This is a genomic window from Acidovorax sp. Root568 (assembly GCF_001427445.1).
Taxonomy (GTDB): domain Bacteria; phylum Pseudomonadota; class Gammaproteobacteria; order Burkholderiales; family Burkholderiaceae_C; genus Acidovorax; species Acidovorax delafieldii.
Genome location: NZ_LMGP01000018.1, coordinates 512,875 through 569,877, shown reverse-complemented (window position 1 = coordinate 569,877; position 57,003 = coordinate 512,875). Strand labels below are relative to the sequence as shown.

General features: G+C 62.3%; 56 protein-coding genes (2 of these 56 cut by a window edge). 11 read left to right on the top strand and 45 right to left on the bottom strand.

Annotated elements, in window-relative coordinates:
* The 8 genes in view from ASD75_RS20400 to ASD75_RS20370 are tightly spaced (at most 36 nt apart) and all read right to left on the bottom strand, a layout consistent with a single transcriptional unit that may run on beyond the window.
* Positions 1-416: the 5' portion of an N-acetyl sugar amidotransferase gene (locus ASD75_RS20400; protein ID WP_056747624.1), read on the bottom strand. It extends 1,627 nt beyond the left edge of the window; the window shows 416 of its 2,043 coding nt (coding positions 1-416); its start codon is at positions 414-416; the stop codon falls past the left edge of the window.
* A 6-nt stretch (positions 417-422) separates the two neighbouring features.
* Positions 423-1,058 carry an imidazole glycerol phosphate synthase subunit HisH gene (hisH, locus tag ASD75_RS23515; RefSeq protein WP_082565107.1) on the bottom strand — a complete coding sequence of 212 codons (636 nt, stop codon included), beginning with the start codon at positions 1,056-1,058 and terminating at the stop codon, positions 423-425.
* Positions 1,059-1,094: 36 nt separating this feature from the next.
* The gene (locus tag ASD75_RS20395; RefSeq protein WP_056747623.1) at positions 1,095-2,105 is read right to left on the bottom strand and encodes a bifunctional 2-polyprenyl-6-hydroxyphenol methylase/3-demethylubiquinol 3-O-methyltransferase UbiG; all 1,011 of its coding nucleotides are present in this window, start codon (positions 2,103-2,105) and stop codon (positions 1,095-1,097) included.
* Complete coding sequence (locus ASD75_RS20390) at positions 2,102-3,370, bottom strand: hypothetical protein (protein ID WP_056747622.1); 1,269 nt, start codon at positions 3,368-3,370, stop codon at positions 2,102-2,104. Before ASD75_RS20390 ends, ASD75_RS20395 begins: the two co-directional genes overlap by 4 nt.
* Positions 3,364-5,145, bottom strand: coding sequence for an asparagine synthase (glutamine-hydrolyzing) (gene asnB, locus ASD75_RS20385; protein WP_056747615.1), 1,782 nt, complete (start codon positions 5,143-5,145; stop codon positions 3,364-3,366). The genes ASD75_RS20390 and asnB overlap by 7 nt, the downstream gene beginning before the upstream one ends.
* A gap of 3 nt (positions 5,146-5,148) precedes the next feature.
* Positions 5,149-5,691: a sugar transferase gene (locus ASD75_RS20380; RefSeq protein WP_156401058.1), complete on the bottom strand. Its 543-nt coding sequence runs from the start codon at positions 5,689-5,691 to the stop codon at positions 5,149-5,151.
* Positions 5,692-5,699: 8 nt separating this feature from the next.
* The gene (locus ASD75_RS20375; RefSeq protein WP_056747610.1) at positions 5,700-6,533 is read right to left on the bottom strand and encodes an aldolase/citrate lyase family protein; all 834 of its coding nucleotides are present in this window, start codon (positions 6,531-6,533) and stop codon (positions 5,700-5,702) included.
* 13 nt (positions 6,534-6,546) lie between these two features.
* A complete protein-coding gene (locus ASD75_RS20370; protein WP_056747608.1) occupies positions 6,547-8,073 on the bottom strand; it encodes a lipid II flippase MurJ in 1,527 nt (508 codons plus the stop codon).
* A 119-nt stretch (positions 8,074-8,192) separates the two neighbouring features.
* Between ASD75_RS20370 and lysS the strand changes: the two genes are divergently transcribed.
* The 3 genes from lysS (at position 8,193) to ASD75_RS20355 (ending at position 11,566) form a co-directional block, all read left to right on the top strand.
* A complete protein-coding gene (lysS, locus tag ASD75_RS20365) occupies positions 8,193-9,737 on the top strand; it encodes a lysine--tRNA ligase (protein ID WP_056747606.1) in 1,545 nt (514 codons plus the stop codon).
* A 72-nt stretch (positions 9,738-9,809) separates the two neighbouring features.
* Positions 9,810-10,844: a diguanylate cyclase domain-containing protein gene (locus tag ASD75_RS20360; RefSeq protein ID WP_056747604.1), complete on the top strand. Its 1,035-nt coding sequence runs from the start codon at positions 9,810-9,812 to the stop codon at positions 10,842-10,844.
* A gap of 62 nt (positions 10,845-10,906) precedes the next feature.
* Complete coding sequence (locus tag ASD75_RS20355) at positions 10,907-11,566, top strand: mechanosensitive ion channel family protein (protein WP_056747762.1); 660 nt, start codon at positions 10,907-10,909, stop codon at positions 11,564-11,566.
* A 63-nt stretch (positions 11,567-11,629) separates the two neighbouring features.
* Here the strand turns inward: ASD75_RS20355 and nagZ are convergent, their stop codons facing one another.
* The 22 genes from nagZ to ASD75_RS20245 form a co-directional block, all read right to left on the bottom strand.
* Positions 11,630-12,721 (bottom strand): beta-N-acetylhexosaminidase, encoded by a 1,092-nt coding sequence (gene nagZ, locus ASD75_RS20350; protein WP_056747602.1) that lies wholly within the window; start codon positions 12,719-12,721, stop codon positions 11,630-11,632.
* Between the two features lie 63 nt (positions 12,722-12,784).
* The gene (acpS, locus tag ASD75_RS20345; RefSeq protein ID WP_056747600.1) at positions 12,785-13,192 is read right to left on the bottom strand and encodes a holo-ACP synthase; all 408 of its coding nucleotides are present in this window, start codon (positions 13,190-13,192) and stop codon (positions 12,785-12,787) included.
* A gap of 58 nt (positions 13,193-13,250) precedes the next feature.
* Complete coding sequence (locus tag ASD75_RS20340; protein WP_056061388.1) at positions 13,251-14,033, bottom strand: pyridoxine 5'-phosphate synthase; 783 nt, start codon at positions 14,031-14,033, stop codon at positions 13,251-13,253.
* A complete protein-coding gene (gene recO, locus ASD75_RS20335; RefSeq protein WP_056061385.1) occupies positions 14,030-14,794 on the bottom strand; it encodes a DNA repair protein RecO in 765 nt (254 codons plus the stop codon). Before recO ends, ASD75_RS20340 begins: the two co-directional genes overlap by 4 nt.
* 92 nt (positions 14,795-14,886) lie before the next feature.
* On the bottom strand, positions 14,887-15,891 hold the full coding sequence (gene era / locus ASD75_RS20330) for a GTPase Era (protein WP_056061381.1): 1,005 nt from the start codon (positions 15,889-15,891) through the stop codon (positions 14,887-14,889).
* Positions 15,888-16,571 (bottom strand): ribonuclease III, encoded by a 684-nt coding sequence (gene rnc / locus ASD75_RS20325; RefSeq protein WP_056747599.1) that lies wholly within the window; start codon positions 16,569-16,571, stop codon positions 15,888-15,890. Before rnc ends, era begins: the two co-directional genes overlap by 4 nt.
* On the bottom strand, positions 16,572-16,934 hold the full coding sequence (locus ASD75_RS20320; protein ID WP_056747597.1) for a DUF4845 domain-containing protein: 363 nt from the start codon (positions 16,932-16,934) through the stop codon (positions 16,572-16,574).
* A gap of 37 nt (positions 16,935-16,971) precedes the next feature.
* A complete protein-coding gene (gene lepB / locus ASD75_RS20315; RefSeq protein WP_056747595.1) occupies positions 16,972-17,946 on the bottom strand; it encodes a signal peptidase I in 975 nt (324 codons plus the stop codon).
* The gene (gene lepA, locus ASD75_RS20310; protein ID WP_056747592.1) at positions 17,946-19,754 is read right to left on the bottom strand and encodes a translation elongation factor 4; all 1,809 of its coding nucleotides are present in this window, start codon (positions 19,752-19,754) and stop codon (positions 17,946-17,948) included. The genes lepB and lepA overlap by 1 nt, the downstream gene beginning before the upstream one ends.
* 510 nt (positions 19,755-20,264) lie before the next feature.
* Positions 20,265-21,713, bottom strand: coding sequence for a Do family serine endopeptidase (locus tag ASD75_RS20305; protein WP_369817507.1), 1,449 nt, complete (start codon positions 21,711-21,713; stop codon positions 20,265-20,267).
* 182 nt (positions 21,714-21,895) lie between these two features.
* Positions 21,896-22,798: a MucB/RseB C-terminal domain-containing protein gene (locus ASD75_RS20300; protein ID WP_369817506.1), complete on the bottom strand. Its 903-nt coding sequence runs from the start codon at positions 22,796-22,798 to the stop codon at positions 21,896-21,898.
* A 194-nt stretch (positions 22,799-22,992) separates the two neighbouring features.
* The gene (locus tag ASD75_RS20295) at positions 22,993-23,643 is read right to left on the bottom strand and encodes a sigma-E factor negative regulatory protein (protein WP_082522408.1); all 651 of its coding nucleotides are present in this window, start codon (positions 23,641-23,643) and stop codon (positions 22,993-22,995) included.
* Between the two features lie 9 nt (positions 23,644-23,652).
* Positions 23,653-24,279, bottom strand: coding sequence for an RNA polymerase sigma factor RpoE (gene rpoE / locus ASD75_RS20290; protein WP_015013192.1), 627 nt, complete (start codon positions 24,277-24,279; stop codon positions 23,653-23,655).
* Positions 24,280-24,285: 6 nt separating this feature from the next.
* Positions 24,286-24,729: a hypothetical protein gene (locus ASD75_RS20285; protein WP_235511667.1), complete on the bottom strand. Its 444-nt coding sequence runs from the start codon at positions 24,727-24,729 to the stop codon at positions 24,286-24,288.
* A gap of 200 nt (positions 24,730-24,929) precedes the next feature.
* Positions 24,930-26,174 carry a beta-ketoacyl-ACP synthase II gene (fabF, locus tag ASD75_RS20280; protein ID WP_056061355.1) on the bottom strand — a complete coding sequence of 415 codons (1,245 nt, stop codon included), beginning with the start codon at positions 26,172-26,174 and terminating at the stop codon, positions 24,930-24,932.
* Positions 26,175-26,222: 48 nt separating this feature from the next.
* Positions 26,223-26,462: an acyl carrier protein gene (gene acpP, locus ASD75_RS20275; protein ID WP_003058049.1), complete on the bottom strand. Its 240-nt coding sequence runs from the start codon at positions 26,460-26,462 to the stop codon at positions 26,223-26,225.
* A gap of 103 nt (positions 26,463-26,565) precedes the next feature.
* Positions 26,566-27,324, bottom strand: coding sequence for a 3-oxoacyl-ACP reductase FabG (gene fabG / locus ASD75_RS20270; RefSeq protein WP_056747587.1), 759 nt, complete (start codon positions 27,322-27,324; stop codon positions 26,566-26,568).
* Positions 27,321-28,271 carry an ACP S-malonyltransferase gene (gene fabD / locus ASD75_RS20265; protein WP_056747585.1) on the bottom strand — a complete coding sequence of 317 codons (951 nt, stop codon included), beginning with the start codon at positions 28,269-28,271 and terminating at the stop codon, positions 27,321-27,323. Before fabD ends, fabG begins: the two co-directional genes overlap by 4 nt.
* A 59-nt stretch (positions 28,272-28,330) precedes the next feature.
* A complete protein-coding gene (locus ASD75_RS20260) occupies positions 28,331-29,308 on the bottom strand; it encodes a beta-ketoacyl-ACP synthase III (protein ID WP_056747583.1) in 978 nt (325 codons plus the stop codon).
* Positions 29,308-30,360, bottom strand: a complete 1,053-nt coding sequence (gene plsX / locus ASD75_RS20255) for a phosphate acyltransferase PlsX (RefSeq protein WP_056061343.1) — start codon at positions 30,358-30,360, stop codon at positions 29,308-29,310. The genes ASD75_RS20260 and plsX overlap by 1 nt, the downstream gene beginning before the upstream one ends.
* Positions 30,361-30,467: 107 nt before the next feature.
* A complete protein-coding gene (rpmF, locus tag ASD75_RS20250) occupies positions 30,468-30,650 on the bottom strand; it encodes a 50S ribosomal protein L32 (protein ID WP_005794249.1) in 183 nt (60 codons plus the stop codon).
* 111 nt (positions 30,651-30,761) lie between these two features.
* On the bottom strand, positions 30,762-31,310 hold the full coding sequence (locus ASD75_RS20245) for a DUF177 domain-containing protein (RefSeq protein WP_056061340.1): 549 nt from the start codon (positions 31,308-31,310) through the stop codon (positions 30,762-30,764).
* Between the two features lie 25 nt (positions 31,311-31,335).
* Here ASD75_RS20245 and ASD75_RS20240 point away from each other — a divergent pair, with 25 nt between their 5' ends.
* Positions 31,336-31,935, top strand: coding sequence for a Maf family nucleotide pyrophosphatase (locus tag ASD75_RS20240; RefSeq protein WP_056747581.1), 600 nt, complete (start codon positions 31,336-31,338; stop codon positions 31,933-31,935).
* A complete protein-coding gene (locus ASD75_RS20235; RefSeq protein WP_121943435.1) occupies positions 31,932-32,708 on the top strand; it encodes an SAM-dependent methyltransferase in 777 nt (258 codons plus the stop codon). The genes ASD75_RS20240 and ASD75_RS20235 overlap by 4 nt, the downstream gene beginning before the upstream one ends.
* A gap of 274 nt (positions 32,709-32,982) precedes the next feature.
* Here ASD75_RS20235 and ASD75_RS20230 read toward each other — a convergent pair whose 3' ends face one another.
* The 4 genes from ASD75_RS20230 to ASD75_RS20215 form a co-directional block, all read right to left on the bottom strand.
* Positions 32,983-34,029, bottom strand: a complete 1,047-nt coding sequence (locus ASD75_RS20230; RefSeq protein ID WP_056747577.1) for a S49 family peptidase — start codon at positions 34,027-34,029, stop codon at positions 32,983-32,985.
* A gap of 92 nt (positions 34,030-34,121) precedes the next feature.
* Positions 34,122-34,502, bottom strand: a complete 381-nt coding sequence (locus tag ASD75_RS20225; RefSeq protein WP_056747575.1) for a Rieske 2Fe-2S domain-containing protein — start codon at positions 34,500-34,502, stop codon at positions 34,122-34,124.
* 26 nt (positions 34,503-34,528) lie between these two features.
* Positions 34,529-35,203 (bottom strand): HAD family hydrolase, encoded by a 675-nt coding sequence (locus tag ASD75_RS20220; protein WP_056747573.1) that lies wholly within the window; start codon positions 35,201-35,203, stop codon positions 34,529-34,531.
* A 25-nt stretch (positions 35,204-35,228) separates the two neighbouring features.
* Positions 35,229-36,230 (bottom strand): RluA family pseudouridine synthase, encoded by a 1,002-nt coding sequence (locus tag ASD75_RS20215; RefSeq protein WP_056747571.1) that lies wholly within the window; start codon positions 36,228-36,230, stop codon positions 35,229-35,231.
* Between the two features lie 599 nt (positions 36,231-36,829).
* On the opposite strand from ASD75_RS20215, the gene ASD75_RS20210 reads away from it, so the two are divergent.
* The 4 genes from ASD75_RS20210 (at position 36,830) to queF (ending at position 42,886) form a co-directional block, all read left to right on the top strand.
* Complete coding sequence (locus ASD75_RS20210; protein WP_056747569.1) at positions 36,830-39,988, top strand: Rne/Rng family ribonuclease; 3,159 nt, start codon at positions 36,830-36,832, stop codon at positions 39,986-39,988.
* 225 nt (positions 39,989-40,213) lie between these two features.
* Complete coding sequence (gene yaaA / locus ASD75_RS20205) at positions 40,214-40,999, top strand: peroxide stress protein YaaA (RefSeq protein ID WP_056747568.1); 786 nt, start codon at positions 40,214-40,216, stop codon at positions 40,997-40,999.
* Positions 41,000-41,035: 36 nt separating this feature from the next.
* Complete coding sequence (locus tag ASD75_RS20200) at positions 41,036-41,941, top strand: 2OG-Fe(II) oxygenase (RefSeq protein WP_056747565.1); 906 nt, start codon at positions 41,036-41,038, stop codon at positions 41,939-41,941.
* Positions 41,942-42,040: 99 nt separating this feature from the next.
* Positions 42,041-42,886 (top strand): NADPH-dependent 7-cyano-7-deazaguanine reductase QueF, encoded by an 846-nt coding sequence (gene queF, locus ASD75_RS20195; protein ID WP_056747564.1) that lies wholly within the window; start codon positions 42,041-42,043, stop codon positions 42,884-42,886.
* A gap of 35 nt (positions 42,887-42,921) precedes the next feature.
* On the opposite strand, the gene ASD75_RS20190 is transcribed toward queF, so the two are convergent.
* The 5 genes from ASD75_RS20190 to ASD75_RS20170 form a co-directional block, all read right to left on the bottom strand.
* The gene (locus ASD75_RS20190) at positions 42,922-43,188 is read right to left on the bottom strand and encodes a hypothetical protein (RefSeq protein WP_056061307.1); all 267 of its coding nucleotides are present in this window, start codon (positions 43,186-43,188) and stop codon (positions 42,922-42,924) included.
* A 93-nt stretch (positions 43,189-43,281) separates the two neighbouring features.
* A complete protein-coding gene (locus ASD75_RS20185; protein ID WP_056747562.1) occupies positions 43,282-44,841 on the bottom strand; it encodes a PAS domain-containing methyl-accepting chemotaxis protein in 1,560 nt (519 codons plus the stop codon).
* A gap of 193 nt (positions 44,842-45,034) precedes the next feature.
* Complete coding sequence (locus ASD75_RS20180; RefSeq protein WP_235511666.1) at positions 45,035-46,282, bottom strand: DNA polymerase IV; 1,248 nt, start codon at positions 46,280-46,282, stop codon at positions 45,035-45,037.
* A 95-nt stretch (positions 46,283-46,377) separates the two neighbouring features.
* The gene (locus ASD75_RS20175) at positions 46,378-47,127 is read right to left on the bottom strand and encodes a glycosyltransferase (protein WP_056747559.1); all 750 of its coding nucleotides are present in this window, start codon (positions 47,125-47,127) and stop codon (positions 46,378-46,380) included.
* Positions 47,124-48,131 carry a UDP-glucuronic acid decarboxylase family protein gene (locus tag ASD75_RS20170; RefSeq protein WP_056747558.1) on the bottom strand — a complete coding sequence of 336 codons (1,008 nt, stop codon included), beginning with the start codon at positions 48,129-48,131 and terminating at the stop codon, positions 47,124-47,126. Before ASD75_RS20170 ends, ASD75_RS20175 begins: the two co-directional genes overlap by 4 nt.
* 207 nt (positions 48,132-48,338) lie before the next feature.
* Here ASD75_RS20170 and ASD75_RS20165 point away from each other — a divergent pair, with 207 nt between their 5' ends.
* A complete protein-coding gene (locus tag ASD75_RS20165) occupies positions 48,339-49,505 on the top strand; it encodes a nucleotide sugar dehydrogenase (RefSeq protein ID WP_056747557.1) in 1,167 nt (388 codons plus the stop codon).
* A 63-nt stretch (positions 49,506-49,568) separates the two neighbouring features.
* Here ASD75_RS20165 and ASD75_RS20160 read toward each other — a convergent pair whose 3' ends face one another.
* Positions 49,569-50,513 carry a DMT family transporter gene (locus ASD75_RS20160; RefSeq protein ID WP_235511665.1) on the bottom strand — a complete coding sequence of 315 codons (945 nt, stop codon included), beginning with the start codon at positions 50,511-50,513 and terminating at the stop codon, positions 49,569-49,571.
* A gap of 135 nt (positions 50,514-50,648) precedes the next feature.
* Here ASD75_RS20160 and ASD75_RS20155 point away from each other — a divergent pair, with 135 nt between their 5' ends.
* Entirely contained in the window at positions 50,649-51,530 is an 882-nt protein-coding gene (locus ASD75_RS20155) for a LysR family transcriptional regulator (protein WP_056747556.1), read from the top strand.
* A gap of 23 nt (positions 51,531-51,553) precedes the next feature.
* Here the strand turns inward: ASD75_RS20155 and ASD75_RS20150 are convergent, their stop codons facing one another.
* From ASD75_RS20150 to ASD75_RS20130, 5 genes are all read right to left on the bottom strand, one after another.
* Entirely contained in the window at positions 51,554-53,239 is a 1,686-nt protein-coding gene (locus ASD75_RS20150; RefSeq protein WP_056747555.1) for a thiamine pyrophosphate-binding protein, read from the bottom strand.
* Between the two features lie 29 nt (positions 53,240-53,268).
* The gene (locus tag ASD75_RS20145; RefSeq protein ID WP_056747552.1) at positions 53,269-54,495 is read right to left on the bottom strand and encodes a pyridoxal phosphate-dependent aminotransferase; all 1,227 of its coding nucleotides are present in this window, start codon (positions 54,493-54,495) and stop codon (positions 53,269-53,271) included.
* The gene (locus ASD75_RS20140; protein ID WP_056747551.1) at positions 54,492-55,409 is read right to left on the bottom strand and encodes an amino acid ABC transporter substrate-binding protein; all 918 of its coding nucleotides are present in this window, start codon (positions 55,407-55,409) and stop codon (positions 54,492-54,494) included. Before ASD75_RS20140 ends, ASD75_RS20145 begins: the two co-directional genes overlap by 4 nt.
* 74 nt (positions 55,410-55,483) lie before the next feature.
* Complete coding sequence (locus tag ASD75_RS20135) at positions 55,484-56,680, bottom strand: FAD-binding oxidoreductase (protein ID WP_056747550.1); 1,197 nt, start codon at positions 56,678-56,680, stop codon at positions 55,484-55,486.
* 23 nt (positions 56,681-56,703) lie between these two features.
* Positions 56,704-57,003: the final stretch of an aldehyde dehydrogenase family protein gene (locus ASD75_RS20130; RefSeq protein WP_056747548.1), read on the bottom strand. The gene runs 1,236 nt beyond the window's last position; 300 of the gene's 1,536 nt are visible here — the last part of the coding sequence; the start codon falls outside the window, past its right edge; the stop codon is at positions 56,704-56,706.

Below are 57,003 nucleotides of genomic sequence, written 5' to 3'. Positions count from 1 at the left end.
ATGCTTACCACCACGGCCTGGGCACCAAATGCCCTCGAGGCCTCAGTCAGCAGTGCAGGGTTGCGCACCGCCTCGGAGTTGATGACGCATTTGTCTGCACCTGCAGCAAAGCGTTCGCGCATAGCCTCGATATCTCGAATGCCGCCTCCCACCGCCAGCGGCATGAAGCACAGTTTGGCGATCTCAGGAAGCAAGCCCAGCAGGGTGGTGCCTTGGTATTGCACCTGGAGGTCGTCGCGACGCAGGTCATGGCGGTCTTCGGTAGAGATATCGAGCAAGATCAGCTCATCAACGTTCCAGTTGGAGAGCCGACGCACCGTGTGCATAGGGTTACCGATGCTTTGATGGATACTGAACAGTTGGCTACGTACTATCAGTCCGTTCTTGAGCAGTAGCACCGGGATGAGGCGTTTCATGTTCGATCAGCGGAAGTGACAAACTAGTGCGTGAAGGAGGTCCAAGCCGGGCTCCTGGCTTTTCTCAGGGTGAAACTGAGTCCCCAGCACTCGACCCCGAGCCACAATGCTGGCGATGTCTTCTTCAGCAAAACGCGATGTGCCGATGCAGTGAGAAGGCGACTTCACCTCAAAGTGGTAGCTATGCACATGGTAGAAATTAGCGCCGTCGAGAACGGCTGGTAGCACTGCCGTTGAATACTCGTTCAAATGAACCGTGCGCCAGCCTACATTTGGCACGCGATGGTCTGGCAGCTTTTCTCGCAACCTGACCACCTGCCCTGGGATCAGTCCCAAACCTGGATGTTCGCCATGCTCCTGGCTGGAATCTCCGAGCAGCTGCATGCCCAAACAGAACCCTACAACGGGACGCTGGCGCTCTAAAGCATGGTGTTGAATCGCCTCCGCCAGCCCGCTTTGAAACAAGCGTCGCGAAGCCTCTGCAAATGAGCCTACACCCGGAAGTACCAGCAGGTCAGCCTGCGCTATCGCGGCTGCATCGCGTGCAACTATCACCCGCGCGCCCACCAAATTCAGAGCTTGGGTCACTGACAATATATTCTGGATTTGCAAGTCCACCAAAGTAACTACGCGTTGGGGCATCGAAGACCTGTTCGTGTGACTGGATATGGTAGTTGCTCAAATTGGCTTGCGCGCCAAGACCCAGAGATTTGAGGAAAGCCCTTGCGCTATCAGATAGTCTTGGAACGCTTGGCCATGCTGCTCCCATCCGTCAAGCAACACCCTCTTCAAAAACGGCTGATGGCTCAGGTCGAATGAACCTTCGAGCACCTTGTTGCGCACCAATTCGGCATCCAGCAAACCCGGGGTGAACGACTCTAGTACGTCCAAGCCAACGCGCCGCAGCATTTTTTCAAGCGATGCGGCATTGAAGTAGTTCAGATGCTCATGATCAACCGTATCGCTCACAGGGCCAAGTGTCTCGATGTCAAAGCCTTGTCCATTGGGGCAGGTCAGCAACAGCAGCCCGCCAGGGCGCAGCAAGCGAACCATCTGCAGGGCAAAGTCCAGGGGGCTAAACAGGTGTTCGATAACTTCGAAGCTGGCGACTACGTCGAACAAGTCCGTAGACTGCAGAGTGACCTCCTCGATCGGCATTTCGAGCACTTCAATGCCACGCTCTCGGCAACTGATGGCAAGCCCTGGTGTCGGCTCGACAGCCACGACTCGCTTGAAAACGTTTCGCGACATGAGCTCAGCACAGAAAGTACCGAATCCCGCACCGACTTCCAGTAGTGAGTCCGTCCGGGTCTGGTGCCGGGCGCATATCTCCAGCAAGCGATTGACCCGAGGCACAAAAATCCGAGTCCTCCGCGAAACCTCCGATGCAGGGAAGATGTGGGCATTCCAGTACGCGTAGTTTGGAGAGTCGCGGTAAAACCAAGCCAAAACTTCAGCTGTAGGCCGGGGTGAGACATAGAGAGTTTGGCAATCTTCACACCGAACGTACCGTAGTCCATTTTTGCTGTACTGCGCTGTACGTCGATGAACGCCACACGCTGGGCAATCCACCTCAACGAATTCACTGTAGCGCGTGAGAAGACGACCCACGTCGGTAAGTGCTGCGACCTTCTGGCCCGTCATCAAATTTTTCGGGCGAATTTCTTCCTCAGTCAGTTTTGTCGTCATGGAGAGTTCAAAAGTTGTAGAGCCAGCTCGGCAATGCGGGGTGTAGCAGGCCCTTGAGGGACAGACACAGGGCGGTCAGCAGCTGGCGCTGGGCGATTGTTGAGCATGGTTGCAATCTCGTCGAGGCTGTTTACCAACTCACTGGGGCCAAGACTCCCCAAGTCGAAGTCGGCACTCTGAACCCAGGCGGAAAACCCAAGGTGGAGTACGCGCTTACCGAGCACGGCCGCTTGCAGTCCAACCGTACTAACTTGGTGGATCACCGTATCAGCTGCGTGCAGCAAGGGGGCAATCGGATCCACCCTCGGGATACTCAAGTGCACACCTTCCTGCGGTGCTAGGCGCGCAAACTCGTGATACTGAGCCGGGTGGTAGCGAACGATCAGACCGGTCTGAGGCGTATTCTTGACCCAGGCTCGCAGAGCTTGCTCTACGGCCAGGCCAAAAGCAGCGCCGGGAAAAGTCGCGTGATCCGGCTCAAGTATCCCGGCCCAAAGCACTATGTGAAATCCTTCCCAGCCCAACTTCGCCCTCAGAGCTCGACCCTGCTCCACAGCGCAAGGGTCAAAAAGTTCGTCGAAATCGGGGCTACCGGTCACAAACACCTGATTAGATGCGAGGCCGTGGGCAAGGAATCTCTCACGCACCTCTGTGGCGATGACAGTAATGCACCGGGCATGCACAGGTCTGTAGAGAAAGGGGTCAGACTCTGGCGCAAACAAATCAACCATCGTGAGCGTTGGGATACCACGACTAACTGCGGAACGAATCGCTGCCTCCTCGGATCGAGGCGTGCTGGTAGCCACGACTAGGCCGGGCTGCAGAGCATCCAGCACCCGCCCCATGAAATCGACCGGCATGAACCCTTGGCGACCCCTCTGCTGATACCGCAGGCGGGCGGCCACCTCACCTTCGGCATCAACCCATTGCAAGAAGTTGATACCTAAGTAGCAACGCGTTTCCTCCAAATCGACTTCGGGATGTGTGTTGCCGACCAGCAGGCGATCTCCCCACGATAGTGCCTCCTCCATTCGAGGACCTAGCAGGGGCAGGAAATCCCGATAGCCCATAGGTTCAAGTCCCAGCTGCCGAGCCTTCGGATAGCCGATCGTGAGTGCCATCAACAAACACTCAACGCCCTGTCGTCGCAACTCGCGAACCACTGGCGCAATTTTGGCGATGTGGCCAGCGCCATAGCTAACAAAAAAAGCCCTTCGCCGCGGATCGCGCGTGCGGAAGCGCGGCAGAGTCTGCGAGTTCAGCATGCAGTACTCCAAATTTCTAACGCGGCCAGCGCACGTAGCTCCCGAGTGAAGTTACCTTGGCCGTCCCTATGCCGATCCAACATACAGCCCAATATTGTGGGATCGAACAATCGTCCGATTACTTCACTGCCCTGCAGGGTCTGACGCAACCAGCCATGCAACTCGCCTTGGAACCAATCACCGATGGGCACAGTGAACATTTGCTTCTTGCGGTACGCCAATTCGTTACCTATCAGCGGTGCAGCCGCCCGCTTCAACCAATGCTTTTTGTCGCCCCGCGCCGATAGCTTGGTCGCGCCGCGCGAGCGAAAGGCGAACTGCATCATCCGCCAGTCCAGGAATGGTGTGCGCGCCTCAATACTCGCAGCCATACCCATCCGGTCGGGCTTGACAAGGTTGTTACCGCTCAGTAGCAGCTGCATATCTAAGTAGAGCGCCTGGTTGATACGGTCAAAATGGCATGCCTCTTCGAACCAGGGTTGGGCCGCAGCAGTGAAGCTGTCGACGCCAGCCAGTTGCGCGCGCACTTCTGGCCGATACAGCGCGGTCTTGGCCTTGGGAGTGAATAGCGAAATACTGTCAAAGTAACTGCGCTCAAACGCGGTTTGCGGCAAAGTCAGTGCATCTGGCTGCGCGAAGAACTGGGCATATTTGTCGTAACCAGCAAATAGTTCGTCGCCGCCGTCACCTGTCAGCACCACCTTGACCTGCTTCGCCGCGAGTTCGCTCACGCGCAGGGTGGGCATGAAAGAAGCATCACCATGCGGCTGGTCCAGGTGATGCAGTGCGCGGGGCCACTGCGCCAACATATTCAATTCGGCAACTTCCATCGTATGGTCACAACCAAAACGCTGGGCGGCCTGTAGAGCGAAGGCCGACTCGTCGTAGCGCAAGTCTTCAAAGCCTATACAAAAGGTTTTGACCGGCTCCCGCACGTGGCGCGCCATCAGTCCGACGATGGTGCTCGAATCGACCCCGCCCGAAAGGAAAGCGCCAAAGGGTACGTCGGCACGCAAGCGGATGCGGGTGGCGTCGTCGAGCAAAGCCATGAACTCATCGGACCAATCGCCAAACTCAAAGTCTTGCTCACGCTGGTCTGCCAGGCTCCACCAGCGCTGCGTCTGCACATGGCGGCCCCGCGTGTATTTGTGCCAGGTGCCAGGCATGACATGGCACACGCCTTCGTAGGCCGTCCACGGCGCAGGGACATAGTTGAACGTCAGGTAATGATGGATTGCTTCCAGGCACATACCAGGCTTGCGCCGAACGGCCGGCCACAGGGCCTTGGGCTCAGAGCCAAACAGCATACGTTGGCCGTCGTCGTACACAAACAGGGGCTTGACGCCGATGCGGTCGCGCGCCAGATACAACGCGTCTTCGCGCGCATCGTCGATGGCAATAGCGAACATACCGTTCAGGCGACTCAGGCAGGAGATGCCCTCGCGCTCGTACAGGCGCAGGATGACTTCGGTGTCCGACTGCGTGCGCAGACGCACGCCCTGGGAGCGCAGCTCGGCGGCCAACTCCAAGTGATTGAAGATTTCGCCGTTTTGCACCACGGCAACCAAGCCGTCGTCGCTGGCAAAGGGCTGGTGACCGCCGCCTAGATCGATGATGGACAGCCGCCGGTTGCCGATAGCTACACCCCGCTGGGGCTGGTGGTGGATGCCTTCGTCGTCCGGTCCGCGGTGCACCAGCGCTTGCGCCATACCGCGCAGGACTTTATCGTCCAACGACTGTTGTATGCGATCCCAGTAGCCAAAGATACCGCACATGGTTCAGTTCGCGCCCTGGCCGCCCAGGCGCTTGAATGTCCACCAGCAGATCTTCAGGTCGAGCCAGAGCGAAGCTTCGCGTGTGTAGCACAGGTCGGCTTCGAGCCGCTGCACCTCTGTCGAATCGGACCGGTACAGGGCCTGAGCCAGCCCTGTGATACCGGGTCGCACGCTGCAACGCTGCGCCCAATCAGCGTCGGTGTATAGGCTGCGCTGAGCGGGCACGTCGGGACGCGGGCCGACTAAGCTCATCTCACCCGTAAGCACATTAAATAGCTGAGGCAGTTCATCGATGCTGGTGCGGCGTATGAAGCGGCCAACGCGGGTGATGCGCGGATCATTTTCAGCGGTGAAATATGGCCCCATCTGAGCCGCATTCTTCACCATGCTGCGAAATTTGTACATGCCGAACTCTTGGCCATTCAGACCCAGGCGGGCCTGCCGGAAAAGAACCGGAAAACCCGTTTCTAAAGCAATCGCCAGCGCAGCCACCAACAGCAGCGGGCTCAGGACCAGCAGCGCCACCAAGGAAAGCACGATATCCACGCCGCGCTTCAATCCACTGCCTCTACAGTCCGCACGGACATGGACGTTGCAATAGAACGTATCACACTGCTGATACGTAGCCTGTCTGCAACGACCTGCTCTGGCGTACGCCTTGACAAGGTCTGCTCAGACTGCCGCAGGGCTTCAACCTCGGCCTCAAAGGTGTGCACGGCAGCCCCCGATTCGTCTGGTCGATGAAAAGTGCGCGACAAAATCACGCCTCGTGAGCCTAAGCGAACATGCTCAGCCAACACATCACGGCCCGGAAGCAGCCCTTCGTCCAATCGTGCGATGCCGCCAAAACCAAAGCGCAATCCATACGCATGAGCCTTGAGTGCCACGCCGTCCAGCAGCCCCTGCGCCAGGGGCTCGAACATGAATCTGCAGCCCAGCGACAGATGCAGGTCGTTCAACCCCACGAACACCTCTCGCAGACCAGTGGTATCAACCCAAGAATCCAGCGAATGCAGCGCGCCCGCCGTCTCCAGCAACGCAACGATAGGAGCCCGCCCTGCCACGATACGGCTAAAGGCGCGCAACTCGTCGGGGGTCTGGAACATGGGCAACATCACCGAGTCGGCACCTTGCGCCAGCACTGTGTCCAACTCCACGGCCGTGCCTTCGTGCAACGGGTTCACCCGCACCATCAACTGGGACCGCCGCAACTGAGCCTTGATACGACCTACATCCTCGGGTTGGTGCGTGCTGACGAACGTGTTACGTCCTGCCTGACGCGCGGCCTTGCCATTCCTTTCAAGATCGACAAACAAGCGCATACCGGGCAGCGCATCGCAACGGCGCGCCAGATCTGGGTCATTGGTGATCTGTAGAAAATCCATCATGGTTGGGATCGGATTATGACCGCAGGGCTTGGCGCAATCCGGGGCCAACGAACCAACCAGACGCTACAACAAAGAGAGCAGCTACCGCAGATAGAAGAAACGCTTGAGCCTGTTTTGATCCAGGAATCGAAGAAGGTGTTGCTCCCGCAAGGCCAAGCCATTGCGTCACGGCCACCCAGGCCACCAGCATGAAAAAGGGCGACAGCAAGGCCCCCACCGGAACCCAGCGCCGCATGGCAGGCACGCCCAGCGCGCCCCAAGCCACCACCGCAGCACCAAGGAACCCCGCATTCAGAGCCCACATCAGCTGGTGCCCCGCCGTGTAACCCATGGCTCCAGCAACGAGCACTATCGCCAGGGCGAGCGCATAGGCCAGCACTGCAAAACGCATGCGCCCTACAGTGGCCAAAATAGTCAAAGCCACTGCCAAAAGTGCTTGCGGCAACAAGCCCCAGGCACCCACACTACCCCAGGCTGCAATCTGCACCAACGCTGAGGCTTGCATGCGCCCCCAGCCGAAGAGCACACTGGAGATAGCGGGAGCCCCCACCAACAACGCTGCTGCTGCTGCGCAGGCCAATGTCCAGGCCAATATCAGGGCGCTGCGTACGGCAGATGCCATCGCTTCCCCGTTTGAATTTTCAGAGTCGGTTTGCCTGCCGTGGGCGTGGGCGATGGCGGGGAAAGCCAGCGACGCTACCAATTGGATCGCCAGAACCAACGGCAACTCCACCAGTTTCCATGCATAGTTGAAGGTAGCAAGAGCCCCCTCACCAGCGCCAGACGCGAAGGTACGCGCCACGAAGGGCAAGGTCAGTGGCAGACCGGCCCCCAAAACCGCCCATATCCAGATGCGCCAGCCGGGCAAAGGGCCAGGCGCGATGGAAGAAGAGGGCAGCGAGTTGCCGTGGCGGTACAGCGGTCGCATGCGCCAGCCCTGCCACAGCAGCCTCATGAAGACCGCTACCAACAGAAAGACACCCAACGTTGGCACCGCCCCTTCGCCCGTCGCAGATCCACGCGTGCTCCAAAAGACCAGCGCTGTGATCAACACGCCATTGACCACCAGGTTCGCGCTATACATACCTAGGAAGTCCTTCTCATGCTGCAGCCGCGTTGCCCACAGACCCGCCAGCATGGCGGCGGGTAAGGCAAAAGCACTCCAAACCACCGCTTGACCGACTGAGCCCTCAAGGGAAAGCGATACTCCCGGCACCAGCAGAGCCCCCAATGAAGCATGGGCCGCCATCATCACACTTGCAAGCAGGATGCTTCCCCACAGCAGATACGTGGCAACGCGATGTTGTGTGGCATTTTGCTGCGCGGCTGACTCTCTCGCCCAATGCGGAAGCAGAACATAGGCCAACGCACCGCTGACGAATACGCCCGCAAGCCAATCCGGCAGGGTCAACATGACAATGGCCACATCTGCCATGCCTGAGCTGCCAAAAGCAGCGGCCAATGCCGTTTCGCGCAACACCCCCAATACGCGACTGACCAGCAGCAACAGCAGTGAGAGGAGGCCCGCTTTAAGAAACATGCGGCAAATTATCCGGGCTCAGACGGGAACAAGCACCCCACGGCACGTGCAAAAAACTAAAATCACGGGTTTTGGTTCGAATAACGCCTCTGAACGCCTCCATTTGCGGGCGGCTCTCCATGTCTGACACCACCACCTCCCTCCCCCCTCAGGACGACAACCAGCTCATCGCCGAGCGCCGCGAAAAGCTCCGCGCTCTGCGCGAAGCCCAGGCCAACGGCGGTAGCGTTGCTTTTCCCAACAACTTCAAGCCCGGCCACAAGGCTGCCCAGTTGCACCTGGAACACAGCGCTGCCACGAACGAGTCTCTGGAAGCCACGCCGGTGAATGTGTCTGTGGCCGGCCGCATGATGCTCAAGCGGGTGATGGGCAAGGCCAGCTTCGCCACGATCCAGGATGGCTCGCTGGGCGAAGTGGGTGGGCGTATACAGCTCTATGTGACCCGTGACGCTGTGGGCGAAGAGCTATATGCGGCCTTCAAGCACTGGGATCTGGGCGACATCGTTGGTGCCGAAGGCTTGCTGATGAAGACCAAGACCGGCGAGCTGTCGGTCAAGGTGACCAGCCTGCGCCTGCTCACCAAGAGCCTGCGCCCGCTGCCCGACAAGTTCCACGGCATGGCCGACCAGGAGCAGAAGTACCGCCAGCGCTATGTGGACCTGATCACCGATGAGCAAGCCCGCAAGCGCTTCGTGGCCCGCAGCAAGGCCGTGAGCGGCCTGCGCGAGTTCATGGTGAGCCACGGTTTTCTCGAAGTCGAGACGCCTATGCTGCACCCCATACCGGGCGGCGCCAATGCCAAGCCGTTCGTGACGCACCACAACGCGCTGGAGCAGGAGATGTACCTGCGCATCGCTCCGGAGCTGTACCTCAAGCGCCTGATCGTGGGCGGCTTCGAGCGCGTGTTCGAAATCAACCGCAGCTACCGCAACGAAGGTATCTCGGTGCGCCACAACCCCGAGTTCACCATGATGGAGTTCTACGCGGCGTACTGGAACTACCTGGACCTGATGGACTTCACGGAGACGCTGATCCGTGAAGTGGCGCTCAAGGCCACGGGCTCGCTGCAGATGACCTACCAGGGCCGCGCGGTGGACCTGACCCAGCCGTTTGCCCGCCTGACCATCCGCGAAGCCATCTTCCAGTACACCGAGGCCGGTGCCCATGTGGACGATGCCGCCTGGCTCATCAGTGCATTGAAGAAGCTGGGCATGACCGAAGGGAAGGACAAGCTCTCGACCCGCACGCTGGCCAGCCTGCAGGTGTTGTACTTTGAAGAAACGGTGGAAGACAAGCTGTGGCAGCCCACCTTCATCATGGAACACCCCACCGAAATTTCGCCCCTGGCACGTGCCAACGACACCCGCCCCGAGGTGACCGAGCGCTTTGAGCTGTACATCACCGGCCGCGAGTTCGGCAACGGCTTCAGCGAGCTGAACGACGCCGAAGACCAGGCCGCACGCTTCCATGCCCAGGTGGCCGCCAAAGACAGTGGCGACGACGAAGCCATGTTCTACGACCACGACTTCGTGCGCGCACTGGAGTACGGCATGCCACCCACGGGGGGTTGCGGTATTGGTATTGACCGCCTCATGATGCTGCTGACTGACAGCCCCAGCATTCGCGACGTGATTCTGTTCCCTGCGCTGCGCCGCGAGTCCTGAGGCCTGATTTGCGTCGGAGGGCGGTCAGCGACCGCCCCCTCTACCGGTCACTAGGCACCAAGGAGACATACCGTGCCCTTCAGCTCCAGCAATGCGCCCTACCCTGCCAACGAGCCCCTGCCTTCGGGCAATGCTTTTTCGGTACTGGTGGTCGAAGACCAGGGGTCCGTGCGCGCGGCGCTGGTGGCCGAACTGCGGCGGGCGGGGGTGTCAGACATCTTCGAGGCACCCGAGGGCCCGGCTGCGCTGCATCTGTTCAAGACCCACCGGCCCGATCTGGTGCTGCTGGACATCAAGCTGCCGGGCCAGGATGGCTACTGGGTGGCGCAGCAGATGCGTGAGAGCGAGGCGGGGGACTGGACGCCCATCATCTTCCTGTCGGGCCTGGACAACGAACTGGATGTGTGGCGCGGCATTGAGGTGGGGGGCGACGACTACCTGGTCAAACCCGTCAAGCCCATCGTGCTGATGGCCAAGCTGCGCGCCATGCGGCGGTTGCTGGACATGCGCCGACGGCTGGTGTCGATGTCGGCCGAGTTGCATGTCGCCAATCAGCGGCTTAACGAGATGGTGGAAATCGATGCGCTCACGGGCCTCGTCAACCGCCGCGGGTTTGACCGCATCCTGCACAACGAGATCCTGGCCGCGCGACGCGACGGCACGCCGCTCACGCTGATGCTGTGCGATCTGGACCACTTCAAGCTTTTCAACGACGCCAGCGGCCATGTGCAAGGAGACGCCTGCCTGAAAGAGGTGGGCCGCCTGTTGCGCGAGGTCTGTGTGCGCCCCCGGGACGTGGCCTCGCGCTACGGGGGGGAAGAGTTCGCACTCATCCTGCCCAACACACCCCGCTCCGGCGCCATGACCTTTGCACGCGCCCTGGGGCAGCTGCTCAAGGTGCGCGCCATTGCACACGCAGACTCCCCACTGGGCGACACGCTGACCCTGTCGGGTGGCATCACCACCTGCGTGCCCGACGACAGCACCAACGCCGAGAGCATGATCATGCGGGCCGACCAGGCGCTCTATGCCGCCAAGGCCCAGGGCCGCAACCGCTTCTTCAGTTTTGAAATGCAAATGGACACCGTGGAGCAATTGCGCAATTGAGTTTCTTCCACTTCTTCTCGTTCGACGCGACTGAACGCAACGCCCGTACCGCCGTCTCCCGCATGCAAGTTCTGAAAACCCGACTGCCCGAGTGGATGCAGGACTGGCTTGAGGTCATCATTCCTGGCTCGCAGATCCTGCTGATTCTGTTTGTCGCCTGGCTGTTGCAGCGCACACTGAGGCGCCTGGTGCGCCGTGCCAGCGCCCACTACCAGTTGCCCAATGAACTGCTGGTGCCCATCAACGGCCTGATCCGCTGGCTCATCATTGCCAGCGCCGTGCTGCTGGTGCTGGAGCGCATGGGGGTGTCGGCCACGGTGCTCTGGACCGCCTTCACCGGTTTTGCCACTGTGGGTGCCGTCGCGTTCTTCGCGGCCTGGAGCGTGCTGTCCAACCTGTTTTGTGCGCTGCTGATCTTCACCGTGCGGCCCTTCAAGATCGGCGACTACATCGAGGTGCTGGACACCGCAGAGAAGCCTGGCGCCAAGGGGCGCGTGGTGGACATCAACCTGCTTTACACCACGCTGGAAGACCACGGCGCAGCCACCGATCACACGGCTTGGCTGCAGATTCCGAATGCGCTGGTGTTCCAGCGCGTGGTGCGCAGGTTTCAAGGAGTGCCGCCGCCCCCTGCCCCGCCTGCGGCCACTGCGGATGCGGCAGCCAATGCCTCACCGGCCGCACCGACGCCTGTGACGCCAGGGCCCGTCAACACGCCCTAGCGGGTAACCACGCGGCACCGCAAGGGGTGTGGCACCCGTACCGGACACACCACCACACGCAGGTCAGGGCAACAGGTCCAGCGCCTGCAGGTAGGCAGGCTGGTACATCAGTTCATCCCAGGCTTGCGGCAGGGTTTCGGGCAGCAACGCCAGGCGGCGGGATTCGCTGTCCACACTGGGTTGCCAGCGCCCCTGGTTGCGGGCGTTGTCGAGGCCCGTGATGAGTTCGTCCACCGCCTTGCCCTCACCCACGCTCTGGTTGCACAGCAGCACCAGGTCGCAACCCGCTTCCAACGCCGCCACGGCGGCATCGGTGTAGCTGACCACCTGGCCGTCCAGGCGGCGGGCACCTTCCATGCTGAGGTCGTCGCTGAAGATCGCGCCGTCAAAACGCATCTGACGGCGCAGGATGTCTTGCAGCCAACGCTGCGAGAAACCGGCGGGGCGGCTGTCCACCTTGGGGTAGATCACATGGGCCGGCATCACACTGGTGAGGGTGCTGCTGAGCCAGGGGTAAGGCGCCGCATCGTCGGCCAGGATGGCCTTGAGGCTGCGCTTGTCTACGGGTACCTCGGTGTGCGAGTCCGCCTTGACAAAGCCGTGGCCAGGGAAGTGTTTGCCGCAGTTGGCCATGCCCGCCTGCAGCAGGCCGTGCATGAGGCTCTTGGCCAGCAGCGCCACCACACGGGGGTCGCGGTGGAAGGACCGGTCTCCAATCACTCCGCTTTCGCCCCAATCCAGGTCGAGCACGGGCGTGAAGCTGAAGTCCACACCGCAGGCGCGCAATTCGGTACCCAGCACATAACCCGCCGCCGTGGCCGCATTGGTGGCGCGCAGGGCCCCGCTGCCGGGCACAGCCTTGGCACCCTTGCCGTCATCCATCCACATCTCTCCCAGCGCACGCATGGGCGGCAGGTGGGTGAAACCATCGGTGCGAAAGCGCTGCACACGGCCGCCTTCGTGGTCCACACAGATCAACAGGTCGTCGCGCACGGCCTTGATGCTGCTGGTGAGCTGCAGCAGCTGTGCGCGGTTTTCCCAGTTGCGGGCAAACAGGATGATCCCCCCCGTGAGTGGGTGCGCCAGGCGGCGGCGGTCATCGGCATTGAGGGTGGTGCCAGCGACGTCGAGGATCAGGGGTGCGTGTTCAGTCATGGGACGTTTCAAGGGTCAATTGCTACTCAATTGATAGCTATCAGCACATATGAATCATGCGCCTCAAGGTAATTTGGTTTGGATTTTTTCTACCACACAGAAGCTGGCGGCGTAGTCGGTTTCGTCGGTCACGCTCAGGTGCGCCTGCAAGCCCTGGGCCTCAAACCATTCCTTGAGCGCGCCGTGCAGCACGATGACAGGTTGGCCGCTGCGTAGCTTGGCGACCTCGCAGTGGCGCCAAGTCATCGGCATGCGCATGCCCAGACCGATCGCCTTGCTGAAAGCCTCCTTGGCCGAGAACCGGGTGGCCAGGTAGCGCAAACCCCGGTCGGGCCAGCGCGCGCTGCGTTCACGCCAGGTGGCCAGTTCGCCCTCGGCCAGCACCTTTTCAGCAAAGCGGTCGCCGTGGCGCGCCAGGCTGGCCGCGATGCGGCGCACGTCGCAGATGTCGGTGCCGATGCCGTAGATCATGAAATTTCAATCAAAATGGCTAGAAGCGCTAGTGAAACATGCCTCCGCAGCTATCAAATCAGGAGTTTCCTGCGCCCACAAAGCCCTGGGCAATGCAGTCCAGGTACGCCTGCACGGTTGCGGCGTAGCCCAGCTCCAGCGCATCAGCAATCAGCGCATGGCCAATCGAGACCTCCAGAACGCCCGGCACTTCGCGCACAAAAGCAGCAAGGTTGTCCCGGTTGAGGTCATGGCCAGCGTTGACGCCCAATCCGACGTCCAGCGCAGCCTGGGCGGCTGCGGCATAGCGTTTGAGCTCGGCCGCCTGCTGTGCCGAACCCCAGGCGGCGGCATAGGGCTCGGTGTACAGCTCCACCCGGTCGGCTCCCACGGCCTTGGCCGCAGCCATTTGCTCAGGGACCGGGTCCATGAAGAGGCTCACGCGCACACCCAGGGCCTTGCATTCGGCCACCAGGGGCGCCAGGCGCTCGGCATCTTGCGGAAAGCTCCAGCCGTGGTCGCTGGTGAACTGGTCCTCGCTGTCAGGCACAAAAGTCGCCTGCTGGGGGCGCACCTGGCGAATGAAATCCATCAGGTTCTGCGACGGGTTGCCCTCGATGTTGTATTCGCGGTCGGGCCAGGCCTTCATCAGGGTTGCCAGCTCATGCACGTCCTGGCCGCGAATGTGGCGTTCGTCGGGCCGGGGGTGCACCGTGATGCCCTGCGCACCCGCTTGCAGGCACAACTCGGCCGCGCGGGTGACGCTGGGAATGCCCAGGTGTCGCGTGTTGCGCACCAAGGCCACCTTGTTGACGTTGACTGACAAGGCGGTGCGCTGGGGAGAGTGAGAGGATGGATTCATAGGGCCTGCAAATCAATCATGAGCTGGCGGGTGCGCAGCGTCGGGCTGCCGCAATGGTATTGCAGCAGGGCACGCAGCTGCGGCTTGAGTTCGGTCGCCACGGGGGCACATGCGCGCAAGGTGGCGGTGTAGCTGGCCACGTCATCCAGACCATGCTGCAGGGCCCGCCACTGGCTGCCCAGCAGGCCTGCGCGGTCCGCTGCCGACGCGGCACGCAAGCCGCCTTCGGGCACCAGGGTGTAGCGGGTGCCCGGCTCCAGGGGGGCGAAGGTCATGGTCTGCACGTCCAGTCCCGGCAAGAGGCCGATCTCGCGCAGGAGCAGCAGCTCAAAACTGCGCAGCACCGCCTCGAGCGCATCGCCATGCTCACTGGCCAGCACGCGCACCACTCCTGCATAGGCATCAAACAATGCAGGGTGCGGGTCTGCCCTCGCCAGCAGGCGCAGCAGCAGTTCATTGAGGTACATGCCCGACAGCAGCGCATCGCCCGTGGGCATCACATGCCCCCCCACCCATTCAGCGCCCTTGAGCGTGTGGATGTCCGCATGGCCATCGCCCGTGAGCGTGTAGGTCACCAGCAAGGGCTGCAGCGGCAGCAGCACCGGGCGGAAGTTGGAGCTGGGCTTCTTGGCCCCTTTGGCCACCAGTGCGGTCCGCCCTTGCTGGCGGCAGAAGACCTCCAGGATCAGGCTGGATTCGCTCCAGTCGTAGCTGTGCAGCACGAACGCAGGTTCATCAGAAATGCGCTTGGCTACGGCCACGGTGCTGCGGGGATGAATGGTACGGAGGGATCGCCCGTGACGCCTGCTGCGGGGTGTGTGCGCAGGAAGACGGGGAAGTCAGCTTTCGGGACTTACTCGTAGCCGAAGGAGCGGACCCGGGCTTCGTCATCGGCCCAGCCGGAGCGGACCTTGACCCACAGCTCCAGAAACACCTTGGCGTCCATGAGCTTTTCCAGCTCCTGGCGGGCCTCGGTGCCAATGCGCTTCAGGCGCTCGCCCTTGTCGCCAATGACCATCATCTTGTGGTTGTCACGCTCCACCACGATGGTGGCGGCAATCTTGACGAGGCGTTTGTGCTGCTTGCTCTTTTCCTCATCGAACTTGTCGATGACCACGGTCGAGGTGTAGGGCAGTTCGTCGCCCGTGAAGCGAAACAGCTTCTCGCGCACGGTTTCAGAGGCCAGGAACTTCTCGCTGCGGTCGGTCAGTTCATCCTCGCCATACCACCAGGCCTGCTCGGGCAGGTATTTGGCGCAGATGCCAAACAAACGCTCGATGTCGCCCTTGTTCTTGGCCGACATGGGCACGAACTCGGCAAACGGATGGCGCTCCTGCATGCTCTTGAGCCAGGGGGCCAGCTCGGCACGGCGGTGCACCATGTCCAGCTTGTTAGCCACCAGCAGCGTGGGAATGCCCGGCTTGAACAGCGAAAGCACCTTGGCATCCGCCAGCGTGAAGTTGCCGGCTTCCACCACAAAAAGGATCAGGTCCACGTCGCCAATCGCGCCCATCACAGTCTTGTTCAGCGACTTGTTGAGTGCGGTGGCGTGCCGGGTCTGGAAGCCAGGGGTGTCCACAAAAATGAACTGCGTCTGGTCCAGGGTGCGAATGCCCGTGATGCGGTGGCGCGTGGTCTGCGCCTTGCGCGAGGTGATGCTGATCTTTTGCCCCACCAGGGCATTGAGCAGGGTGGACTTGCCCACGTTGGGCTTGCCAACAATGGCGATCACACCACAGCGTTGGCCGGGCACAGCCGCCGGAGCCCCCGCAGCAGCCAGCATGGCTTCCAGATCGTTTTGCACCGGGGCGCTTTCAGCACCCTGGTCAGCAGCTACATCTTTGGTAGCGTCATTCATAAATTCTTTGCTTTCAATGTGGCCAGCATGGCCGCGGCGGCGGCTTGCTCGCCTGCCCTGCGGGAACCGCCGATGCCACGCTCGGTCAGGCCCAGTTCGGGAATATCGCACTCGACGTCAAAGGTCTGGCGGTGGGCCGCACCCACCGTCGCGACCACCTTGTACTGCGGCAGCCTCATTTTGCGGCCCTGGAGCCACTCCTGCAACGCGGTTTTGGCGTCCTTGGATGCTGCCTGCATCTGCGGGTTGATCTCCACGCCCTGGAAAAGACGGTGCACCAGCGCTTCTGCGCTGGTGTAGCCGGCATCCAGATACACCGCCCCAATCAAGGCCTCCAACGCGTCCGCCAGGATGGAGGGGCGCTGCTGCCCCCCTGATTTCGCCTCACCCTCTCCGAGGCGCAGTACCTCTGAGACTTTGAGTCGTACCGCCAACTCGTGCAACGTGTCCTGCTTGACCAAATTGGCCCGCACCCGCGACAAGTCACCCTCGGGCAAGGCAGACAAACGCTGGTACAGCAGGCTGGCCACCGCCAGGTTCAAAACGGAGTCGCCCAGAAATTCAAGCCGCTCGTTATGGTCCGCAGAGAAACTGCGGTGTGTGGTGGCACGCTGGAGCAGCGAAGGATCAGCAAACACATGCTGCAGGCGATCCTGCAGCGCTAAAAGACCGGGCTGCACCTAGTTGGTCTGCGCATCAAAGCGGTAGACCAGATAGGCTGGGCCCGCCAGAGGAATCTCGCGCGAGTATTTGAACGACACCACCACCTTGTCGCCTCGCTTCGTTACCTCAAGGTCTGACCCCTTGATGGATTTGATGTCGTCAATGGCCGCAGCACGATCAAACGCAGCGCGCACCCCGGGCACCGTACTCTCCACCTTGGCCTTTTCAATGGCCTTTTTCGCCGAAGCGAATTCCAGGAAGATCGGAACTGATTGACCTCCGATAGCAAAAGCCGCCACGGCGATCAGCCCCACAAAAATCAGCCCGAAAAACGACAGCCCGCGTTGGCTTGAGCGGCTTGCAGTGCGATATGTCTTCATCAATGACCCCCTCAATGTTATTGGCAAGCGCCCGCACTCAATGGAACGAGCCGATGCGCTTGAGATTACCGAAATTCATCCAGACAAAAAAGGCCTTGCCCACGATATTGCTCTCGGGCACGAACCCCCAGTAACGGGAATCCAGTGAGTTATCGCGGTTGTCACCCATCATGAAGTAATGCCCCTCCGGCACCTTGCAAGTGACACCTTCCACACTGTAGCGGCAGTTTTCACGATAGGCAAAAGTGCTGGCGCCTTGTACGAAAGCGGGCACATCGGGGTTATTCAACAACCGATGGGGCTGATCGCCGAGTTGCTCTTCAAACTGCTTGAAGTAACGCATGGAGTCTTCTTCAAAGAAGTCGGGCAACGCCTTGGTGTCAACAGCTTTACCGTTGATGGTGAGGCGCTTGTTGATGTAGGCCACCTCATCGCCCGGCACCCCTACGACACGCTTGATGTAGTCCATGCTGGGCTGTGGTGGATAGCGGAACACCAGAACATCGCCGCGAACGGGCCTGGAGCCCTCGGTCAACCGTGTGTTGATGACAGGCAGTCGAATGCCATAGGTGAATTTATTCACCAAAATCAGGTCACCAACGAGCAGCGTTGGGATCATGGAGCCCGATGGAATCTTGAAAGGCTCGAAAAGAAACGAGCGCAAGAAAAACACCGCAGCGATGACTGGGAACAACCCCGCAGTCCAGTCCAGCCACCAGGGTTGCATGAGGATGCGGCCCTTGGCTTCCTGCACATCCACATCCACCTTCTGGATGCCCATGCGATCCAGCTCTGCACGCCGCTCAGTTGCTGCGTCCTCGATGGCCTGCGCCGCGCGGCGCCGCCGGGGCAGAAAATAAATGCGCTCTGCCAGCCAGTAGATGCCGGTGACGACCGTCGCCAGAAACAAAAGCAGTGCAAAGTTGCCCTCGATAGCTCCGGTATACCAGGCACCGATATAGCCCACGAAGGCCGCCAGCACCAGTGACGTCAAAATTTGCATGAACTGCATCAATCTTCCACCTGCAAAATGGCCAGGAATGCCTCTTGAGGCACCTCGACCGATCCGATCTGTTTCATGCGCTTTTTGCCTGCTTTCTGCTTCTCAAGAAGCTTGCGTTTGCGGGTGATATCGCCGCCATAACATTTGGCCAACACGTTTTTGCGCAGTGCCTTGATGGTTTCGCGCGCAATGATGTTGGCGCCGATGGCCGCCTGGATGGCCACGTCATACATCTGGCGGCTGATGATCTCGCGCATCTTGGCAACCACTGCCCGGCCGCGGTACTGCGACTGCGAACGGTGCACGATGATGGACAAGGCATCCACCTTTTCTCCGTTGAGCAGGATATCAACCTTCACCACATCGGAGGCACGGTACTCCTTGAACTCGTAGTCCATGGAGGCGTAGCCGCGCGAGACCGATTTGAGCTTGTCAAAGAAGTCGAGCACGATTTCACCGAGCGGCATTTCGTAAGTGAGCATTACCTGGCGACCGTGGTACGCCATGTTCATCTGCACGCCACGCTTCTGATTGGCCAGCGTCATCACCGGGCCGACATAATCCTGCGGCATGTACAGATGGACCGTAACGATAGGCTCGCGGATTTCCTCCAGACGACCCTGGTCAGGCATCTTGGAGGGGTTCTCGACCATGATCACTTCGCTGTCGGCCTTGACCACCTCATAGACCACACTGGGGGCCGTCGTGATGAGGTCCTGGTCGAATTCGCGCTCCAGCCGCTCTTGCACGATCTCCATGTGCAACAGTCCGAGAAAGCCGCAGCGGAAGCCAAAGCCCAGCGCCTGACTCACCTCGGGCTCATAGTGGAGCGAGGCATCGTTGAGCTTGAGCTTTTCCAGGGCGTCACGCAGCGAGTCGTACTCACTGGCTTCGGTGGGGTAAAGACCTGCGAACACCTGGGGCTGGATCTCCTTGAAACCAGGCAGCGCGTCCGTAGCAGGCCCTGCATTGTTGGGGAGCTTCTTCTCGAGCGTGATGGTGTCACCCACCTTGGCGGCCTGCAGCTCCTTGATGCCGGCAATGATGTAGCCCACCTGCCCTGCATCGAGGGAATTGCGCGGCTCGTTGGCGGGCGTGAACACCCCCAGGTTGTCGGCGTTGTACACCGCGCCCGTGGCCATCATCTTGATGCGCTCGCCCTTGAGCAAGCGGCCATCGACCACACGCACCAGCATGACCACCCCGACGTAGCTGTCGAACCAGCTGTCGATGATCATCGCGCGCAGCGGGCCATCGGCATTGCCACGTGGTGCGGGCACCTTGGCAACAATCGCCTCCAGAATCTCATCGATTCCCATACCGGTTTTGGCAGAGCAAGGAATCGCGTCGGTGGCATCAATGCCGATCACATCTTCGATCTCGGCCTTGGCATTGTCTGGATCAGCGTTGGGCAGATCCATCTTGTTGAGCACCGGCACCACTTCCACACCCAGATCCAGAGCGGTGTAGCAGTTGGCCACAGTCTGCGCTTCGACCCCCTGCGATGCATCCACCACCAACAGCGCACCCTCGCATGCAGACAGCGAACGACTCACCTCGTACGAGAAGTCCACATGCCCTGGCGTGTCGATCAGATTGAGGTTGTAGACCTGCCCATCCTGGGCCTTGTACTGCAGCGCAGCGGTCTGCGCCTTGATGGTTATCCCACGCTCTTTTTCGATATCCATCGAGTCCAGAACCTGGGCCTCCATCTCACGGTCTGCAAGACCTCCGCACCGCTGAATCAAGCGGTCGGCAAGCGTCGACTTGCCATGGTCGATGTGCGCAATGATGGAAAAATTTCTGATGTGATTCATCAACGGAAAGCGTCAAGTGATTGAATTAAAACAGTGCGCACAAGAAAAAAGGGCGCGTCGAATGGCGACGCGCCCTGAACCAACAATCATTGGCAACTGCGATAGTTGGAGCTTCATTGTAGGCAAAAAGGCCGCCTGAAAAAGCCCGACCCTCGGCATCCAAGGGAAGTTGCCAGGGTGCAACAGGAATTTTATACACAGTTTATGCACAGTCTGCACAAGAACAACGCTGGACAACTTGTGGGTGAGCTGTGGATCAACTGTGCATTGCTCAAAAACATCCCACATCGTGAACAGAGCGCCCGTCGATATGCAGATAAGCGTTGAACGCAAGTCTCTATTCTATCGAAACTGGTTGATGGACCTCTGAAAAGTTAGCAAAAGCTAACATCTAGACTGGTGTGGGCGCTTCCTGCCAACCCCTCAAAAAAAACCAGGCACCGACAATGGCCACCTTGAAACGTAGGGAATGGCCCGACTCCGGGCCATCCTCGTTCTCGCTTGTGCCGCTTATCTGCCGGGGCGAATCAGCGCGTACTGAGCCCACTCGCCACGGCGATACAGCACGTTGATGGACTTGCTCTTATCAGCCTTGGACAACACGGATTCAAACTCTTTCACGCCCGCCACTTCGGTGTTGGCAACCGACAGGATGATGTCCCCTTCCCGAAGGCCAGCGCGTGCTGCCGCGTCCGTGGCGGTCGCCACGACCACCCCGCCCTTGAGCTTGAGCTCCTTCTTCTGGGCATCCGTCAGTTCCGTCACTGACAAACCGATCTGCTGTGCAGCGGCAGAGGCCTTGGGCTTCTCCTCGCGCTCGGCTACTTTGGTGGCGGGCTTGTCAGGCTCAATCTCCGCGATGGTGATGGCCAGATCGCGGGATGCACCGCGACGGAACACCGTCACCGAACTGCGATTGCCTGGTTTGGTGTTGCCCACAAGGCGCGGCAGGTCTGCCACCTTCTCGATGGGTTTGCCATCAAAGCGCGTGATGATGTCGCCCGCCTCCACACCCGCTTTGTCGGCGGGCGATCCTGCCTCCACTCCGGTCACCAGAGCGCCCTGCGCCTTGCCCAGACCAATCGACTCAGCAACATCCTTGGTGACTTGCCCGATCTGGACACCGATACGGCCACGCGTCACACGGCCCGAAGCGCGCAGCTGCTCACTCACACGGATGGCTTCATCCATGGGGATGGCGAACGAGATACCCATGAATCCGCCAGAGCGGGAATAGATCTGGCTGTTGATGCCCACCACCTCACCACGCATGTTGATAAGCGGCCCGCCAGAGTTTCCGGGGTTGATGGCCACATCGGTCTGGATGAAGGGTAGGTAGTCACCCGTATCGCGCTGCTTGGCACTGACGATGCCCGCGGTGACCGTGTTTTCCAGCCCAAAGGGTGAACCGATCGCCATTACCCACTCGCCCACTCGGAGGCGACTCACATCCCCCACTTTCACAGCAGGCAATCCTGACGCCTCGATCTTCACAACGGCCACGTCAGTGCGCTTGTCAGCCCCCACGATGCGCGCCTTGAACTCACGCTTGTCCGTCAAGGTCACAATGACCTCGTCAGCGCCTTCAACCACATGCGCGTTGGTCATCACAAACCCGTCAGAGGTCAGAATGAAACCCGATCCCACTCCACGTGGCTGCGCCTCTTCTTCCTGTTGAGGCCGTTGAGGCCGCTGTTGACGCGGAGCATTGGGGATGGGTACCCCAAACCGGCGAAAGAATTCCAGCATCTCTTCGTCCATGCCATTGGCGTTGGCTCGACTGGACGCTTTCTCGACGGTGCGGATGTTGACCACTGACGGCCCCACCTGATCCACCAGATCGGTGAAATCAGGCAAACCCCGAACCAGCGGTGCAGGTTGTGCCAACGCCGCATGGGGCGCTACCGAGACCGTGGCCAGACCACCCATCAGGCATGCCACTGCCACCGAACGCAACATACTTCCATCAAACTTCGGCATCTTCGACCTTTCTTGATTCTTGGCGAATGCTGTTCACGAATTGTGTGTGACTGTGAAGAGTGTGACGCCAAATGGTTCCCCGCATTCGTCACGCCCTCCATGCCCACACAAACCGCCAAATGACCGGGTATGGCGGCCCGCAGTCATCTGCAGCGCGGCTGTCAGCGCAGGCGCTCCAGCTGACCTACAAAAAGGCGCAGTGTCTGCAGAGGTACCTCTCCCACTGCGGTCAACCACGTGTCTGACGGCCCACGCTGGGCTACCAGCTGTGTAGCGCCCATGCTGGACACCTGGGGCTGCGCGGGATGACGCTGCGGGTCGAAGGGCTCCAGAAACAACGACACCGAGGCCAGTCCATCGGAGTACAGGCACTGCAAGACACTGGAGGCATCCGGAGCGTCAGACATCGCCCGTCGGTGACAGCTGACAGGCACAAACCCAGCCACGGGCTGGCGCAAGGCCCAACCTTCGGCCTTTGCCGTAGTTTTGACCACTGAGGGTGCAACCACCTTGTAACCCGACGTCGCGTCCATCAGACGCGTCAGCTGATCAACCTTCACCGGCGCATTGAGATCCAGCTCAGAAAAAGCCGCTTGCTCCAAGACCCGACCATCAGCCGCCAGCGTCTGCAGCTTCACCACCAGCCCGGTTTCGCGCTCGCTCCAGAGCCGATAACCGAAACGCAGGGTATCCGTAGGCTGAAACCAGACCACGTCCGACACGAAGCCAGCCACCCGCTCCTGCCCCAGCAGGCGGGGCGTGTAGAACTGGGCGATCGATGTACCGCTGACCACAGGTACGCGCGGAAAGAGCCCAGATGCATCGCGGCGGTCTGACCGCACAACGCGCGCCTGGGGCAGGAAGGTACGAACTTCGTCGTTACGGCGATAGACCGTGCGCGGAGTGCCACTGAGCGATTCAACCCGCTCCAATTGTTGCTGGCCATCGCATGCGTGCCAGATGCGTGAACTGGACATGGCGCCGCTGGCCGACAACACCACAAAGGTTCCGGCATAGGCTCGGCTGCACGGTGCGCTGTGCATGCGCTCGATCCACTGCGCCATGTCGCGCTCGGCCACTGCGGTGGTAGTTGACTCAGAGGATGCAGCAGGAGCCCCCGCGACAGGCCCCACGAACAAACCACACATCGCTGCGGCTATCAACGAGCCAAGCCATCGAACCCGGGTATTTCCAAAGACCTTCGCAACTCCAGGGGGGTTCATCACACTATCTCAGCGCCAGACATACCGTTCACGATTCAGCGGCCAGGAGTCTCAAAAGTAGCGTTGCGCAAAAAGCCAGCAGGCATCTGCAGGGCCGACGTACTGCCAAACTGCTTATGGGCCGCCAGCAACTCATCCAATCGAGGATCCCGGATCATCACTTGCTGGCCGTCCGCATCAGCAACAGCTACGACAGGCGCGCCTTGCGCAGTCGCACGCTCGGGGGAAGACGCGGCCAGTTGAGCCCCAGCTCCACCCGCCCCCTGCAGTTGGGAGAACGAAGTCCAGCCAATGGCGGCCACAGCGGCCAGCGACGCAAAGCCCGCAACCATCTTCCAACGGAAAACCGAAGCATTGGCAGCCACAGGCAGAGGGGTCGCTACGATGCCCAGTTGGGCTGGAACATGGGGACGCTGTGGCGGAGCCTCCTTGGCCAGCTCTTCGCGCAAGCGGGACAGAAACGCTGGATTTGCTGGCCGCGCCAAATCAGAAGAACGCAACGCATCGCCCACAAGGTGGTAAACCGCCCATGTGTCACGTCCTTCGTCTTCCGCCGCCCAGGCCAGCGCATCGGCAAACTCATCGCCGTGCAGCTGACCATCCGCCAGAGCAGATAGCTGTTCGCTCCGTCCGCCGGTCAAGCTGACGTCCGCCGAGGCGGTGATACCTGTTTGTGCCTTGTTCATTCAATCACCTCACCACCGTTTGCCCGACTGGTTTTCGAGCAAGGGTCGCACTTTGGCCGAAATGGCTTCTCGCGCCCGAAAAATTCGAGATCGCACCGTACCAATGGGGCACCCCATCGCGGTAGCAATTTCTTCATAACTGAGCCCTTCGATCTCTCGCAGCGTGACAGCTTGGCGCAGATCATCGGGCAAGGCCTCCATGGCTGCATTCACGACCTGGGCGATTTCCTGGGCCGCAAGGACAGTTTCGGGGGTTTCGTCGCTGGTTAGTTCGTGTCCAAGGCGGGAAGTTTCATCCTCGTCCTCCGAACCCCTGAATGCATTTTCGGAAATGACCGGGTTGCGCTTCATGTCCATGAGCGCCTTCTTGGCTGTATTGACAGCAATCCGGTACAGCCAGGTGTAAAACTGGGCGTCGCCGCGAAACTGATGCAGCGCCCGATAGGCGCGAATGAAGGTTTCCTGGGCAATGTCCTGCACCAGGTCCGTGTCGCGCACCATGCGCCCGATCAGTCGTTCGATGCGGCGTTGGTACTTGATGACCAGCAATTCATAGGCGCGCTGGTCGCCCGCTACCGTGCGCTCCACCAGTTGGAGGTCGCTGTCTTCGGAGGGGGAAGGCGGAATTACAGTCATGGATACTCAGTATTCACGCCCTAGGGCAGCTTGCCGGGCGGTTTCGTCAGCGTTGTCAGCGCCCGATCTGGCGCGCGAATATACCGCACGGCGCAAGTCCATCCAGCGCTCTGGCTGGCTAGAACGCTCCAGCCACAACCACAGCGGCGGATGTCCGACGAGCAAGATGCGCACCCACAGATGCGCCTGCAGATCCAGAAGCACCTCAGGGGGCGCCGAAAGCGTCAGCGGCACACTGGTGGGCGGCGCCACTCGGTTCAGCGTCCAGGCTTGGCCGTCGAACTGCAAAACTCCACGGGCTTGGCTCCACCAAAAGTGCATGGCAGCCGCCATCGCTGGCAGCCAGAAACACAGGGCCACTGCGATAGACAGATGCGCGGCACGGCTACCCAAAGCGATCCAGGCAACCAAAACGGCACCACCAGCAAGCACCCAGGCAGCCAACAGCACGCTCAGCGCCCGACTGCGACGCAGCGAATATTGGATAGAGGGAGGCCGTCTCGAAAGCCGCGTCACAAGACAGCTCCCTTCGACGGACGAATCAAGCGCCAATTCGATGACGGACAGACACCACAGTCAATGACACATCGCCCGCAGGCCCACGAGCGATACGTATTGCCACCGAATCCGAGATTGGTATATGCGCGCAATCAGACGCGTTTGAATACCAGCGTTCCGTTGGTGCCGCCAAAGCCAAAGTTGTTCTTGACGGCTACATCAATCTTCATGTCCCGCGCCGTATTGGCGCAGTAGTCGAGATCGCACTCCGGATCCTGGTTGAACAGGTTGATGGTGGGCGGCACTTTTTGTTCATGCAGTGCCAGCACGGTGAAAACACTCTCAATCCCCCCCGCACCGCCGAGCAAGTGGCCCGTCATGGATTTGGTGGAACTCACAACGGTCTTGTAGGCGTGGTCGCCCAAGGCCGCTTTGATTGCATTGGTTTCGTTGATGTCACCCAGAGGAGTGGACGTGCCGTGGGCGTTAAGGTAATCCACCTGATCGGCATTGATCCCGGCGTTGCGCAACGCGCTGAGCATGGCGCGGCGGGGTCCATCCATGTTGGGTGCCGTCATGTGACCTGCATCTGCGCTCATGCCGAAGCCGCTGAGTTCGGCATAAATCTTGGCGCCTCGCGCTTTGGCGTGTTCATACTCTTCGAGCACCATCACACCGGCGCCTTCGCCCAGCACAAAACCGTCGCGATCCTTGTCCCAGGGGCGGGATGCCGTCTTGGGGTCGTCGTTGCGGGTGGACAGGGCCCGCATGGCGGCAAACCCGCCGATGCCCAGCGGAGATACCGTGGATTCGGTACCGCCAGCCACGACCACGTCCGCATCGCCGTATTCGATCATGCGACCTGCCTCGCCGATACAGTGCAAGCCCGTTGTGCAGGCAGTCACCACGGCAAGGTTGGGACCCTTGAAGCCAAAGCGCATGGACACATGCCCTGCCACCATGTTGATGATGGACGCAGGTACAAAAAATGGAGTGATACGCCGTGGCCCGCGGCTGACCAGCTCGGCGTGTGTGTTTTCGATCAGCGGGAGGCCGCCAATGCCGGAGCCGATCACGCAGGCAATGCGTGTGGCGAACTCCTCACTGAGCGCTTCACCCGTGGGAAGCCCTGCGTCCTGGACGGCCTGCGCTGCAGCAGCGATGCCGTAGTGGATGAAGGTATCCATCGCGCGCGCATCCTTGGCGCTGATGTACGACTCCAGGTCAAGACCTTTGACCTCTCCCGCAATCTTGCAGGCGAAGTTCGATGCATCGAACTTGGTGATGAGATCAATGCCGGACTGGCCGGCAAGGAGATTGGCCCAGGACTCGGCCACCGTGTTACCCACGGGGCTGACGCAACCCAGGCCGGTCACGACAACGCGACGACGGCTCATGCGTATAAAACCTTCTGCTGATCGCTTGAGTCAGGCGCAGGGCGCCGCTCAGGCCTTCTGGTGGGTGTTGGCGTAGTCGATGGCGTTTTGCACCGTGGTGATCTTCTCGGCGTCTTCGTCCGGGATCTCGATGCCGAATTCGTCTTCCAGAGCCATCACCAGTTCCACCGTGTCGAGCGAGTCGGCACCGAGGTCTGCCACGAAGGCCTTTTCATTGGTGACTTGGGACTCTTCCACACCGAGTTGTTCGGCAATGATTTTTTTGACGCGTGCTTCGATATCGCTCATGGTTTCCCTCTGGGGGTTGTGAATGAATCCGCGATTCTAGCCGCTTAAGGAGAAGCCCCTAAACGACCCGCCGTCCGGATGAACCGGCGTTAACTTTCAATAACTACATGTACATGCCGCCATTGACATGCAACTCCTGTCCCGTCACATAGCCTGCCTCGCGCGAGGCAAGGTACGCCACCGCGTGAGCGATGTCGGCCGGCTTGCCCATGTGACCCAGCGGGATCTGCGCATTGAGCGCTTTTTGCTGCTCTTCGGGCAACACGGAGGTCATGTCGGTCTCGATGAAACCGGGTGCCACGCAGTTCACGGTGATACTGCGGCTGCCCAGCTCACGGGCCAGTGCGCGCGTCATGCCCGCCACACCCGCCTTGGCCGCAGCGTAGTTGGCCTGGCCCGGATTGCCCGACGCACCCACTACGCTGGTGATGCTGATGATGCGCCCAAAGCGCTGCTTCATCATCGGCCGGATCGCTGCGCGGCTGACACGGAAGACCGCCTTGAGATTGGTATCCATGACAGCATCCCAGTCGTCGTCCTTCATGCGCATGGCCAGAGTGTCGCGCGTAATGCCCGCGTTGTTCACCAGCACATGCAGGCCACCTTGCTGCTTGACGATGGCGTCCATCAGGGCCTCGACCGCAGCCACATCGTTCACGTTCAGATTGGCACCGCGGCAACCAGGGTAAGCCGCCAGCGCCTGGCTGATGCGCGCAGCGCCTTCATCCGTGGTGGCTGTACCCACCACCTGGTAGCCGCGCACCGCCAACTCCAGGGCAATGGCAGCACCGATGCCGCGCGATGCACCGGTCACCAGCGCCACTTGCGCCGCCTGCACTGCTGTCTGGGTCGATTCCGTCATGCCAACAACTCCCGGGTTTCAGCCAGTGTGGCCGAGTCAAACAATGCTGCGCCGACCAGTTCAGGGTCGATGCGTTTGGTGAGGCCTGCCAGCACCTTGCCAGGGCCACATTCAATGATGTGCGTCACACCACGGCCTTTCAGCGCGTGCACGCATTCCACCCAGCGCACGGGGCCAAAAGCCTGGCGGTAGAGCGCTTCGCGAATGGCATCAGCGTCTTGCTGCACCAACACGTCCACGTTGTTGACCACCGGAATGTGAGGGGTAGCAAGCGCAACCTCCGCCAGCGCCATACGCAGCTTTTCAGCCGCAGGCTTCATCAGGCTGGAATGGAAAGGCGCCGACACTGGCAGGGGCAATGCGCGCTTGGCGCCCGCCGCCTTGAGCACTTCACAGGCCTTGTCCACACCCGCCTTGGTACCGGCGATCACGGTCTGGATCGGGTCGTTGAAATTGACAGCCTCCACCACCTCAGCCGTACCTGGCCCGAACGATGCCAAAGCCTCGGCACAACCAGCGATGACCTTGGAAGCCTCCATGCCCAAAATGGCCGCCATGGCACCGGTGCCGACAGGCACCGCCTCTTGCATGGCCGCCGCACGCAGCCGCACCAGAGGGGCCGCCTGCGCGAGCGTCAACACACCAGCCGCCACCAGAGCGGAGTATTCGCCCAGCGAATGCCCGGCAACGGCCACCGGGGCTGCGCCGCCTTCTGCGCGCCACACCCGCCATGCCGCCACGCCAGCGACCAGCATCACCGGCTGGGTGTTGGTGGTGAGGGCCAAAGCCTCCTTGGGGCCTTCCTTGATCAGCAGGCCGACATCCTCACCCAGAGCATCCGAGGCTTCCTGCAGGGTCTGCGCCACCACCGGGTGGTCACCCCAACCATCGAGCATGCCAACCGATTGCGAGCCTTGCCCCGGAAAGACAAATGCAAAAGACTTCATGAAAAATCCAGAAATATGATGAAACCGGCCGGTAGCGCAGGTACTTATTGCGCCAGCAGCTACAACTTCAGGAGCACAGCACCCCAGGTAAAACCACCACCCACGCCTTCGAGCAGCAGGGTTTCGCCTTTCTTGACCTGACCGGTGCGCACCCCATGGTCCAGAGCCAGCGGAATGGAAGCTGCCGAGGTGTTGCCGTGTTGGTCCACCGTGATCACCACCTTGTCCATGGACATCTTCAGTTTGCGGGCGGTGCTCTGCATGATGCGGATGTTGGCCTGGTGCGGGATCAGCCAGTCGATATCGGCCTCGGTCAGCCCGGCCTTGGCCAGGGCCGCGTGGGCCGCCTTTTCCAACACACCCACTGCCAGCTTGAAAACCGCCTGCCCGTCCATCTTGAGGACCGGATCCCCAAGCACCTTGCCGCCGGACACATTGCCGGGCACACACAAAATATCGACATGCTTGCCATCGGCGTGCAGGTCGCTCGACAGAATGCCAGGCGTGTCGGAGGCCTCGAGCACCACAGCGCCCGCACCATCACCGAACAACACACAGGTGGTGCGGTCGTTGAAGTCCAGGATGCGGCTGAAAACCTCTGCACCAATCACCAGCGCGCGATTGGCAGCACCTGTCTGGATCATGGCGTCCGCCACCGACAGGGCATAGACAAAACCGCTGCACACAGCTTGCACATCAAACGCAGGGCATCCATTGGCACCCAGCTTGTTCTGCAAGATACAAGCAACGGACGGGAACACCATGTCCGGCGTCGACGTGGCCACGATGATCAGATCGATATCGGTGGGCTGCAGGCCGGCGGCCTGCAGGGCATTGCGCGCAGCCTCCAACCCCAAGTCGCTGGCGGTCACATCCGGCGCCGCAAAGTGGCGCGCCCGGATGCCGGTGCGCTCCACAATCCATTCATCGGAGGTTTCGATACCGCGCTGGCCCAGTTCGGCAACCAGATCAGCGTTGGTCAACCGGCGGGGAGGCAGGTAGCTGCCGGTGCCGGTAATGCGGGAATAACGTCTCATTATTGTGCGGTCGCCGCAACGCCAGGCTGGGGCTGGGCATCTGCAGGCGCCAGCAGGGGCGCCGCGTGCGCAATCCGGGTCCGGACACGGTCGAGCAGGTTGTTGCGGGCTGCATCATACGCCCGGTTCAACGCCTGCTCGAAAGCCATGGCGTCTGCCGATCCGTGGCTCTTGAACACCAGCCCGCGCAGGCCGAGCAGCGCCGCGCCGTTGTAACGGCGGTAGTCCATGCGCTTCATCAACGCTTTTAAGATCGGATAGGCGACGATAGCGGCCATTTTAGTAAAAATGTGGCGCGAAAACTCGGTTTTAAGCGCCCCGATGATCATCGAGGCCACACCTTCGCTGGCCTTGAGCGCCACATTGCCCACAAAACCGTCACAGACCACGATATCCACCGTGCCCTTGAAGATATCGTTGCCCTCCACATTGCCATAGAAGTTCAAATCGCCGGAATTAGCTGCAGATCGCAACAATTCACCCGCCTTTTTGATCACTTCACTGCCCTTGATGACTTCTTCACCAATGTTCAGCAGGCCCACCGTGGGCTCGCTACCCTCTTGGAGGACCGATACCAGGGCAGAACCCATCACGGCGAACTGCAGCAGGTGCTCGGCCGAGCAATCGACGTTGGCCCCCAGGTCCAGCACCGTGGTGGCACCACCGGTGGCGTTGGGCAGCTGGGTAGCGATGGCAGGACGGTCGATACCGTCCAACGTTTTGAGCAGATAGCGGGCAATGGCCATCAAGGCACCGGTATTGCCCGCAGACACAGCCGCCGAAGCCGTGCCATCCTTGACTTGCTGGATGGCCACGCGCATCGAAGAATCTTTCTTCTTGCGCAAGGCCACTTCCACCGGGTCATCCATAGCGACCACTTCGGTAGCGGGAACGATGGTGGCTCGGTCGTGGGAGAACGATTGCAGGCTGTCCGCCAGGCCAACGAGCAGCAGACGGGCATCCGGGTGGTGGTCGAGAAACTGGCGGCACGCCGCGAGCGTGACGCGGGGGCCGTGGTCGCCCCCCATGCAGTCAACAGCCAGTGTGATCATGGGCGACTTGTCCGGTCGGCCCGAGGGGCCGAGAAATGAATACGACGGTCAAAACAAAGGCCCGCGCTACAGGGTGTGTAGCAACGGGCCTTTGGATGGAGTGAAGGTCAGGCTTCAGACTTGTTCTTCAGCACCTGACGGCCACGGTAGAAACCGTTGGGGCTGATGTGGTGACGCAGGTGCGTTTCACCGGTAGTGGGTTCCACAGCAATGCCTGGCACATTCAGGGCATTGTGCGAGCGGTGCATACCGCGCTTGGAAGGGGATTTTTTGTTTTGCTGAACGGCCATGATGGCTCCTGATCTGGAATAGGTTGGTAAAAACGCGATCAGCCCAAAAAGACACGATGGGGTTCGCGTGAAGCCCACGATTATAACCCAAATGATTTTTGGGTCGATGAATCAGTCTTTGGCGTCTTTGCGCAAGGCTGCCAGCGCGGCAAACGGGTTGGGTTTTTCGGCGTTGGCTTCTTCAAAATCGTCGTCCGAAGACGCCAGCGGCACCGAGGTCGGGCACTCGTCGTGCTTGGGCACCACGGGCAAAGCCATCAACAGCTCGTCTTCAATGAGTTCGTGCAGATCAAACTCGCGGCTCAGGGCCAGCAGGTCTTCTTCGCTCTCATCGTCCAGGGCCTCGGCCGTGGCTTCGTCCGCCACAAAGCGGAACTCACGATCCACCTCCAGGGGCACATCGACCGGCGTCAGGCAGCGCTGGCACTCCATGGGGAAGCTGGCGCGCACTTTGATATGCAGCCAGACCTGCCCCATGCCTCCCAGGGCAGTGCGCACTTCGCCCGTCGCCTCCCAGTCCACCAGCAGGTCGGGGTGCAGGCCTTTGGCCTCTTGCGCCAGGCGTTCGTACTTCAGCAGCGAGTCGTGTCCCGCCAGCCGACCGCCCGCCTGTGCGAAGGCTTTCACGTCGAGGCGCTGTGCGGAGAATTCCTTGGTCATGGCGGCAGTGTAAGAGAATCGGCGCATGCATCAATCCCCCTCCCCGCAACGCCCTCTGGTATTGGGCTCGACCTCGCGCTACCGGCGCGAATTGCTGGAACGGCTGAACCTGCCTTTCGAAGTGACCGCCCCCCATGTCGATGAGACTCCCCTGCCCGGCGAGGCGCCCCGCGCCCTGGCCTTGCGCCTGGCTCTGGCCAAAGCGCAAGCTGTGGCGCGGCAGCACCCCGAAGCCGTGGTGATCGGGTCCGACCAGGTGGCCGACCTGGCCGGGGAGCCGCTGGGCAAACCGGGCCAGCACGATCGCGCGGTGCAGCAGTTGCGCCAGATGCGCGGCCAGACGGTGGTGTTCCAAACCGCCCTGGCAGTGGTGTGCGCGGCCACCGGCTTTGAACAGGTGGACCTCGCCCCCGTAGAGGTGAAGTTCCGCGACCTATCGGATGAAGAAATCGAGCGCTACCTGCGCGCCGAACAGCCCTACGACTGCGCAGGCAGCGCCAAGAGCGAAGGCCTTGGTATTGCACTGCTGGACGCCATCCACAGCGACGACCCCACGGCACTCATCGGGCTGCCACTGATCCGCACATGCCGCATGCTGCGCGCAGCAGGGCTGGTGCTGCCATGAATGTAAAAACCGGCACGCTGTTTCTGGTGCCCGCCCCCCTCGACTTTGGCTGCGACACCCAGGCCCCACTGCAGGATGCCCTGCCCTCAGCCACCCTGCAGACAGCCGCCCGACTGACCCACTGGGTGTGCGAAAACGCCAAGAGCACGCGCGCCTACCTCAAGCGCATTGACGCGCTGCACCCCCTGGCCCTCTCTCTGCAGCAACAGCAGATCACTGAGTTGCCGCGTGAAGTGCACAAAAAAGGTGACCACGGCGACAAAGGCTCAGCGCCGTTCGACGCCCGCCCGCTGCTGGCTGCAGCCCTGAACGGGCACGACATCGGCCTGGTCAGCGAAGCGGGCATGCCCGCAGTGGCCGACCCTGGCTCGTCGGTGGTGCGGGCCGCGCACGACCTGGGCCTGCGCGTGGTGCCGTTGGTAGGGCCGGTGTCGCTGCTGCTGGCCCTGGCCGCCAGTGGCCTCAATGGACAAAACTTCGCCTTCGTCGGCTATCTGCCACAAGACGGACAAGAGCGCACACAGCGCATCAAGGAGCTGGAAGGCATCGCGCTGCGCACGGGCCAGACCCAGCTGTTCATCGAGACCCCGTATCGCAACCCAGCACTGTGGCAGGCACTGGTTCAGACCCTGCAGCCGCACACCCGGCTGGCGCTGGCCAGCGGCCTGACCCTGCCCGACGCGCGGGTGCAAAGCCAGCTGGTGCGCCAGTGGAAGCAGCAGCCCGCACCGCCGGACAACCGCACCCCCGTGGTGTTTGCGCTGGGGCGTTGAGACAGCGACGGGGTAACACGCTACGGGCGAGGCGCCTGGAATGCTACATATTCAGGAGCATTCCAGGCATATTCCACTAGCGCAACCGCCCCAAAACACCCCCAAAACCCTCAGACCGCTGCACAACGGCCCCACACCGGCACGGCGGCACAGCGAAATTGGGCCCAACAAAAAGCCCCGGCAGATCCCTCTGCCGGGGCTTCGAATAGACATCTGCCGTCAATGCAAGGGCTTGCGCGGATGATCACGCCCCCTGCCGACTCCGAGGCGAATATCAGCGCAACTGTGGCCCCGATATGGCCAGTGACTTGACGGCGCCCATGCCCACCGCCGCGCCAAAACGCTTGGCCAGGCGCTCGGCCACGTTGTCGCGGCGGGTGTAGTCGATGATGTCCTCGGCCTTGACCACTTCGCGCGCGACATAGTCCAGGTTACCCAGCTTGTCCGCCAGGCCCATTTCCACGGCCTGCTGGCCCGTCCAGAACAATCCGCTGAAGGTATCGGGCGTGGTCTTGAGACGGTCACCGCGCCCCGCTTTCACCACGGCAATGAACTGTTGGTGGATCTGGTCGAGCATGGTCTGCGCGTAGGCGCGCTGCTTCTCGGTCTGCGGGCTGAAAGGGTCCAGAAAACCCTTGTTCTCGCCTGCGGTGAGCAGGCGGCGCTCCACGCCCACCTTCTCCATCACGCCGGTGAATCCAAAACCGTCCATCAGCACACCAATGCTGCCCACGATGCTGGCCTTGTCCACGTAGATATCGTCGGCGGCGGCTGCAATGTAGTAGGCAGCCGAGGCGCAGGTTTCTTCGACCACGGCGTAGATCGGCTTGTTGTGCTTGGCTTTCAGGCGCACGATCTCGTCGTTGATGATGCCGGCCTGCACCGGGCTGCCACCGGGCGAGTTGATGAGCAGCACCAGCGCTTGCGAGCCCTCATCCTCCAGCGCGCTGCGCATGGCGGCCACAACAAACTCGGCACTGGCCTCGGCGCCACTCGCGATCTCGCCCTTGATGTCCACCACGGCAGTGTGCGGCGTGCTTTTGCTGGTGCTGGGCGACGCCTGACGCAGGGCCACGAACGCAACAGCAGCAAACAACACCAGCCATGCCAAGCGGAAAAAAATCTTCCAGCGGCGGGCGCTGCGTTGTTCGTTGAGGGCGGCAAAGGCCAGCTTTTCCAGCGTGGCGCGTTCCCACCCGGGTTCACGCGATGAGTCGCTCACAGGGGCTCCTGAATTAGTAGCTGCTTGCGCCCACAGATCGGGGGCGGAATTGCTTTTGGGGTCAAAGCCCGACGAGGCGGGCTGATGGGGGTCTGTCATGTCATGCGTCCTGGGCACTGCACCGCTGCGGCCCGCGCGTTGCGGTGGCCCGCGTCGGGCGGCAGCACATCAGGGTAATTCATCTGGATTTTCTAGAACTCTACAGGCTGCAGGTTGTAGGCAGTATGCCAGCGCACCACACCATCGCTCTCCGACAGGGCAATTTTCACCAGCCCACCGCGGCAGGGACCGCCCGCACACTGGCCGGTATGGGGCAAGTAGGCCGCCCCGTGGGTGGCACACAACAGCCAGTTGCCTGTGTCATCAAAAAAGCGGTTGGGCTGGTAGTCCATCTCCATCGCCACATGGGTGCAGCGGTTGAGGTAAGCGTGCGGGAGGCCTCGGTAGCGGATTGCAAAGGCCCTGCACGTTTGGCCTGCGTACTGCACATCAAACGGCACGGCCAGGCCTCCATCGACAAGGTCGCCACTGTTGCACAGCGCGATAGGCTGATCAGTGGAGGGTATGGTCATGGGCTCGTCCCGCTCCGATACCCGCGTCAAGCGTTGTGCAGCAGCCAGTCGTGCAGCTCGCGCACCGAATGCACAACCGCCAGCGGCTGGAGGGCATGAAAGGCGTCGGGCTCGTGTGCGCCATAGCTCACCCCTACGCTCGCGCAGCCCGCGTTGACCGCCATCTGCAGGTCATGGGTGGTGTCGCCAATCATCAGCAGGCGCTCAGGCGCCACGTCAAATTCGGCCATCAGCTCCTGCAGCATCAGGGGGTGCGGCTTGCCAGCGGTCTGGTCGGCGGTGCGGGAGCCGTCGAACACGCCGCGCAAATCCACCGAATGCAGCGCCTCGTCCAGCCCGCGCCGGCTTTTGCCCGTGGCCACGGCCAGCAGGTGCCCACGTTCACGCAGATCGTTCAGCAGCGGCAACACGCCATCGAACAGGCTCAGGTCGTCCTGGTGCTGGATGTAGTGGAAGCGGTAGCGGTTGCCCAGCTCGGTGTACTTTTCGGGCGGCACATCGGGGGCGGCATGGGCCAGCGCCTGCATCAGGCCCATGCCAATCACATAGGCGGCCTCCTTGTCTGTGGGTACCGTGCCGCCCACGTCGCGCACCGCTGCCTGGATGCAGCGCACGATGATGGCGGTGGAGTCGAACAGGGTTCCATCCCAGTCAAAGGCGATGAGGTCGAAGCGGCGCGGACGGAAGTTTTTGGCAGACATGGAGGGGGTTCTTCGCGCAGGATCGTCAGGCAGGGGACACAAAATCGGCCAGCTCAGGGGGTAGCTCGGCAATCAGTTGCACACGCTCGCCCGAGGCGGGGTGGTTGAACTGTAACCGCCATGCGTGCAGGAACATGCGCTTCATCGAGAGCTTCTGCAAGCGCTTGTTGAGGTCAAAGTCACCGTATTTATCGTCACCCACGATGGCGTGGCCCTGGCTAGCCAGGTGCACACGGATCTGATGGGTGCGGCCGGTCTTGATGGTCACCTCCAGCAGGGACATCGCCGGCAGGCCTTGAGCGGCGCGCGCGGGCACAGTGCTGCGCACCTTGACCAACGTGATGGAGCGCATGCCATCCGGGTCATCGGCCGTGGTCACACGCACGCGGCGCTCGCCGTCGGCCTGCAGGTACTTGTGCAGTGGCAGGTCGATGACCTTTTTGTTGGCAGGCCAGGTGCCCGTGACGAGTGCCAGATAGGTCTTGCCTGTCTCGCGCTCACGGAACTGGTCTTGCAGGTGAGTGAGCGCTGACCGCTTCTTGGCCACCAGCAGGATGCCCGAGGTCTCGCGGTCCAGACGGTGCACCAGTTCCAGGAACTTGGACGCCGGCCGCGCCTGGCGCAATTGCTCGATCACGCCAAAACTCACGCCGCTGCCGCCGTGCACCGCCACGCCCGCGGGCTTGTCCAGGGCAATCAGGTGCTCGTCTTCGAGCAGGATGGGAAATTCGCGCGCAGGCGCCGGACGCTCGGCCTTCTCGGCCACCTTGTCGGAGATGCGCACGGGCGGCAGGCGCACCACGTCCCCTGCTTGCACGCGGGTGTCGGCGCTCACGCGGCCTTTGTTGATGCGGACCTCACCGCTGCGGATGATGCGGTAGACATGCGTTTTTGGCACGCCTTTCAAGTGGCGTATCAAAAAGTTATCAAGCCGCTGGCCAGCGGAGTCAGCATCCACTTCCACCAGGCGGGCTGCGGGAAGCCCCGCAGGGGCTGTGGGCGGTTTGGCCCCTATAATGTGTTTCACCTGCGCGTTGTTATGTAAGTGGTTGATTTGTCTGGAGTTTAGTCCACACAGCCCTTGCCCCTCACGCAGGCAGGTCGATGCCACCGGGCGTCGTGCGCGCAGATTGCAGGCCAGATGCCTGTGGTGGCCAGCACGCCGTGCGGCGGGCTGACAGATTGAAACACTGATACGGAATCCCCCAAGCTGGCAGATGTTCCCTACCCGGGCGCAGCCTGTCAGCGGATCAAAGCGAGCATGTGGTTGTTGATGAGCTGGATGGTGACCTTGTGGCGGTGGCTGATGCCCCCGGCTGCACGCTCCAATTCAGCCCCAACGCCCAGCCAGCAAGCGCAATCAGCTACTCTTTTGCTAGCAAAACTGCGCTCCTACCACTCGCCCCCATCCACGCGCCCCTGCCTCACGATGCTGCGCTAGAGCGCGGCAGATCATTGGCATTCCCGGCAATTCCCTTCGTTTCGATGCGTCAGTCCAGGCATTCACAGCTCCTGTAGAGCTTGTTGTATTGGTTTGGAAACTGTGGGCGGCAGCCCGCGCAGCCCTTCCTGTGGGTCAGGTGGGCTGCACCGCTGCTGTCCGCGAAACACTGAAGGAATCGCATCATGAAGCGGATGCTCATCAACGCCACGCAGCCCGAAGAACGGCGCCTGGCCATCGTCGACGGACAAAAGCTCCTCGACTACGAAATCGAAATCGAAGGGCGCGAACAGCGCAAGGGCAACATCTATAAGGCCGTCGTCACTCGCGTCGAGCCTTCGCTGGAAGCCTGTTTTGTGGACTACGGCGAAGACCGCCACGGTTTCCTGCCGTTCAAGGAAATCTCGCGCAGCTACTTCACCCCCGGTGTCTCGCCCAGCCAGGCGCGCATCAATGAAGTGATCAAGGAAGGCCAGGAACTGCTGGTCCAGGTCGAAAAAGAAGAACGCGGCAACAAGGGCGCGGCCCTGACCACCTTTGTCTCGCTGGCCGGCCGCTATGTGGTGCTGATGCCCAACAACCCCCGTGGCGGCGGCGTTTCACGCCGCATCGAGGGCGAGGACCGCGCCGAGCTCAAGGAGGCGATGGACCAGCTGGAATACCCGAACGGCATGTCCATCATCGCGCGCACCGCTGGCATTGGCCGCACCGCGCCCGAGCTGCAGTGGGACCTGAATTACCTGCTCAAGCTGTGGAACGCTATCGACGGCGCCGCCAAGGGCGGCAAGGGCGCCTTCCTGATCTATCAGGAATCGAGCCTGGTGATCCGCGCGATCCGCGACTACTTCAACAACGACATCGGTGACATCCTCATCGATACCGACGACATCTACGAACAGGCACAGCAGTTCATGGCGCACGTCATGCCCGAGCATGCCGCCCGCGTGAAGCGCTACCGCGACGACGCCGCCCTGTTCAGCCGCTTCCAGATCGAGCACCAGATCGAATCGGCCTACGCCCGCACCGTGCAACTGCCCTCGGGTGGCGCCATCGTGATCGACCACACCGAAGCGCTGGTCAGCGTGGACGTGAACTCGGCCCGCGCCATCAAGGGCGGCGACATCGAGGAAACCGCCACCCGCACCAACCTGGAAGCCGCCGACGAAGTGGCCCGCCAGATGCGCCTGCGCGACCTGGGCGGCCTGATCGTCATCGACTTCATCGACATGGAAGAGTCGAAGAATCGCCGCGAAGTGGAAAACCGCCTGCGCGACGCGCTGCGCCAGGACCGCGCCCGCGTGCAGTTCGGCACCATCAGCAAGTTCGGCCTCATGGAAATGAGCCGCCAGCGCCTCAAGCCCGCCTTGAGCGAGGGCTCGTCCATCCCCTGCCCACGCTGTGGCGGCTCGGGCCACATCCGCGACACCGAATCGTCGGCCCTGCAGATCCTGCGGATCATTCAGGAAGAGTCGATGAAGGACAACACGGCCGCTGTGCACTGCCAGGTGCCGGTGGAAGTGGCCTCTTTCCTGCTGAACGAAAAGCGCACCGAGATCGCCAAGATCGAACTCAAGCAGCGCGTGGCCGTGCTGATGGTGCCCAACAAGACGCTGGAAACCCCCAACTACCGCCTGGAACGCCTCAAGCACGACGACCCGCGCCTGGACCACATCGAAGCCAGCTACAAGCTCGCCGAAGAAGTGGAAGACCCCACCGCCGTGACGCGCCGCTCGCAAGAGCCCACCAACAAGCAGACCCCGGTGATCAAGGGCGTGCTGCCTGACGCACCCGCCCCCGTGGCGGAGCCCCGCCCCGAAGGCGCCGCACGCCCACCCCGTGGTGGCCAACGCCCTGCAGCCGCTGCCACCCCTGCACCTGCACCAGTAGCCGCTCCAGCGCCCGCCCCTGCCGCACCGCAAGAGCAAGGCTTCTTCGCCTGGCTCAAGAGCCTGTTTGGCTTTGGCAGCGCACCGGCAGCCCCCACCCCGGTCGCAACGGCATCGCCCGCAGCCGCACCTGCCGCTGCCGAAACCACGAGCCGTGGCGAACCGCGCCGCGAAGGCCGCAACGGTGAAAGCCGTGGTCGCCGTGGCGGCCGCGATGGCAACCGGGACGGTCAGCGCGAAGGCGCACCACGTGATGGCAACCGCGAAGGCAGCTCTGGCGAAGGCCGTGGCCGCCGTGGCGAACGCTCGGCCGAAGGCCGCGCTCCCCGCGATGCAGACAGCCGTCCACCCCGCGACGCAGAGCGCCGTCCCGAAGGCGAAGGCCGTGAAGGGGGCCGCAACGGACGTGGCGAAGGCCGTGAAGGGGGCCGTGGCCGCCGCGACAGCGAGCCGCGTAACCTGAACGCTGGCGTGAATGGTGACAACACCAACGCCGCAACCACTCCGGTAGAAGGCCCCAACGCGGGCAACACCGGTGGCGCAGAAGGCCAACCGACCCAGCAACCCCGAGGCGAGCGCGGTCCGCGCCGCGAACGGGGTGATCGCGGTGGCAACCGTGGTGAACGCGGTGAACGCGCTCCTCGCGCGGTCGAGGCCCAGGAGGCAGGCGCCACGGCCGCCGCTGGTGACTTTGCGGACACCGCTCCACTGGCATCGCTGCCGGACCTGGACCTGAGCGGCAATGACGCACCCGCCAACGGCAATGGCGCCACCGAAGAGCAGCGCCGCGAGCGCCGCTCCCGCGACCGCTATGGCCGTGACCGCCGCGAACGCGGCGAGCGTGGCCCGCGCGACAACAACGGCAACGCCGAAGCAGCTGCGCCAGCGATGCTGGACTTTGACCCCACCCAGGCCGAGCCCGCACCGGCACAGGACGAGGCGCCGCGCCGCAGCTACTTCAGCAACGCGCCCGCCGCCGAGCCCGTGGCACCGGTGGCAACCCCTGTCGCAGCTCCTGTGGCAGCCCCAGCCGCTTCAGCCACTGAGCCAGCCGCAGCGCCTGTTACCACGGCAGCTGTTGCAGCGCCCGTTGCAAACCCTGCAGCCGCCCCGGTGGCTGCCCCGGCACCTGTCGCAGCACCTGCACCGGCGGTAGCCGCCCAGGCCCCCGTGGCGACAGCTGCACAAGCCAAGGGACTGCCCCGCGTTCAGGCGTTCACGCTGCCCATCGATGAACTGCAGCAAGTGGCTGCCGCATCGGGCCTGCAGTGGGTGAACTCTGACGCGGACAAGATCGCTGCCGTGCAGGCCGCCATCGCTGCCGAGCCCAAGCCCATCCGCGTGCCCCGCGAACGCCCCCCTGCGGTGGTGCTGGACGAAGGTCCGCTGGTGCTGGTGGAAACCCGCCGCGACCTGTCGGCCATGGCGCTGCCGTTTGAGCAGCCCCCCGCAGCCTGATGCGCTGCAATGGCTGCTGCCCCAGGGCTGCAGCCTGCACCAAGAAGGCGGCTCAGGCCGCCTTCTTTTTTTGGGCAACCGAGCAAGCACCGTGCTGGGCGCCAATACCCGCAAGCCACAGAAGACGGTCGTCCAGCAGGTACCATTTCAGGCCGCTGGTGCAGCCAGCAACCCGCGCTTTCCAGGCCACACTTCACCCCCGAGATCCACGGACCCTTTGCCCCCATGCTGTTCCTGCTGTCTCCCGCCAAATCGCTCGACTACGACACGCCCGTTCCCGAAGGCCTGCCGCACACCACGCCCCAGTTTGTGCCGCAGTCCACGGCCCTGATCGAAGTCCTGCGGGAGCAGTCGCCGCAGCAGATCGCGTCGCTGATGGAACTGAGCGACACGCTCGCGGCGCTGAACGTGGCGCGTTACCAGGCCTGGCGCCCCCGCTTCACGGCCCACAACTCGCGCCAGGCGGTGCTGGCCTTCAATGGCGACGTGTACGAGGGGCTGCAAGCCCGCAGCCTGAGCACTGACGACCTGCACTGGGCCCAGAGCCATGTCGCCATCCTCAGCGGCCTGTATGGTGTGCTGCGGCCGCTGGACCGCATGCAGCCCTATCGCCTGGAGATGGGCACGCGCCTGGCCACCGAGGCAGGCAGTAACCTGTACCAGTTCTGGGGCCGCCAGATTGCCGAGCACCTGAACACCCGGCTGCGCGCCGACACCACGCCGGTGGTGATCAACCTCGCCTCGCAGGAATACTTCAAGGCCGTGGACCGCAAGGCACTCAAGGCCCGCGTGATCGAATGCGTGTTCGAGGACTGGAAGGGCGGCAACTACAAGATCATCAGCTTCTTTGCCAAGCGCGCACGCGGCCTGATGGCGCGCTACGCCATCACCCACCGCCTTGCCACACCCCACCAGCTCGAAGGGTTTGACCTGGACGGATATGCCTTTGCCCCGGCATCATCCGAGCCCGAGCGCCTGGTCTTCCGGCGCAAGACCCCGCCCTCCGCATAAATCCGCCCACCACCCTGCTCTTGTTGAAGGACCGCCATGGCATCGCGTTCTGACCAGCACCCGGACAGCATCACCACCCAGCACGCCAGCGCAGCGCGGCAGGCCATCACCCCCGAGTTGCGCCGCTGGATCATCGAGCAGGCCCAGGCGGGCTATGCTGCGCCCGTGGTGCTGCAGTCCATGCGTGACGCAGGCTGGGACGAAGACGTGGCGGCGGACGCGCTGGAGATCACGCTGCAGGAGCACCTGAACGACCTGGCTGTGCAGCAAGGCCTGCCCTCGGCCGTGCGGGTGCCCGAGCCCCGGCTGGATGAATCCCCCGCCCAGGTGGACTGCGGAGACCGCACCGTGAATGTGCTGCTGGCCATGGCACAGCCGCGCATCGTGGTGTTTGGCAACCTGCTGTCGCCTGAGGAGTGCGATGCCCTGATAGCCGCTGCAGAGCCCCGCATGGCACGCTCGCTCACCGTGGCCACCAAGACCGGGGGCGAAGAGATCAATGCCGACCGCACCAGCGACGGCATGTTCTTCCAGCGCGGGCAAAGTCCCCTGATCCAGCGCATCGAGGAGCGCATTGCGCGCCTGCTCCAGTGGCCCATCGAAAACGGCGAAGGCCTGCAGGTGCTGCACTACCGCCCCGGCGCCGAATACAAGCCCCACTACGACTACTTCGACCCCGCCGAGCCCGGCACGCCCAGCATCATCCAGCGCGGCGGCCAGCGCGTGGGCACGCTGGTGATGTACCTGAACACACCTGACAAAGGCGGCGGCACCACCTTCCCCGACGTGCACCTGGAGGTGGCGCCGCAGCGTGGCAACGCGGTGTTCTTCAGCTACGAGCGCCCGCACCCGTCCACCCGCACCCTGCATGGCGGCGCCCCCGTGATCGCTGGGGACAAATGGATTGCCACCAAATGGCTGCGTGAGCGGGAATTTCAGTAAAAACTCCGGCATGCGCTAGTCGAACATGCGCCAGCAGCTATAAAAATAGTAGCAATAGCACAGACTCCCTTAGAACCCACACACCCGAAAGACCAGGCCATGAACACGCCAGAACAATCCCAACTCGGCAAGGCATCGGCCTATGTGGACCAGTACGACGCCTCGCTGCTGTTCCCCATCCCCCGCGCGGGCAAGCGGGCCGAGATCGGCATCACCGGCGCGGCGCCCTTCTTCGGGGCCGACCTGTGGACGGCGTTCGAGCTGTCCTGGCTGAATGCGCGTGGCAAGCCGCAGGTGGCGCTGGCGCACATCACCGTGCCCTGCGAGACGCCCAACATCGTCGAAAGCAAGTCGTTCAAGCTCTACCTCAACAGCTTCAACAACACGCGCTTCACCGACGCAGCCGAGGTGCAGGCACGCATCCGCGCAGACATCAGCGAAGCCGTGTGGCGTGGCGCCGAGCACCCTGCCACCGTGGGGGTGAAGCTCATCGCGCCCGAGCTGTTCGACCAGGAGCCCGTGCACGAGCTGGACGGCCTGAGCCTGGACCGGCTGGACGTGGAATGCACGCGCTACCAGCCCGCGCCCGACCTGCTGACGGCCACATTCAACGAAGCGCCCGTGACCGAAACCCTCACCAGCAACCTGCTCAAGAGCAACTGCCTGGTGACCGGCCAGCCCGACTGGGGCAGCGTGCAGATCAGCTACAGCGGCCCGCAGATCAATCAGGAAGGGCTGCTGCAGTACCTGGTGAGCTTTCGCAACCACAACGAGTTCCATGAGCAGTGTGTCGAGCGCATCTTCATGGACGTGTGGACACGCTGCAAACCCATCAAGCTCACGGTGTACGCGCGCTACACGCGCCGGGGCGGGCTGGACATCAACCCCCTGCGCACCAGCCACCCGCAGGCCCTGCCGCGCAACGTGCGCACTGCCCGGCAGTAGGCCTGCCCCCGCCACCCGTCAACCGACCGCATCCGTCAGTTGCGCGCGTCGATCCAGTCGCACCGCAGGGTGTGGCGCAAGTGCGCGCGGGTGCGCCAGGCAACGTACAGGCTGGGGACAAAAATGCCGATCAGGCAGACCGGCGCGGCGCAGGGCTCGCCAAAAGCGCAGATGGGAAACCAGCCCACCCAGCCCAGCATCCAGACCGTCAGCACCAGGTCCCACAGGTGGTATTCGAGCGGGTGGTCGGCCTTGTGCGCCACATGCCACTGCTTGATGCGCTGCAGCTCGTCGAGGGTCATGGTGATCTCCCGGAAAACGGGAAAATCACTGTAAGTTACGAGTAAGAATTCGTCAAGGTGCGAGTGTTCCTTGGCGGCTCGTTGCAGCGCCGCTCACCCCAGCCGGAACACATCCACCGAGCGGCCCAGCGACACCGCGCTTTCCTTGAGGCCCTGGGCGGCGGCGGCCGACTCCTCCACCAGCGCTGCGTTCTGCTGCGTCACGGTGTCGAGCTGGGTCACGGCCTCGTTGACCTGGGCAATGCCCTGCGACTGCTCCTTGGTGGCGCTGCTGATCTGCTGGACCAGCGTGCTCACGCGTTCCACCGCATGGACCACACCTTCGATGGTGGTACCGGCATGGTCCATCTGCTGCGCGCCGCTGGCAATCTGGTTCACCGTGACGCCAATCAGACCGCTGATCTCCTTGGCCGAGCTGGCGCTGCGTTGCGCCAGGGCCCGCACCTCGCCCGCCACCACCGCAAAGCCCCGGCCCTGCTCGCCTGCACGGGCCGCCTCCACGGCGGCATTGAGCGCCAGCAGGTTGGTCTGGAAGGCAATGCCCTCGATCACGCCCACGATCTCGCTGATCTTGGTGGACGACAGCTTCATCTGCTGCATGGCCGCGCCCACCTCCTGCACCGCCTGACCACCGCGCGTGGCGATGTCGCTGCTCTGTGCGCTCTCGTGCGACACCTTGGCCGCTGTCTCCGACGTCTGCAGCACCGTGCTGGCCAGTTGCTCCATCGCAGCGGCGGTTTCTTCCAGGCTGCTTGCCTGCGACTCGGTGCGGGCCGACAGGTCCATGCCGCCGCGCGCGATTTCGTCGGCCGATTCGATGAAGTTGCGCACCTCGGTGCGCACGTCGCCCACCACGGCGCGCAGGTTGACCTGGGTCTGCTGCAGGCGCTGCATCAGCGCGCCCAGGGGCTGGGGGTAGTCGGTGCCCACCGACGTGGCAAGGTTGCAGGCCGAGATGTCGGACGCGAAGCGGGTGGCATCGTGCACGCCCTGCAGCACGGTGGCCTGAAAGCGCCACAGCGTCCACCCCGCCCCCAGCAACAGCAGCACTAGGCGGGCCACCCAGGCGGTGGTGCCTTGCAGCCCCATCACGTCGGGCAACAAGGCCAGCAGCACCGTCATCAGCAGCAGGATCGCCATGCGGGGCAGCAGCGCCATCTGCGCCAGGCGCTGCTGCCAGCCACGCACTCCCCGGTAGCGCACGTTGCCCGAGTCCAGGTAGAAGCTGCTTGCGCCCGAAGCCGCCTCGCTGCGCATCTGTGCATACAGGGCCTCGGCGGCCACCATCTCGGCCGCACTGGGCTTGGTGCGCACCGACATGTAGGCGCGTGGCTTGCCGCCTTCCATGATGGGAGTGACGTTGGCGCGCACCCAGTAGTGGTCGCCGTTCTTGCGCCGGTTTTTCACCAGACCTGTCCAGGGCTGGCCCCGGCCAATGGTGCGCCACATGTCCTTGTAGGCCTCGGCCGGCATGTCGGGGTGGCGAATGATGTTGTGGGGCTGACCAATGAGTTCGTCGTAGCTGTAACCGCTGACGCGCACGAACGCCGGGTTGCAGTGCGTGATCTCACCCTTGGTGTTGGTGCTGGACACCAGCAGCTCTTCACCGGGGTAGTCAAAATTCTGCTGGGTCACTGGCAGATTGATGCGCATTCGAGGCTCCTGAAGGGCCTGCGGCAGGGGCAGGCGGCGCGGCTTTTTTTGGCGTGTTGTATGTAACCGCTTGATACGAATCAAGTCTAACTGCTCCCTCCACTGCTTTGCCCCAAAAAGGTGCCTCCTCACGCCCCTCAAAGCGCAAACACTGAGAGCCTGCTCACCGTCTTTTGGAAATCCGCTGTCTCAATCAAAAAAGCTGTCCGGTTTCCATGGTCGCCTCTGTCCGAGGCCCGCGCCGACGCCCCTCTGCGGCCGCTGTGGCACGCGGCTCCAGCGCAGGTTCCTCCCCCCGCCGCGCCAGTGTGCTGGCCCGCACGCCGAGCAGCCGCAGGCGCTTGTCCAGCGGCACGCGCTTGAGGCATTGCCCGGCCAGCTGCCGGATGGTGGCTCCGTCGGCGGTGTAGCTGTTGGCGGTGTGGTCACGCGTCGCGATCTTGAAGTCGTCGTAGCGCAGCTTGATACCGATGGTGCGCGCCACATAGCCCTTGCGCTGCAGATCTTCGGCCAGCCGCATGCACAGGTCGGTAAAAATGGCGCCCAGCTCGGCCCGGTCACGCACCGCATGCAGGTCGCGGTCGAAGGTGGTCTCGCGGCTCATGCTCACTGGCTCGCTCTCGGTCACCACCGGACTGTCGTCTCGGCCCCAGGCCACGCGGTGCATCCAGGCGCCGGTGGACTTGCCAAAGTGGCCCATCAGCCACTGCTCATCCTGCGCGGCAAGCTGCCCGATGGTTTCAATGCCCAGCCGCGCCAGCTTCTCGCCCGCCTTGGGACCGATGCCATTGATCTTGCGCACGTTCAAGGGCCAGATTTTGCTCTGCAGGTCTTCCTCGTAAACGATGGAGATGCCGTTGGGCTTGTTGAACTCGCTGGCCATCTTGGCCAGCAGCCGGTTGGGCGCCACGCCGATCGAGCAGGTCAGCCCGGTCCTATCAAAGATGCTTTTCTGGATGAGCCTCGCCAGCACCCGCCCGCCTTCGCGCTGGCCGCCGGGCACGTCGGTGAAGTCGATGTAGACCTCGTCCACCCCCCGGTCCTGCATCACCGGTGCGATCTCGGTGATGGTGCTCTTGAACAAGCGCGAAAAGCGTCGCACCTCTTCAAAATCCACCGGCAGCACGATGGCCTGAGGGCACAGCTTGGCGGCCTTCATCATGCCCATGGCCGAGCCCACGCCGAACTGCCGCGCCGGGTAGGTGGCCGTGGTGATCACACCCCGGCCCACGTAGTCCTTGAGCAGCGGAAAGTCTTCCACCGGTATGAAGCGCCGCTCGCGCTCCTCGGTGCCGTCTGGCCCGCGCAGCAGCAGCTCGTCCACCTTGCGCCGCCCGCCACCGATCACCACAGGCAAGCCTTTAAGTTGCGGGTAGCGCAGCAACTCGACGGACGCAAAGAACGCGTCCATGTCCAGGTGCGCGATGCGGCGTAACGGCATCATGTGATCCATCTCAGTGCTTGATCGTCGACAGCACAGAGAAGGACGGCCATGGCTGCACAACGGTGATCATCACTTGCACACCTGCCAATAAATCAGGCAGCGCCTGCAACCTGGAGCCGAATCCGAAGCCGCGCCAACATCTCGTCTGACGGCAGTTGAACGTCGGTCAGAGTCGCGTCATGCAATCCATGATCGGGAATCGGTAAACCAGCCTGCTGATAATCGTAGCTCCAGTTGGATTCGTAAAGCACCGTCCAGCGGTCAGTCCATTCCATTCGCAAACGATGCGCACGAACAAGGTCGAACATAAGCCGGTCGCACTTGGGCGTTGCAGCGCGTGGAATCATCCCCCAAAGGGTCCACACGAATGCGGCTGAACGATGAAAGGACATGCAGCTGGTATCGACATGCTGCCGCGAAACATCCTCTTGCGACACCAAGCGCAAGTGTTCATGCCCCGGCAAAAAAATGTGCCGGGACCCAAAAACGGCATCGAGTGGAGCGCCATCATCTATCCCACGCTGATAGGCAGACACCAGGCTTTCCAGGTGCTCGGGCTCGAACAAGTTATCTGCGTCGAGAAAGCAAGCCACGTCGGCCCCTTCGTTCAGTGCCAGCAAGGCGCCTACGCTTCGCGGAGTGCACCCATAGTCTGCATGCGCACTGGGCAAATTAACTGCCACTACGCGCTCATACCCCTCCATCACCTCAGGCCTGGGATGACCATCGGCCACCATGTAGTGCACAAAATTTCGATAGGTCTGCCTCTGCACGCTGTCCATTCCGCGACGCAATACCGCCTCAGACTCTTTGAAATAAGGCGTGATGACAGCAACTTTCATGACGCACCTTCCTCACGCATTACTTGAACAACGCCGTCCACAGAAGTGGTTGAGGTGGCTGACAAAAGTTGCCGAAAATAGTCCACCGTCTTTTCCAACCCAACGGACAAAGGCACTGTGGGCTCCCAACCCAGTACGTGCTTGGCGCGCGTAATGTCCGGACGCCTCTGGCGGGGATCATCTTGGGGCAAAGGACGAAAGTCCACCGCGGTGCGCGCCCCCGTCAAGGTCAGTACACGATCCGCAAGCTCACACATGGAAAGCTCGGTAGGATTGCCCAGATTGATAGGTCCGGTTACCTCCAGCGGGCTTGCCATCAAAGCGAGCAGCCCTTCGATCAGGTCGTCAATGTAGCAAAATGATCGCGTCTGCGAGCCATCACCGTACACCGTTAGCGAGTCGCCACGCAACGCTTGCACGATGAAGTTGCTCACCACTCTCCCGTCATCTGGCTGCATGCGAGGTCCATACGTGTTGAAGATTCTCGCTACCTTGATGGCCACTCCGTGACGGCGATGGAAATCGAAAAACAGGGTTTCAGCGCAGCGCTTTCCCTCGTCGTAACAAGCCCTTGGCCCCAAGGGATTGACATGGCCCCAGTACGCCTCGGTCTGTGGACTGACCTCAGGATCACCATAGACCTCGCTGGTAGACGCTTGCAAAATGCGCGCGCCACACCGCTGGGCGAGTTCGAGAAGATGGATAGCCCCGTACACGGAGGTTTTGACGGTATGCAACGGATCGGCCTGGTAGTGCGGAGGCGATGCCGGACAAGCAAGGTTGTAAATTTCATCAACCTCCATCCCGGCTGGCAACGGTTGTGCGATGTCGTGCGTTATCAGTGCAAAGTTCCGGTGCGCCAAAAATGGGGCGACATTCGCATGCGATCCCGTCAGGAACGAATCCATGCAGAGGACGTGACAGCCAGAACGCAGCAATCGCTCACACAAGTGGGAACCCAAAAAGCCAGCACCACCTGTAACAAGAATGCGTTTGGAGACCATGGAAACCTTGCAGGAACGAAGGCGGAATGCAATGAGCAAGTGAACTGCATAATTATCAGTGCCTACCGTTGCTGGGATCTCCATGATGATGGATACCGACGCGCAGGCAACGGACAACAACATCTTCGCTGCGCTGAGGTAAGGACACCTGCAGCGCACTCTGCGGGTACTACCCACCCGGGTATATCCTCCGCCTCTCAAGGTCCCATGAAAATAGCTGTCGCTGGAATCGGGTATGTTGGTCTTTCCGTGGCCGTGTTACTTGCGCAACACCACGATGTTGTATTGATCGATATCGCACCAGACAAAGTACAGCAAGTTTCTGACCGGATATCGCCCTTCTGCGACCCCGATATCCAACAGTATTTGAGCGACACGTCGTTGCGCCTAGAGGCCACACTAAGCCAGCAAGCAGCCTATGAGCGAGCAGACTATGTGATCGTGGCAACGCCCACAGACTTTGATCAGAAGACCGGCACTTTCGACACTGCCTCTGTGGATGCTGTCATACAGAGCGTATTGGCGATCCAACCCAATGCGGTGATCGTGATTCGCTCGACCGTGCCAGTAGGATTTACTGAAAACGCAAAGACCCGTTGGGGTACCAATCAGCTGGTTTTCTGTCCAGAGTTTCTGCGGGAGGGCCAAGCTCTGCATGACACGCTCAACCCCTCACGTATCGTTGTGGGTGAGCGCTCGGAACGAGCACAGACTCTTGCAGGTCTTCTATTGGAAGGCGCGCGCTCCAAAGAAGTCCCCGTGTTGTTCACCAACGCCAGAGAAGCAGAGTCGATCAAGCTTTTTGCCAATGCCTATTTGGCGATGCGTGTGGCGTACTTCAATGAACTTGACAGTTTTGCCGAAACCCACGAGCTCAACGCGCGGCAGATCGTCGAAGGCGTGTGCGCCGACCCTCGCATTGGGGGGCACTACAACAACCCATCGTTTGGCTACGGCGGGTACTGCCTGCCCAAAGACACCCAACAGCTGCAGGCCCAATTCGACGGTATCCCTCAACACCTGATCAGTGCCATCGTACGCTCCAATGCTGCAAGGCAACATTTCATTGCTGAGCGCATCATGCAACGCGACCCGCAGAGGGTGGGAATATTTCGGCTGATCCACAAGCAAGGATCGGGAAACTTCCGCACATCCAGCATACAAGGGGTAATGATGCATTTACAGGATCGAGGAGTTGAAATACTTGTCTACGAACCGAACTTGAATGCAGCAGACTTCCTTCATTTCCGCGTGGAGCATGATCTCGACACCTTCAAGCGCTGCTGCGATGTCATCCTCGCCAATCGAATTACAGATGTCCTCAACGACGTAACGCACAAGGTCTACACCCGAGACCTCTTTGGCCGAGACTAGCGCCACCAGTTCGCCAACAATAACTGCTAGCTCCCAATCCACTCTATGGGTAGCAGATGTGGGCTATGGACCTCGCCCAAGCTTCTGACCAAAACCCATAGAAATCAGCATCAACACCATCCCCCCCAGCTGCCAACCGCCCAAGGTGTGCTGAAAGTACAACCAGTCCACCACGATGGCGACCGTGGGGTAAGCAAACTGCAGTACCGCCACCCGGGCCGTCGCCAGGCGGGCCATGCCTGCGTACATCAAGGTATACGCCAAGCCGGTGTGGATCAACCCCAACCCACCCAGCCATGCCCAGGAGACTCCCCAGGCAGGCCAACCGTGTCCCACGGGGGCCACCCACAGCACGGCCGCACCCAGCGCACATTGCCACCACGCGAGGGTCCCCAGCGGCAGCGCCCCCAAGCGTTTGGCGACCACGGTGACGGTGGCTGTGCACAGCGCACCTATCAGGCACAGGCCCACGCCCACCCAGTAGCCTGGCGCGTGGCTACCGCGCGATGGAGCCACCCCCTCCGCAACCCCCGTGGCCAGGACCAACCCCACCATGGCGACCAGCACCGACACCACGCGCTGCCGGGGCACGGACTCTTTCAACCACCAAGCCCCCAGCAGCAACACCCACAGCGGTTGCACATGGAACAGCACCACCGCCACCCCGGTGGGCACCTGCTGGATCGCGGTGAAAAACAGCCACCAGCTCGCCAACATGAGCCCACTGAGCAGCAACACCCACGGCAAAGCAGCCCAGCCCACCCAGAGCCCCCGCCGAAGTCCCGACCATGACCGGTGGCGCCAGGCCATCCACAACGTGAGCCCGATGAGGCCAAACGCGCACCGGAACCACGTCACCGTCAACGGCGCCGCCTGCGCCTCATGCACGAACACGCCGATGGTGCCCAGCAGCGCGTTGCCCAGGAAAAAGGCGATCCAGCCGTCCAGCCGGTGGGCAGACGACAGCCCACGCGCGCTGCCCGCAGGGGAAGCGGACGCGGGAACCACGGAGACGGATGTGCCTGAAACGGTAGAGGACGGCTGCTGCATGCTCGCAGTGTGGCTGCCAGCCTCTGCAACCGAAAGCGCATAATTTACGAGTCAACCATTCGATCATCGAATACATCACCACAGGGGCAATCCATGAGCTACCGTGACTTGCAACTCGACTGGCTTCAGTGCCTGGTGGCGGTGGTGGATGCAGGCTCGCTCTCCGGCGCGGCGGCCGAGGTGCACCGGTCCCAGTCGGCGGTCAGCATGCAGCTCAAGAAGCTGGAAGACGCCGTAGGCCACAGACTGCTGGAGCGCGATGCCCGCAAGCAGCACCTCACGCCCGAGGGTGAAACCCTGCTGGGCTACGCCCGCCGCATTCTGGAGCTGCATGCGGAAGCACATGACGCACTGAACGGCGACGCCCTCACAGGCCGGGTGCGGCTGGGGGTGCCAGATGACTACGCAGCGCGCTATCTCACGCCCGTACTCAAACGCTTTGCGCCCCGGCACAGCGCGGTGGAGATTGAGCTGGACTGCGAGCAGTCCACCGCCCTCATCCCGCGCGTGGCCAGTGGCGACCTGGACCTGGCATTGATCTCGCGCGACCACGCACGCCGGGGCACGCTGCTGTTCCATGAGCCCATGGTGTGGGTGGGGTCTGCGCAGTTCGAGTTGTGGAGGCGCGACCCGCTGCCGATTGCGGTGTACGAATCGGCCAGCCTGGCGCGGCGCGGCGCCATCCACGCGCTGGCGCAGCAGGGGCGCCGCTACAAGGTGGTCTATCACAGCTCCAGCCTGGCCGGACAAATTGCGGCGGTGGAAAGCGGCCTGGCCGTGGCCGCCCTCACCCACTGCAGCGTGCCACCGCAGTTGCAGGTGCTCGGCACCGAGCACGGCCTAGGGCCGCTAGCGCCCATGGAGGTGGCCGTCTACCGCAGCCGCGCATCGCGCGGCTCCAAGGCGGTGGACAGCCTGCAGAGCCTGCTGGTGCAGACCCTGCGACAGTCCAGCGGCGCCCGCGTGACCGGCTGAACGCCTGCTTACGAAACGGGAGCCTACTTCTTGGAGAGTGCCGCGCTGCGAATGCCCTGCAGTGTGCCGGTGGGCGTGATCGCCTCGGGGTCGATCAGGCAGTGCAGCACGCTGGGCAGGCCACTGGCGCGGGCGCGGGCCAGCGCGGGGGCAAAGTCTTCGGTGCGCTCCACCCGCTCGCCATGGCCGCCAAAGGCCTGGGCGTAGGCCTTGAAGTCAGGATTCTTGAGCTGCGTGGCGCTGATGCGGCCGGGGTACTCGCGCTCCTGATGCATGCGGATGGTGCCGTACATGGCGTTGTCCAGCAGCACCACGATGATGGGCAGGCCGTACTGCACGGCGGTTGCAAATTCCTGACCGTGCATCAAAAAGTCGCCATCGCCCGCAAAGATCACCACCTCGCGCTGCGGCCACAGGCGCTTGCCGCCCACCCCAGCAGGCAGGCCGTAGCCCATGGAGCCGCTGGTGGGCGCGAGCTGGCTCGCGTAGGTGGTGAAGGGCCAGAAGCGGTGAATCCACGTAGCGAAGTTACCCGCGCCGTTGCAGAAGATGGTGTCGGCGGGCAGCACTTCCTTCAGGTGCTGCATCACCTGGCCCATTTGCAGGTTGCCGGGGATGCGGATGGGTGCCGTGTCGCTCCAGGCCAGGTACTCGGCATGGGCCGCTTCAGCGTGCGCCTTCCAGGGCACTGCCGCCGTGGGTCGCACAGAATTCAATGCAGCTGTGAAAGCCTGTGGCGTGGCGTGGATGGCCTGGGTGGGGCGATACAGCTTGCCCAGTTCATCCGCATCTGCATGCACATGCACCAGGGGCTGCGCGGGGGTGGGAATGTCGAACAGCTCATAGCCCTGCGAGGGCACTTCAGACAGACGCCCGCCCACCACCAGCACCAGGTCCGACGCCTTGATGCGCGCCAGCAGCTTGGGGTTGACGCCCAGGCCCAGGTCACCGCCGTAGCAGGCATGTGTGGCCGGGAACAGCATCTGGCGGCGGAACGAGCAGTACACGGGAATGGACCACGCTTCGGCAAACGCGGTGAACTCGCGCACCGCCTGCTCAGACCAGCGGCTGCCGCCCAGGATGGCCACGGGATTTTTGGCGGCTTGCAGGCGCTGCGCCAGCTCGGCCATCTGCGCTGCGCCGGGGTGGGTCTCCGTCACCTGGTAGGGCAACGCATCGGCCACAGTGGCGGCCTCGGTCAGCATGTCTTCGGGCAGTGCCACCACCACGGGGCCAGGGCGGCCCGAGGTGGCGACATGGAATGCGCGCGAGATCAGCTCAGGCACACGCGCCGGGTCGTCAATCTGCACCACCCACTTGGCCATGGTGCCGAACACAGCGCTGTAGTCCAGCTCCTGAAACGCCTCACGCCCCATGGCGTTGCGTGCCACCTGGCCCACGAACAGGATCATGGGCGTCGAATCCTGGTGCGCGATATGGATGCCTGCCGATGCATTGGTAGCGCCGGGCCCGCGCGTCACAAAGCAGATGCCGGGCTGGCCGGTGAGCTTGCCCTGCGCCTCGGCCATCATGGCCGCGCCACCTTCCTGGCGGCACACGGTCACGCCGATGTCGGCATCGTGCAGGGCATCGAGCACAGCCAGGTAGCTTTCGCCAGGCACGCAAAACAGTTGCTGTACACCGTGGGTGATGAGCTGCTGCACCAGGATCTGGCCGCCGGTGCGTGGGGTGAGTGAGGTCGTGTTCATATCAACGGTATCGGGTCAGAAATTCAGAATCAGAACAGGGCCTGGCAGGCGCGTTGGATGCGTGCGCAGGCCTCTTGCAAGTCAGCCGTGGACGCAGCGTAAGAGATGCGGAAGTACGGCGCCAGCCCCAGCACGCCGCCGGGCACCACGGCCACATGGTGCTCGCGCAGCAGGTAGGCGCAGAAGTCGGCATCGGTGCGCAGCAGCATGCCGCCCGGTGTGGTACGGCCCAGCACACCTTCGCAGCTGGCAAAGGTGTAGAACGCGCCTTCCGGCACACGGCAGCGCAAGCCTGGCGAAGCATTGAGCGCGGCCACGACCAGGTCACGCCGGTCCTGGAACGCTTGGCAGCGCTCGCGCACCACGTCTTGCGGCCCCGTCAGCGCCGCCACGGCAGCCGCCTGGCTGATGGACGACGGGCAGGACGTGGCCTGGCTCTGCACCACGGCCATGGCTGCAATCAGTGCCTTGGGGCCTGCGCCGTAGCCCAGGCGCCAGCCCGTCATGGCATACGACTTGGAGACACCGTTCACCGTCAGCGTGCGATCGCGCAGCGAGGGCAGCACGGCGGCGGGCGTGGCAAAAGCGCGGCCGTCGTACAGGATGTGTTCGTAGATGTCGTCCGCCAGCAGCCACACCTGCGGGTGGCGCTCCACCACTTCCAGCACGGGCAGCAGCTGCTCGGCACTGTAGGCGGCCCCGCTGGGGTTGGAGGGCGAGTTGATGAACACCCAGCGCGTGCGCGGCGTGATGGCCGCCTCCAGCTGCTCGGGCGTGATACGAAAGCCGTTGGCCTCGGTGCAGGGCACCACCACGGGTACACCGCCTGCAATCAGCACCATGTCGGCATACGAGGTCCAGTACGGCGCGGGCAGGATCACCTCGTCGCCAGGGTTCACCGAGGCCATCAGCGCGTTGTAGAGGATCTGCTTGGCACCCGCGCCTGCGGTGATCTCGTTGAGCTGAAAGTCCAGCCCGTTGTCGTGCTTGAACTTGTGCTGGATGGCCGCCTTGAGTTCTGCCGTGCCGTCCAGCACCGTGTAGTGCGTCTCCCCCCGCGCCATGGCCTGCTGCGCGGCCTCCAGGATGTGCGCGGGCGTGTCGAAGTCGGGCTCGCCCAGGCCCAGCACGATCACGGGCTGGCCCTGGCGCTTGAGCTGGTTGGCCTCTTGCGTCAGGCGCACGATTTCCGAGACGCCGATGGCGCCGAGGCGGTCGGCCGCGCGGAAGGCCGTAGCGGGGATGGCAGCGTTCATTGCTGGTAGGTCTCCAGGGGCTTGTCGTTGGGGGTGGCGAACAGCTGGCGCAGCGTGGTGCCCAGTGGCAGGTTCAGGCTCATGTTCTTGGGCGGAATGGGGTTCACAAACCACTTGGTGTAGATCTTTTCCATCTCGCCGCTTTGCATCAGCTTGGTCAGCACACCATCCACCGCAGCCTTGAAGGTCGGGTCGTCCTTGCGGAACAGCAGTGCAATCGGCTCGGCGCCCAAGGGCTCGCCCACGATGCGGTAGGCCGAGGGGTCCTTGGAGTTGGCAATCATCCCGGCCAGCAGGTTGTCATCGAGCACAAAAGCGTCGGCGCGGCCTGTTTCGAGCAGCAAGAAGCTCTCATGGTGGTCCTTGCCCAGCACAGTCTTGATGGGCGCGCCACCCAGCGCGCGCTCTTGCTTGCGCAGCAATTGCACGGCGGTGGTGCCGGTGGATGCCGCAATGGTGCGGCCTGCAAGCTGGCTGATGGACTTCAAGTCCGAATCCTTGCGCACCGCCATACGCACTTCGCTCACGTAGGTGGTCACCGCAAAGGCCACTTGCTGCTGGCGCGCGGTGTTGTTGGTGGTGGGGCCGCAGCCGATATCCAACGTGCCGTTCTGCACCAAAGGCAGTGTGTTTTGCGCCGTCACGGCCATGTATTCGAGCTTGGCGTCGGGCGCGATTTCCTTGAGCACGCGCTCGCACAGCTCCACGTGGTAGCCCACGTATTTTTCGTTGGCGCCCAGCGCGTAGGCCATGGGTGGCGAAGTCTCGCGCACGCCCAGCACGGCCTTGCCCGATGCCTTGATCTTCTCCAGCGTCGGCTGGGTGACCGTCTGCGCCAGCGCGGGGGCGGTGGCCATGCAGGCCAGGGCCAAGCCTGCAGCGATCGCAGTGAAGGTCTTGCGGGAAATTGCCATGTCGTTGTCTCCGTATGTTTTGTGGTTGGCAGGTTGAGAAAGGGGTGAGGGAAAACCGGCGGTACCGATGGTGCTCAGATCACGTTCTTTTCGAGCAGTGGTGCGTTGCGTGCAAAGCGCTCGATGGACAGCGGCGACAGGTCCAGGCTTTGGTAGCTGCCCGTAAGCAACAGCTCGGCCACGCCTCGGCCCACGGCAGGGCACTGCTGCAGCCCGTGACCCGAAAAGCCGTTGGCAAACACCAGGTTGTCGCACGCCGGGTGCAGGCCCACGATGGCGTTGTGGTCGAAGGTGTTCATCTCGTAGTAGCCCGCCCAGGCGCCCTGCATGCGCAGTGCTTCAAAGCCAGGGATGCGCTCGGCCAGCGTGGGCCAGATATGGTCCTCGAACGCTGTGTACTCGGGTTCCAGCGGGGCAAAGTCGGCGTCGTTGTCGGCTGCAGGCGCAAAGCCGCAGATAAAACCCTTGCCCTCGGGCCGCAGCCAGATGCCACTGGTGTCGATGAGCAGTGGGCAGCCCGGCAGCGCTGCTGGGCTGCCCAGGTTAAAGACGGTGCGACGCTTGCCCACCACGGGCAAATCAATGCCCGCCCAGCCCGCAATGGCTGCCGCCCAGGGGCCACCGGCGTTCACGGCGTAGCGGCAAGGCAGCACGGCGCCGCTTTGCAGGCGTACTGCGTTCACATGCAACACGCCGTCGCTGGCCGCAGTGTCCAGCCCCACAGCCTCATCGGCCACATAGCGCACGCCCTGGCTCTGCGTCTTTTTGCGCAGCGCCGTCAGCAGCAGGTAGCCGTCAAACCAGCCCTCGCCCGACAGGCCCAGCGAGCCCAGCGCCACGTCCTGCAGCGCCAGCCAAGGAAAGCGCTCTGCCAGTTGCTGCGGGCTCAGCAGCGCCACATCGGCGCCGTGCTGCTTTTGCAACGCATGGTTCTCGCGCAGCGTGGCCTCGCCCGCCTGGGTGGCCAGGTACAGGTAGCCGCCTTCGTGCAGACCGATGTCGGGCACATCGCCGTTGCAGGCCAGCAGCGTGCCCACATTGCGCAAGAAGCCGATGCCAAACGCCGAGATCTGGATGTTGATGTCCGTCGAGAACTGCTGGCGGATGGAGCTGGCCGACAGCGCCGACGATGCACGTGCATAGGTCGGATCGCGCTCGACCACCACCACCTCGCAGCCCGGCTGCTGCAGCGTGAGGAAGTACGCGATGGCACTGCCGATGACACCACCGCCAATGATGACGATGGGGTGTGGGGTCTTAACAATCAACATGAACGGGGCAACCAGCGCGTGGGTTACACGTCAAATGTCACGCCCTGTGCCAGCGGCAGCGCGGTGGAGTAGTTGATGGTGTTCGTCGCCCGGCGCATGTAAGCCTTCCAACTGTCCGAGCCCGCTTCGCGGCCGCCGCCGGTTTCCTTCTCACCGCCAAACGCGCCGCCAATTTCGGCGCCGCTGGGGCCAATGTTCACGTTGGCAATGCCGCAGTCCGAGCCTGCGGCAGACATGAACAACTCAGCCTCGCGCACATTGAGCGTGAAGATGGACGACGACAGGCCCGCGCCCACGGCGTTGTTCATGGCAATGGCGTCGTC

Coding starts and splice junctions, on each gene's coding strand:
- hisH (WP_082565107.1), bottom strand. CDS start 1,058: ATGCCCCAACGCGTAGTTACTTTGGTGGACTTGCAAATCCAGAATATA.
- ASD75_RS20395 (WP_056747623.1), bottom strand. CDS start 2,105: ATGACGACAAAACTGACTGAGGAAGAAATTCGCCCGAAAAATTTGATG.
- ASD75_RS20390 (WP_056747622.1), bottom strand. CDS start 3,370: ATGCTGAACTCGCAGACTCTGCCGCGCTTCCGCACGCGCGATCCGCGG.
- asnB (WP_056747615.1), bottom strand. CDS start 5,145: ATGTGCGGTATCTTTGGCTACTGGGATCGCATACAACAGTCGTTGGAC.
- ASD75_RS20375 (WP_056747610.1), bottom strand. CDS start 6,533: ATGATGGATTTTCTACAGATCACCAATGACCCAGATCTGGCGCGCCGT.
- ASD75_RS20370 (WP_056747608.1), bottom strand. CDS start 8,073: ATGTTTCTTAAAGCGGGCCTCCTCTCACTGCTGTTGCTGCTGGTCAGT.
- lysS (WP_056747606.1), top strand. CDS start 8,193: ATGTCTGACACCACCACCTCCCTCCCCCCTCAGGACGACAACCAGCTC.
- ASD75_RS20355 (WP_056747762.1), top strand. CDS start 10,907: ATGCAAGTTCTGAAAACCCGACTGCCCGAGTGGATGCAGGACTGGCTT.
- nagZ (WP_056747602.1), bottom strand. CDS start 12,721: ATGACTGAACACGCACCCCTGATCCTCGACGTCGCTGGCACCACCCTC.
- acpS (WP_056747600.1), bottom strand. CDS start 13,192: ATGATCTACGGCATCGGCACCGACATCTGCGACGTGCGCCGCATCGCG.
- ASD75_RS20340 (WP_056061388.1), bottom strand. CDS start 14,033: ATGAATCCATCCTCTCACTCTCCCCAGCGCACCGCCTTGTCAGTCAAC.
- era (WP_056061381.1), bottom strand. CDS start 15,891: ATGAATGACGCTACCAAAGATGTAGCTGCTGACCAGGGTGCTGAAAGC.
- ASD75_RS20320 (WP_056747597.1), bottom strand. CDS start 16,934: ATGAAGACATATCGCACTGCAAGCCGCTCAAGCCAACGCGGGCTGTCG.
- lepB (WP_056747595.1), bottom strand. CDS start 17,946: ATGCAGTTCATGCAAATTTTGACGTCACTGGTGCTGGCGGCCTTCGTG.
- lepA (WP_056747592.1), bottom strand. CDS start 19,754: ATGAATCACATCAGAAATTTTTCCATCATTGCGCACATCGACCATGGC.
- ASD75_RS20305 (WP_369817507.1), bottom strand. CDS start 21,713: ATGTTGCGTTCGGTGGCAGTGGCATGCCTGATGGGTGGTCTGGCCACG.
- ASD75_RS20300 (WP_369817506.1), bottom strand. CDS start 22,798: ATGGCGCAGTGGATCGAGCGCATGCACAGCGCACCGTGCAGCCGAGCC.
- ASD75_RS20295 (WP_082522408.1), bottom strand. CDS start 23,643: ATGAACAAGGCACAAACAGGTATCACCGCCTCGGCGGACGTCAGCTTG.
- rpoE (WP_015013192.1), bottom strand. CDS start 24,279: ATGACTGTAATTCCGCCTTCCCCCTCCGAAGACAGCGACCTCCAACTG.
- fabF (WP_056061355.1), bottom strand. CDS start 26,174: ATGAGCCGTCGTCGCGTTGTCGTGACCGGCCTGGGTTGCGTCAGCCCC.
- acpP (WP_003058049.1), bottom strand. CDS start 26,462: ATGAGCGATATCGAAGCACGCGTCAAAAAAATCATTGCCGAACAACTC.
- fabG (WP_056747587.1), bottom strand. CDS start 27,324: ATGACGGAATCGACCCAGACAGCAGTGCAGGCGGCGCAAGTGGCGCTG.
- fabD (WP_056747585.1), bottom strand. CDS start 28,271: ATGAAGTCTTTTGCATTTGTCTTTCCGGGGCAAGGCTCGCAATCGGTT.
- ASD75_RS20260 (WP_056747583.1), bottom strand. CDS start 29,308: ATGAGACGTTATTCCCGCATTACCGGCACCGGCAGCTACCTGCCTCCC.
- plsX (WP_056061343.1), bottom strand. CDS start 30,360: ATGATCACACTGGCTGTTGACTGCATGGGGGGCGACCACGGCCCCCGC.
- rpmF (WP_005794249.1), bottom strand. CDS start 30,650: ATGGCCGTTCAGCAAAACAAAAAATCCCCTTCCAAGCGCGGTATGCAC.
- ASD75_RS20245 (WP_056061340.1), bottom strand. CDS start 31,310: ATGACCAAGGAATTCTCCGCACAGCGCCTCGACGTGAAAGCCTTCGCA.
- ASD75_RS20240 (WP_056747581.1), top strand. CDS start 31,336: ATGCATCAATCCCCCTCCCCGCAACGCCCTCTGGTATTGGGCTCGACC.
- ASD75_RS20235 (WP_121943435.1), top strand. CDS start 31,932: ATGAATGTAAAAACCGGCACGCTGTTTCTGGTGCCCGCCCCCCTCGAC.
- ASD75_RS20230 (WP_056747577.1), bottom strand. CDS start 34,029: ATGACAGACCCCCATCAGCCCGCCTCGTCGGGCTTTGACCCCAAAAGC.
- ASD75_RS20225 (WP_056747575.1), bottom strand. CDS start 34,502: ATGACCATACCCTCCACTGATCAGCCTATCGCGCTGTGCAACAGTGGC.
- ASD75_RS20220 (WP_056747573.1), bottom strand. CDS start 35,203: ATGTCTGCCAAAAACTTCCGTCCGCGCCGCTTCGACCTCATCGCCTTT.
- ASD75_RS20210 (WP_056747569.1), top strand. CDS start 36,830: ATGAAGCGGATGCTCATCAACGCCACGCAGCCCGAAGAACGGCGCCTG.
- yaaA (WP_056747568.1), top strand. CDS start 40,214: ATGCTGTTCCTGCTGTCTCCCGCCAAATCGCTCGACTACGACACGCCC.
- ASD75_RS20200 (WP_056747565.1), top strand. CDS start 41,036: ATGGCATCGCGTTCTGACCAGCACCCGGACAGCATCACCACCCAGCAC.
- queF (WP_056747564.1), top strand. CDS start 42,041: ATGAACACGCCAGAACAATCCCAACTCGGCAAGGCATCGGCCTATGTG.
- ASD75_RS20190 (WP_056061307.1), bottom strand. CDS start 43,188: ATGACCCTCGACGAGCTGCAGCGCATCAAGCAGTGGCATGTGGCGCAC.
- ASD75_RS20185 (WP_056747562.1), bottom strand. CDS start 44,841: ATGCGCATCAATCTGCCAGTGACCCAGCAGAATTTTGACTACCCCGGT.
- ASD75_RS20180 (WP_235511666.1), bottom strand. CDS start 46,282: ATGCCGTTACGCCGCATCGCGCACCTGGACATGGACGCGTTCTTTGCG.
- ASD75_RS20175 (WP_056747559.1), bottom strand. CDS start 47,127: ATGAAAGTTGCTGTCATCACGCCTTATTTCAAAGAGTCTGAGGCGGTA.
- ASD75_RS20170 (WP_056747558.1), bottom strand. CDS start 48,131: ATGGTCTCCAAACGCATTCTTGTTACAGGTGGTGCTGGCTTTTTGGGT.
- ASD75_RS20165 (WP_056747557.1), top strand. CDS start 48,339: ATGAAAATAGCTGTCGCTGGAATCGGGTATGTTGGTCTTTCCGTGGCC.
- ASD75_RS20155 (WP_056747556.1), top strand. CDS start 50,649: ATGAGCTACCGTGACTTGCAACTCGACTGGCTTCAGTGCCTGGTGGCG.
- ASD75_RS20150 (WP_056747555.1), bottom strand. CDS start 53,239: ATGAACACGACCTCACTCACCCCACGCACCGGCGGCCAGATCCTGGTG.
- ASD75_RS20145 (WP_056747552.1), bottom strand. CDS start 54,495: ATGAACGCTGCCATCCCCGCTACGGCCTTCCGCGCGGCCGACCGCCTC.
- ASD75_RS20140 (WP_056747551.1), bottom strand. CDS start 55,409: ATGGCAATTTCCCGCAAGACCTTCACTGCGATCGCTGCAGGCTTGGCC.
- ASD75_RS20135 (WP_056747550.1), bottom strand. CDS start 56,680: ATGTTGATTGTTAAGACCCCACACCCCATCGTCATCATTGGCGGTGGT.